We start from the raw sequence: 54492 nt of genomic DNA, 5'->3' as shown, positions 1-54492 counted from the left end.
GATGGAGGGCGCGGTCGAGTTCGCACTGCGTGCGGGCGTGCAGCGCCAGCATCTCCCGCCACTGGTCCACGAGCGCCTGCTCGGCCTTCTTCGCCGCCATGACAGCGCACCGTAGCAGAGAACCGGATTTGTTGCATCGTAATTAAATGTGCTTGCATTCGATGCATACGCATGTAGTCTCTGCGGCATGACCTCTCCGCTCTCCCCTCCACTGTCCGAGGGACGTTGGACCCCCCGGCTGTGGGGCACCCTGCTGGTGCTCTGCGCCGCGATGTTCCTGGACGCGCTCGACGTGTCGATGGTCGGTGTCGCCCTGCCCTCCATCGGCTCCGAACTCGACCTCTCCACCTCGACGCTCCAATGGATCGTCAGCGGCTACATCCTGGGATACGGCGGGCTGCTCCTCCTCGGCGGCCGGACCGCCGACCTGCTCGGCCGACGCCAGGTCTTCCTGGTCGCCCTGGGCGTCTTCGCCGTGGCCTCGCTGCTCGGCGGGCTCGTCGACTCGGGCCCGCTGCTCATCGCGAGCCGCTTCATCAAGGGCCTCAGCGCGGCCTTCACCGCACCGGCCGGTCTGTCGATCATCACGACGACCTTCGCCGAGGGCCCGCTGCGCAACCGCGCCCTCTCCATCTACACCACCTGCGCGGCCACCGGTTTCTCGATGGGCCTGGTCCTCTCCGGCCTGCTCACGGAGGCCAGTTGGCGCCTCACCATGCTGCTCCCCGCACCCATCGCGCTGCTCGCCCTGCTCGCCGGCCTGAAGCTGCTGCCGCGCAGCGAACGCGAGAAGGACCACAACGGCTACGACGTCCCGGGCGCGGTGCTCGGCACGGGAGCGATGCTGCTGCTGGTGTTCACCGTCGTGCAGGCGCCGGACGTCGGCTGGGCATCGGCCCGGACTCTCCTCTCCTTCCTGGCGGTTGCCGTCCTGCTGAGCGTCTTCGTGGTCGTCGAGCGGCGCTCCGCGGGGCCGCTGATCCGGCTCGGGGTGCTGCGGTCCGGCAACCAGATCCGGGCCCAGCTCGGGGCGATGGCCCTCTTCGGGTCGTACGTCGGCTTCCAGTTCCTGGTCACGCTGTACATGCAGCAACTGCTCGGCTGGTCGGCGCTGCACACGGCGCTCGCCTTCCTGCCGGCCGGGGCGCTGGTGGCGGCGTCCTCCACGAAGATGGGCGCGATCGTCGACCGGTTCGGCACCCAGCGGCTGATCGTGGTGGGCTTCGCGCTGATGGTCGTGGGGTACGCCCTGTTCCTGCGGGTCAGCGTCGATCCGGTGTACGCATCGGTGATCCTGCCGTCGATGCTGCTGATCGGCGGCGCCTTCGCGCTGGTCTTCCCCTCCCTCAACATCCAGGCCACCAACGGGGTCGACGACCACGAACAGGGCATGGTCTCCGGGCTGTTGAACACCTCGGTGCAGGTGGGCGGCGCGATCTTCCTCGCGGTCGTCACGGCCGTGGTCACCGCCCACGCCCCGACGCACGCCACCCCGCAGGCGGTACTGGACAGCTACCGGCCCGGGCTTGTCGTGGTGACGATCATCGCGCTGGCGGGGCTGCTGGTCTCCCTGCCGGGGCTGCGCACGCGCCGTGCCCAACAGTCCATTGTCGTGGCCAAGTCCACTGTGACGGAGGCGGAAGCGGAGCGCGTGGCGGTCCGTGACTAGGGGGACGCCTCCCTGAGTGTGCGCCCGGCGGGGTTGTTCCTCCCGCCGGGCGCACACGTGTGACACTGTCGGGATGACGATGTACGGGGGACGGCGCACTCAGGCCGAGCGGGACGCGGTGACGGTCGAGATCGGGTATGCGCTGGTCAGTGCGGTGTTCGTGGCGGCGGTGCTGTTCGGGGCCGTCGCCGGGCCGGCGCTGCTCTTCGAACTGCCGCACTCCGCCGAGACGTTGCTGATGCGCGGGGGGTTGGTGCTGGCGCCGGTCGTGTTCCTCGTGCGGGTGGCGACCGTGCTGTACCGGTACCGGCCGGGGGCGGGTCAGCCCAGCCAGCCGGGGCGCACCAACCCCGACTCGTAGGCCAGCACGACCAGTTGGGCTCTGTCCCGGGCGCCGAGTTTCACCATCGTGCGGCTGACGTGGGTCTTCGCGGTGAGCGGGCTGACGACCAGGCGGCGGGCGATCTCCTCGTTGGAGAGGCCGATGCCGACGAGGGCCATCACCTCCCGTTCCCGCTCGGTGAGCCGGGTGAGGACGTCGGCGGTCGCGGGCTCCTTGGAGCGGGCCGCGAACTCCGCGATCAGCCGGCGGGTCACCCCGGGTGACAGCAGCGCGTCGCCGTCGACCACCGCCCTTACGGCGCGCAGGAGTTCGTCCGGCTCGGTGTCCTTCACCAGGAAGCCGGACGCGCCGGAGCGGATCGCCTCGAAGACGTACTCGTCGAGCTCGAAGGTCGTCAGCATCACCACCTTCACGTCCTTCAGATCAGCGTCCCCGGTGATCCGGCGCGTCGCGGCCAGCCCGTCGAGCACCGGCATGCGGATGTCCATCAGGACGACATCGGGGCGCAGTTCACCCACTGTGCGCACGGCCTCCGCGCCGTCGGCGGCCTCGCCTGCCACCTCGATGTCGGGCTGGGCGTCGAGCAGCGCCTTGAACCCGGCCCGGACCAGGGACTGGTCGTCGGCGAGCAGTACGCGGATCACCGGTCGTCCTCCTTCGGCGTGACCTTCAGCGGCAGTACGACGAGCACCCGGTAGCCGCCGTCCGGGCGAGGACCCGCCTGGATCGTGCCACCGAGCGCGGCGGCCCGTTCCCGCATCCCGGCAAGGCCGTTGCCGCTGCCCCCGGCGTCCGCGCCGGTCGCGGGCCCGTCGTCGTCGATGCGCAGCCGTAGTTCCCGGGGATCGTGCTCGACGTGCACGCGCGCGTGCCGTGAGCCCGAGTGCCGTACGACATTGGTGAGGGCCTCCTGGACGACGCGGAAGGCGGCGAGGTCGGTGCCGGGCGGGAGGCGGGGCGGTGTGCCGTCCAGCTCGACGCTGAGGCCGGCGCTCGCCGCCTGCTGGACCAGTTCCGGGAGGCGGTCGAGGCCCGGGGCCGGGGCGCGCGGGACGTCGCCGGGGGTGCGCAGGCTGTCGAGGACCTGGCGGACCTCGCCGAGCGCCTCCTTGCTGGCGGCCTTGATGGTGGTCAGCGCCGTACGGGCCTGTTCCGGGTCGGAGTCGAGGAGCGCGAGGCCGACGCCCGCCTGGACGTTGATGACGGAGATGCTGTGCGCGAGGACGTCGTGCAGTTCGCGGGCCATCCTCAGCCGTTCCTCGTCGGCGCGGCGCCGGGCCGCCTGGGCGCGCTCGGCACGGTCGCGGGCCCACTGATCGCGCCGGGTACGGGCCAGTTCGGAGATCGCGGCGACGGCCACCACCCAGGTGGCGACTCCCAGTTCACCGCCCCAGGGCATCGGGTGGTCGTGCTGCGGCGGCAGCCACCGGTACAGCCAGTGCGAGATCAGGAGATGCGCCGCCCACAGCGCCCCGAGCGCGGTCCAGGCGGCCCACCGCCGCCCGGCGACGATCGCGCTGAAACACCCGAGGACCACGATCACGAAGACCGGGCCGTATGCGTATCCGGCGCCGATGTAGACCACGGTGGCCAGCACGGTGCCGAACGCCACCCACACGGGGTACCGGTGCCGCCACAGCAACAGCGCCGACGCGGCGACGAGCAGCAGGCGCCCGAGGAGATCGAGATGAACGCGATCGGGCTGACCGTGCGAGGCGAAGTTGCTGCCCCCCAACACCAGCACGGTCACCAGCAGCGTCGACCGCCACGGCCACCGTGCCGAGTCCCCCCACGGCGGCCGGTGCCGCCACCACGGCGACCCCCCACCGCCAGCCCGCTCCTCATCCATGCACGTCACGCTAGACGCCAATCCTCACCGACGACGTCAGCCGGACGGCGTGATCACACATACTCCCCGGGGAGTACGGCGCCCCGAAAGGGGCGGGTCTGTATCCGTGTGCGGCTCCGCCGCGTGAGCGCGACCAGCCCCCACCGGCTCGCGACAGGAGAACCGCAGGTCGAGCGGCACCCTCACGCGTCGGCGAGCCCCACCCCGAGCGCGAGCCGTCGTACCGCATGCCGAAAAAACGACTCCCGCTCCTCCACCACACGCCGAAACTGACCGAAGACCTCGAAGCTGACCAGCCCGTAGAGCTCGGCCCACGCACTCACCAGCGCCACCGCCACCGCGGGCGGCAGATCAGCGGCGAAGTCCGCGACCATCCGCTCCCCCTCGGCACGGAGGTCGGCAGCAAGCGGAGGTTCGGTCAGGCTGCCGTCCCGGTACGCGTCCCGCGCGGCCTCGATCAGCAGCAGGGCAACCCGCGCGGCGGACGGCACGGTCGTCTCGGGAGCGACATACCCGGGAACCGGCGAACCGTAGATCAACGCGTACTCCTGCGGATGCCCGAGCGCCCACCCGCGCACCGCCTCACACACAGCGACCCACCGCCGCAACGGGCCCGCGTCCGCGACCCCGGCATGTGCGGCCTCCGCGGCCTCGCCGAGGGAGTCGTACGCATCGATGATGAGAGCGGTCAGCAGATCGTCACGGCTGGGGAAGTACCGGTACAGCGCGGAGGAGACCATGCCCAGCTCACGCGCCACGGCGCGCAACGACAGCTTCGACGCCCCCTCCGCGGCGAGCTGTCTGCGTGCCTCGTCCTTGATGGCCGCGGTGACCTCGATCCTGGCTCGGGCGCGGGCGCCTTGTGTGGTGCTCATACGGCCCAGTGTGGCACGGAATCAGAGCACCGCACACAAACAAGAGCACCGGACAAAAAAGAGAGCACTGCTCTTGCGTTGGATCACTGTGCCGATGCAGACTGTTCACGAGAGCGAGAGCAGTGCTCACAAAAGTGAGCCGCGCTCTCCAAACCCTGGGAGTAATCATGACCACGCACGTCCAGAAGCCCGGCTGGTTCACCGTGAACGTCCTCAACCGCACCGTCGCCTGGTCCACCCGCCGTGGTCTCAGCGTGTGGGGCTCACGGGTGCTGGCGGTCCGCGGCCGTAAGAGCGGCGAGTGGCGGACCACCCCGGTGAACCTGCTGACGGTGGACGGACAGCAGTACCTCGTCGCCCCGCGCGGACACGTCCAGTGGACGCACAACATGCGCGCGGCGGGCGGCGGCGAGCTGCGACTCGGCAAGAAGGTGGACGTGTTCACCGCGACCGAGGTGACCGGCGACGACAAGGTGCCGCTGCTGCGCGCCTACCTCAAGCGGTGGAAGGCCGAGGTCGGGGTGTTCTTCGGAGGAGTCGGCCCGGACTCCTCCGACGAGGAGCTGCGCCGGATCGCCCCCGACCACCCCGTCTTCCACGTCACGGTCAGGAGCTGACCTCGCCCTCCACGGGCTCCTCGGCCGGCTCCACCGGCTCCGCGTTCCTGCGGTCGATCGCGGTCAGCGCGCGCTGGGCCATCGGGTGGCTGCGCACGAGTTCGCCGAGCGTCGTCGAGCCCCGGGTGATGTCCATGAACGCCTTCCAGGCCGGCCGGAAGCCGGTGAGCGCGGCGTGGAACAGGCCGGGGCGCCGCTCGAAGATCGCGAGCATGCTCTTGCCGACACTCATCTCGACGCCGAGGCCCGCCTTGATCGCGAAGGCGTAGTTCAGCGCCTGGCGGCGGGTGTCCACCGCGTCATGCGCCTCGGCGATCCGGACCGCCCACTCCCCCGCGAGCCGCCCCGACCGCAGCGCGAACGAGATGCCCTCCCGGGTCCATGGCTCCAGCAGTCCCGCCGCGTCACCGCAGACCAGCACCCGGCCGCGTGAGAGCGGCGAGTCGTCGGCCCGGCAGCGGGTCAAGTGCCCCGAGGAGATGCTCGGTTCGAAGCCGGCGAGGCCGAGCCGGGCGATGAAGTCCTCCAAGTACCGCTTCGTGGCGGCGCCTTCACCGCGCGCGGAGATCACACCGACCGTGAGCGTGTCGCCCTTGGGGAAGACCCAGCCGTAACTCCCGGGCATGGGACCCCAGTCGATGAGCACCCGGCCCTTCCAGTCCTCGGCGACCGTCTCCGGCACCGGGATCTCCGCCTCCAGACCCAGGTCCACCTGGTCGGTCTTGACGCCGACGTGCGCCCCTATGCGGCTGGCGCTGCCGTCGGCGCCGATGACGGCCCGGGCGAGCACCGTCTCGCCGCCCTGGAGGACGACCGCGACCGTACGCCGGTCCGGGACCGCCGAGCCGTGCTGCTCGACCCGTGTCACGGTGACGCCGGTGCGCAGCTCGGCGCCCGCCTTCTGCGCGTGCTCGACGAGCTGCTGGTCGAACTCGGGCCGGTTGATCAGCCCGAACAGCATCTGCCGGGAGCGGCGGGTGCGCGTGAAACGTCCGTTGTTCGAGAACGTTATGGCGTGCACCCGGTCCTTGAGAGGCAGTTCGAAGCCGGGCGGGAGGGAGTCGCGCGAGGGTCCGATGATGCCGCCGCCGCATGTCTTGTAGCGGGGCAGCTCGGCTTTCTCCAGCAACAGCACGCGCCGTCCCGCGACCGCCGCCGCATAGGCGGCCGAAGCCCCCGCGGGTCCCGCGCCCACCACGACGACGTCCCACACCCGCTGTTCGTCGTCCGCCGAAGAGTTCTCGCTGCTCACGATGGTCTACTGCTCCCGATCAAGCCGCTGCCGCACCTGTCCCCCGCATCCTACGGCGGACATCGCCGCAGACCGCTGTGGGAGGATCGTCGGCATCATTCGTACAACGTCGCACCCACAAGGAGCGTGCCCATGTCGTCGAATCCGGTCGCCGAGACCGTCGCCTCGCTCATGCCCACGGCGCGGAGGGAGCTCACCGAGCTGGTGGCCTTCCAATCGGTTGCGGACTTCGACCAGTTCCCGAAGAGCGAGAGCGAGGGCGCCGCGAACTGGGTCGCCGACGCGCTGCGCGCCGAGGGTTTCCAGGACGTGGCCCTGCTCGACACCCCGGACGGCACCCAGTCGGTCTACGGCTTCCTGCCCGGCCCGGAGGGCGCCAAGACCGTGCTGCTGTACGCCCACTACGACGTGCAGCCGCCGCTGGACGTGGCCGGCTGGACCTCCCCGCCGTTCGAACTGACCGAGCGCGACGGCCGCTGGTACGGCCGCGGTGCCGCCGACTGCAAGGGCGGCGTGATCATGCACCTGCTCGCGCTGCGCGCCCTCAAGGCCAACGGCGGCATCCCGGTGCACCTCAAGGTGATCGCCGAGGGCTCGGAGGAGCAGGGCACCGGCGGTCTGGAGCGGTACGCCGAGGAACACCCCGAGCTGCTGAAGGCCGACACGATCGTCATCGGCGACGCGGGCAACTTCCGGGTCGGTCTGCCGACGGTCACCTCGACCCTGCGCGGCATGACCATGCTGCGGGTCCAGGTCGACACCCTCGAAGGCAATCTGCACTCCGGCCAGTTCGGCGGTGCCGCGCCCGACGCGCTGGCCGCGCTGATCCGCGTCCTGGACTCGCTGCGCGCCGAGGACGGCTCCACGACGGTCGAGGGCCTCGCCGCCGAGTCCTCCTGGGACGGGCTGACGTACGCGGAGGAGCAGTTCCGCAAGGACGCCAAGGTGCTGGACGGCGTCGAGCTGATCGGTTCCGGCGCGGTCGCCGACCGCATCTGGGCGCGCCCGGCCGTCACGGTCCTCGGCATCGACTGCCCGCCGGTCGTCGGCGCCACCCCGTCCGTGCAGGCCGGCGCCCGCGCGCTGGTGAGCCTGCGGGTGCCGCCGGGCACGGACGCCGCCGAGGCGACCAAGCTGCTCCAGGCCCACCTGGAGTCCCACACCCCGTGGGGTGCCCGCGTCCACACCGAACAGATCGGCCAGGGCCAGCCGTTCAGCGCCGACACGACCAGCCCGGCGTACACGGCGATGGCCGACGCGATGGCGGTCGCCTACCCCGGCGAGGAGATGCAGTACGCCGGTCAGGGCGGCTCCATCCCGCTGTGCAACACCCTCGCGGCCCTCTACCCGCAGGCGGAGATCCTCCTCATCGGCCTCAGCGAGCCGGAGGCCCAGATCCACGCGCTGAACGAGAGCGTGTCGCCGGAGGAGCTGGAGCGGCTGTCGGTGGCGGAGGCGCTGTTCCTCCAGAACTACGCGGCCAACTGAGCCTGCACCGACGGTCCTTCAGGAAGGCGCCGCATCGATGAGGTTCGTCTTCACCGGCCGGGTGATCGAGTGGCGCGGCCCGTCGCCGTACCACTTCGTCCCCGTGCCGGACGAGGAGTCGGCCGACATCCGAGAGGTCGCCGCCCTGGCCTCGTACGGCTGGGGCGTGATCCCGGTCGAGGCCAGGATCGGTGACGTGGTCTTCACCACATCGCTCTTCCCCAAGGACGGCGGCTATCTGCTGCCGCTCAAGAACGCCGTGCGCGCACCGCAGGGTCTCGCGGCGGACGACGAGGTCACCGTGGAGCTGACCGTCCGGCTCGGCACCGCCTGACCGAGGATGGTGCCATGTCCCGCACCGAGCGCGTCGCCGCCCACACCGACATCGCCACGTCCCTCGCCCTCCTCTCCGACCACGAACTCGCGGAACTGGTCGACGCGGGTACGCCGTTGGGGGCCGGTATCGGGGGGCGCTCGGTGCTGATCGAGGTGGACGGCAGAAAGGTGTTCGTGAAGCGGATGCCGCTCACGGATGTGGAGCGGCGGGCGGAGAACGTGCGGTCGACGGCCAACGTGTTCGGGATGCCATCCTATTGCCACTACGGCCTCGGAAGTCCGGGCTTCGGTGTCTGGCGCGAGCTGGCCGTGCACACGATGACCACGAACTGGGTGCTGGCGGACCGGTTCCCGGGCTTCCCGCTGATGCACCACTGGCGGGTACTGCCCGACACGCCCCAGCCCCTGCACAAGGAACTGGCCGATGTGGAAAAGGTCGTGGCCTACTGGGGCGGCAGCCGACAGGTGCGTGAGCACATCGAGGCGCGGCGCACGGCGAGCGCGAGCCTGACCCTGTTCGTCGAGCACTTCCCGCACACGCTCCACGACTGGTTCGACGAGCAGCTGCGCACCGGCGATCCGGACACCGCCTGCACCCTCGTGGAGCAGCGGCTCAAGGCCACCACCGACTTCCTCCACGAGCAGCGACTGCTGCATTTCGACGCGCACTTCGAGAACATCCTCACCGACGGCCGTCAGCTCTATCTCGCCGACTACGGCCTGGCCGTCTCCTCCCGCTTCCGACTCGCCCCCGAGGAGCGCGAGTTCTTCGACCGGCACCGGCACTACGACCGCTTCTACGCCACCGCCCGGCTGGTGAACTGGCTCGTCGTCGCCCTGTACGGGTACGGGCTCCCGGAGCGCGAAGCCTTCGTGCGTGCCTGCGCCGACGGCGAGCGGCCCGGCGGAGTGCCCGACGCCGCCGCTTCGATCATCACCCGGCACGCGCCGCTCACCGCCGTGCTGGCGGACTTCAACCGCCGTGTGCAGAACGAGAGTCGGCTCACTCCGTACCCGGGCGACGAACTGGGCCGCGCCTACAACAGCTCCACACTCTCCGCGTAGTGACAGGCGACCGGGTTGCCGCCGCCCCGGTCGACCAGCGCCGGTGTCTCCTCGACGCACGACGTCCGTTCGCTGTCGGTGAGTTGGCCGGCGAACTTGGGGCAGCGGGTGCGGAAGCGGCAGCCGCTGGGCGGGCGGACCGGGCTCGGGACGTCGCCCTGGATGGTGATGCGGGTGCGGGCGCGTTCCTTGCGGGGGTCGGGCAGCGGGATGGCCGAGACCAGGGCCTGGGTGTACGGGTGCGCCGGGCGCGCGAACAGCTGCCGCGCCGGGGCGATCTCGACCAGTCGCCCGAGGTACATGACGGCGACCCGGCCTGCCACGTGCCGCATCACCGACAGGTCGTGGGCGACGAAGAGGAAGGACAGGTTCAGTTCGCTCTGGAGGTCCATCAGCAGGTTGAGGACGCCTGCCTGGATCGACACGTCGAGCGCTGACACCGGCTCGTCGAGGATGATCACCTTGGGGTGCAGGGCCAACGCCCGTGCGATGCCGATGCGTTGGCGCTGCCCGCCGGAGAACTCGTGGGCGAAACGGTTCCCGTGCTCGGGGTTGAGCCCGACCAGACGCAGGAGTTCGCTCACCTCGCGGCCCGCCCCGGCTCCGTACCAGCCGTGGATGCGCAGCGGTTCGGCGACGATCTCGTGGACGGTCATCCGCGGGTCGAGGGAGGCGTACGGGTCCTGGAAGACGATCTGCAACTCCCGCCGCAGTGGCCGCATCTGACGTCTGCTCAGTTCGGTGAGCTCGTGCTCGCCATAGCGCACCTGACCCGAGGTGGCCTGCTCCAGGCCGAGGACGGTACGGGAGATCGTGGTCTTGCCTGACCCCGACTCCCCCACCAGGCCCAGGGTCTCGTTCTCGTGGAGGTCGAAGGAGACGCCGCACACGGCGTGCACGTCGCCGACGCGGCGGCGGATGACACCCTTGGACATCACCGGGAAGTGCTTGACCAAGTCCCTTACCTGGAGGACCGGTTCGCCGGTGCCGCCGTGGCCGGGCAGCGGCGGCAGCGGGGCGGCAGTCCGCACGGGCGCGGTCATACGGCGTCCTCCTCGGGGTGCGTGGCGGGGGCCGCGTCGGCGAAGCGGGCCAGGGCCTCGGTGTCCGCGCCGACGGTGTCGAAGACCTGTCCCGCGCCGGTGTCGACGAGTTCGTCGGCGAAGTGGCAGGCGCTGAGGTGGAGGTCTCCCCCGGCCCTGCGCAGGGCGGGTTCGTCGGTGTCGCAGACGTCGCGGCGCATGGGGCAGCGGGGTGAGAAGGGGCAGCCCGGTGGCAGGTTGAGCAGGCTGGGCGGTGAGCCGGTGATGGGGGTGAGGCGTGCCTCCTCGCGGTCCATGCGGGGCAGGGAGCCGAGCAGGCCCAGGGTGTACGGCATGCGCGGGGTGTAGAAGATGTCTTCGACGGAGCCGGTCTCCACTATCCGTCCGGCATACATGACCGCGACCCGGTCGGTGTGGCCGGCCACCACACCGAGGTCGTGGGTGATGAGGACGAGCGCCGCACCGGTCTCGGCGCGGGCGGTCTCCAGGGCTTCGAGGATCTGCGCCTGCACGGTGACGTCGAGGGCGGTGGTCGGCTCGTCGGCGATGATGACGTCCGGGTCGTTGGCCATCGCGATGGCGATGACGACGCGCTGGCGCATCCCGCCCGACATCTCGTGCGGGTAGGTGTCGACGCGCCGTTCGGGGCTGGGGATGCCGACCGTGCCGAGCAGTTCGATCGCCCGTGCGCGGGCGTCCTTGTGCTTCATCCCGGGGTTGTGGCGGAGCAGGGTCTCGGCGATCTGATAGCCCACGTTGTAGACGGGGTTGAGGGAGGTCATCGGGTCCTGGAAGATCATCGCGATGCCGCTGCCGCGCAGGTCGGACAGGCGCGCGTCGGACAGCCCGAGCAGCTCGGTGCCTTCGAAGCGGACCGACCCGCGCACCTTGGCGCCGGTCGGCAGCAGCCCCATCACGGCGAGCGCGGTCACCGACTTCCCGGACCCCGACTCCCCTACGATGCCCAGCGATTCGCCCCGGTCGAGCCGGTAGCCGACGCCGCGCACGGCCCGTACCGGACCGTCCTCGGTGGCGAACTCCACGCTGAGGTCCTCGACTTCGAGCACGGCGGACGTCACGGGGACCTCCCGCACTCCATGACTCGTGGTCGTCACTGTCGCACCCTTTGCTGCCGGGGGTCGAAGGCGTCGCGCAGTCCGTCGCCGATGAAGTTGATGGTCAGCGCGATGGCGATGATGAACGCGCCGGGGATGTAGAACAGCCAGGGCCGGGTGTCGACCGCCGTCTGCGCCTGGGAGACCAGCAACCCCAGGGAGGTGTCCGGGGGTTGGACGCCGAAGCCGAGGAAGGACAGCGCGGTCTCGGTGAGGATGCCCGTCGCCACCAGGATCGTCGCGTTCACGATGATCGGGCCCAGCGCGTTCGGCAGCAGATGCCGGAAAATGATCCGGGTGTCCGAGGCGCCGAGCGCCCGGGCCGCCTCGATGAACTCCTTCTCGCGCAGCGACAGGACGGCCGAGCGCACCACCCGGGCCACATACGCCCAGGTGAGTCCGGCGATCACGATGGCGATCCAGTACCAGGAGCCGCCCGTGCGCGAGGAGATGACCAGCGCGATGGCGAACAGCGGCAGCGTCAGCACCAGGTCGGCGATGCGCATCATGACCGCGTCGACGAGGCCCCGGTAGAAGCCCGCCACGGCGCCCCAGACCGCGCCGAGCAGCGTGGAGCCGAGCGCGATCATGATGGCGATCTTCAGCGAGGTCTGGGTGCCGCGCATGACCTGTGCGTAGCCGTCGTAGCCCGAGGAGTCGGTGCCGAACGGGTGCTTGAGGGAAGGGGGTTTGGAGTTGTCCTCGGTGTACTTCTGGTACGAGTAGTGCCACAGGTGCGGGCCGATGAACGCCCACAGGATGATCAGCACGAACACGACCAGGCTGACCATCGCGGCCCGGTGGCGCACGAACCGGCGCAGCACCAGCTGGGTCTGGGTGCGCTGCCGTACGGTGAACTCGTTGTCCCCGCGCGGTAGTTGCGTGCCCGCGGACCCCGGTGCCTCGATGTCAGTCATAGCGGATCCTCGGGTCGAGTACGGCGTAGAGCAGATCGGCGATGAGGTTGAACCCGATGACGACGACGGCGGAGAGCAGCAGCCAGGCCATGGTGCGGTAGACGTCGAGCGTGGTCGCCGCCTGGACCAGCATCTCGCCCATGCCGTGCCACTGGAAGATCGTCTCCGTGATCACCGCACCGCCCAGGATGATCGCGATGTCGAGCGCGGTCACGGTGGCGAGCGGGATGAGGGCGGTGCGCAGCGCGTGCCGGGTCATCACCCTGCCGCGCCGCAGCCCCTTGGCGCGGGCGAGCCGTACGTAGTCGCTGTTGAGGACCTCCAGCATGGAGGCGCGGGTGTAGCGGGTCCAGGAGGCGAAGGAGACCAGCGCGAGGGTGATGGTGGGCAGGATCAGATGGCCCACGTGATCGGTGAACTGGTTCCAGGTGGTGTCGACTTCGAGGTACGGCGACTTCTCGCCGATGGTGCCGAGGAACTGGCTGCCGGTCTTCTCGTTGAACCAGATTCCGGCCTGCTTGAGCAGCACCGCGAACCAGAACACCGGCATGGCGAGGAACAGGAAGCCGAAGAAGGTGATGGTGTAGTCGGCGGCCGAGTACTGGCGGATCGCGCTGAACACCCCGAACACCACGGCCAGGATCAGCGCGAGGATCATCGCGGCGGCGACCAGGGTGATGGTCACCCTGAAGCGGGTGAACAGGTCGTGCCCGATGTTCAGGTTGGCCTGCACGGACGGGCCGAAGTCGCCGTGCAGGACGCCGGTGATCCAGTTCCAGTAGCGTTCCATCACCGGCTGGTCGGCGTGGATGTGCCGGGCGAAGGCGGCCACCGCCGCCTTGCTGGGCGCGGGTTGGCGTGACGTGGCGAAGTTGGCCACCGGGTCACCGGAGTTGATGACCACGAGGAACACGACGAACGTCGAGACGATCAGGACGGGTATGGAGACGAGGATGCGACGCACGGTGTAGGCGAGCATGCGGTCTTCTCTCGGGGGCCGGCGGGTCGTGGATGCCGTCGGGGCCGGACCCGGCCCCGCTGTCCGTGGGGCCGGGCTCGACGGGCGTGCCGGTGGAGCTGTCGGGCGTAGGACTTACTTCTTCAGGCCCCACGTGCCGGTGTTGTAGGCGGGTCCGACGTTCGTGGAGTTGTTCCGCATGTTGACGAACCGCGTCTGCGTCGCGAAGAACGTCGGCTTCTGGTAGAGCGGCAGGACGTAGGCGTCGTTCACCATGAGCTGGTCGGCCTGGTTGAGGAGCGCGGCGGACTTCGTGGCGTCCGTCTCGCCTACGGCCTGGGAGATCAGGGTGTCGGCCTTCTTGTTGCTGTAGCCGCCGTAGTTGCCGCCACCGCCGGTGAACCAGTTCTGCTGGGCGCCGCTGCTCGGGAACGGTGCCGCGACCCAGGCGAAGACGATGATGTCGTACTGGTGCCCGGCGAGTACCGTGCCGAGGTCGGCGGCGCCGATCGGCTTGATGGTGACCTTGATGCCGAGGCTCGCCAGGTTGCTCTGCAGGATCTGGCACTCGCTCTGCCGGATCTGGTTCCCGGTGGTGTAGCGGCAGTTGAAGGGTCCGACGGCCTTGCCGTCCGGGGTCTTCAACGCGGTGCCCACCCCGGTGAACTTGGCGGCCGTGAGGTACGCCTTGGCCTTGGTCAGGTCACCCGATCCCTGACCCGTGCCGCTGACCACGTCCTTGTAACCGGCCTGCCCGGGAACGAAGTTGTGGTTGCCGAGCGGCTTCACGGCCGGGTCGAACTGGCCGACCGTCTTGGCGATGATGTCCTTGGTGTTGATCGCCGTGAACATCGCCTGCCGCAGCGCCAGGTACTTGCCGATCACCGGGTTGTGCAGGTTGAGGTCGAAGTGCTCCCAGGTCAGCCCGTTGCCGATGGTGTACGTGATGCCGGGGATGTCCTTGACCTGGTTGACCAGGTCCACCTCGGGCTGCGGGTAGATCGCCTGGACCTCGTTGTTCTTCAGGGCGGTCGGCTCCTGCGTGGCGTCCGAGATCACCTTGAAGATCAGCCGTTGCAGGGTGGCCTTCTTCGCGCCGGTCCACTTGGGGTCGGGCACGTAGGTGGCGTGGTCGTTGTCGGCCCACTGCTGCATCTTGTAGGCGCCCGCCGTGGGGTATTTGGTGGGCGGCGTCTTCAGGAAGTACTGCCAGGCCGTGGCCATCTGCGCGGCCGTCATGGCGGTGGCGTCACCGGCCTTGGCGCCGGAGATCTTCTCCGCGGTGTGCGCCGGGTAGAGCGGATAGCCCGCGCCGAACAGGGACTTCCAGTCCGAGTACGGCTTCGACATCACCATGGTGAAGGTCTTGCCGTTGTCGGAGGGCGTGAGGGACTTGATGCGGTCGTAGCCCGCGGTGCTCTGCGGGAGACAGCCATGGGTCTGGCTGGAGTCGCTGGCGGGCGGCGGCGGGCAGTCCTTGCCGTTGTTGGTGCGCCAGTAGTACGTGAAGTCGTCGGCGGTGATGGGCGTGCCGTCGTTCCACGCCGCCTTGGGGTTGATCTTGTAGACGATGGTCTGCGGGCTGGTGCTGGTCTGGGTGGCCGAGGTCACCAGGTCGGTGTTGAGGACGACCGTGAAGTCCGGCTGGGGAATGAACACCTGCGGCAGGACGACCTCCAGGGCCTCCCCGTTCTCGAAGGTGTTGCCGTTGACGTCCTGGACGTTCCACTGCTGGATGTTCTTCTCCAGCACATAGGTGAACGTTCCGCCGGACTTGGTGGCGGCCGCGTTGCAGGTGTTGGCCTTGCCCACGGTGTTGCAGGACGTGAGTCCGGCCGAGCTGCTCTTGCCGGAGTCGCCGCCCCCGCCGCCGCTGCTACAGGCGGTGAGCACCAGGGCGAGCCCGGCGGCGAGGGTGAGGGCCCGGGTGAGGGCCGAGGATGGCGCGCGCATGTTCCTCTCCTTCGACCGGCTGAAGGTCCGGTCCCGTCAAGGCGGCCGGCGGCCGCGAGAGAACTGAGCTGCGCAAAGACGTTAGAGCTCGGATGTACCTTCTTCACGTTCTTGTTCATACCGGGAAGGCGACAATTCACCCTCGCTTTGTTATCGGAATGACCCACGCCCCGCAAAATCGCCAGGTTGTGTCCCCGAAAGAGCAAAGTCCCGTCCAACATCGTTGATCAGACCGCACTTTGACGGGTCGTCAGTCAACGGGAACGCCCGCCTCCAGATACAGCGCGGCCCCGCGCTCCCGGGCCCTGAGCGCCCACCGCAGCCGCGCGTAGCGGACCGGCGGCAACAGGTCCGCGGCCTCCTCCTCCGAGGCGAAGCACCAGCCGCGCAACTCCGGTCCGGGCAGCAGCAGTTGACCGGCCACATCGGCGTCGAGCCGGCCGCCGTCGAAGAGGAGGCGCAGCCCGCCGTAGCCGGGCGGCACAGGCGGTTCCCAGTCGACGACGAGCAGCCGGGGTACGTCGTCGAGGACGAGGCCCGTCTCCTCCGTGACCTCGCGCATGCCGGCCCGGGCGGGCGCCTCGCCGGACTCGACGACGCCGCCGGGGAACTCCCAGCCGGCCTTGTAGGTGGGGTCGACGAGCAGCACGCGGTCCTGTTCGTCGAAGAGGAGCACACCGGCCGCGAGGGTCTCGGAGGTGGGCTCCGGGGTCTGCACGATGTCGCACACGGGCACGGTGCCGCTGCCGACCGCCCCGGCGATGCGGACGGCCGTCTCGTACGGGGTAAGCGCGCTGGTGTCGACGAGATGGGCGTCGGCGGTGAGCCAGGAGCCGAGTGCGGCGCGGTAGGTCTCGATGTGGTCGTAGGCCCACTGCCTGGTCCTGATCTCACCGTCGGGGAGGTCCTGTGGGATCTCCCGGCCGGATATTCGCTCGCGCAGGATCGTTTCCGCCGGAGCGAGGAGGACATGCCGGACCGCGACCCGGCGAGCCGCGAGACCGCCGAAGATCTCGTCCCGGTACTCCTGGCGCAGCAGGGTCATCGGAACGACGAGGGTCCCGCCCAGCTCGGCGAGCATCGCCGCCGCCGTGTCGATCACGAGCCGCCGCCACATCGGCAGGTCCTGGAAGTCGCCGACCTCCGCGAGGTGTTTGGGCGGGAGCAGCTGAGGCAGTGCTCCGCCGATGATCTCGGGGTCGAAGAGTGTGCTGTTCGGGATCAGGTCCACCAGTTCCCGTGCGGTGGTCGTCTTCCCCGCACCGAACGCGCCGTTGATCCAGACGACGGTCACAGTTCCCCCTCTTCTGTTGGCCCCCTGAGGCTTGCCCGTTCCACCCTGCCACGGAAACCAGCCGCAGTTGAGGGCGTGCATACGACGGCGCCGGTGCCCCCTCCGACGAGGCACCGGCGCCGAGCTCTTGCGGGTGGTATCAGGTGTTCTGTCCCAGGACACCTTCGTCGGCGGCGAAGCTGCCGTCGCTGACGAGGTGGTCCATGGCACCCACGGTGTCCTTGACGTTCAGGTCGCCGAGCACGTCGTGGTCGTGGGAGTGCGACGGGGTGATCGCGGCGACGACGAACCCGGTGGCGAGGGAGGCGATGGCCAGCATGCTGCGCTTCTTCATGCCCCGTTCAACTGACGAAGCGCGCGGGGGTCACGCCCGAACCGGCCGCCGGGTGGAACCCGTCCCGTGTTGGGCCCGCCGTACGAGGTCCACGGCGGCCTCGGGCCAGTGCGGATGGTCGAAGGTGAACCCTTCCGCGAGCAGCCGTCCCGGGACGACCCGGCGGCTCTTCAGCAGGAGTTCGGTGTCGGAGCGCAGGGCGAAGGCGCCCAGTTCCGCCATCCACTTCGTGGCGGGCAGGCCGACGGGGATGCCCCGGGCGGCGCGCAGGACACGCATGAAGGCACGCTGCGGGAGCGGGCCGGGGGCGGCGAGGTTCACCGGTCCGGCGATGTCGTCCCGGTCGATGAGGAACTCGACGGCGCGCACGAAGTCCCGGTCGTGAATCCAGGAGACGTACTGGGCGCCGCCCGCGACCGGCCCGCCGAGGCCGAGCCGGGCCAGCCCCAGCAGGACGTCGAAGACACCCCCGCGGTCGGGGCTCATCACCATGGCGGCCCGCAGGGCGACCTTGCGGGTGTGCGGGGTGTCGGCGCTTTCCTGCGCGCGCTCCCACGCCTTGGCGATCTCGACGCTGTAGGACCAGTAGCCGGGCACGCCGGGTTCGTCGCCGCCGATCACGCCGGTGGCCTCGTCGTTGGGGGCGTCGTGGCGGTGGGCGTAGACGGTGGCGGTGCTCATCTGGAGCCACACGCGGGGCGGGTGTGCGGCGGCGGCGACGGCCTCGCCGACGACCCGGGTGGAGTGCACGCGCGAGTCCATCATGGCCCTGAGGTTGGCGGGGGTGTAGCGGCAACTGACGCTGCGGCCCGCCAGGTTGATCACGACGTCGCTGCCGTCGATCTCCCGGGCCCAGGAGCCCAGGGTCTCGCCGTCCCACCACACCTGGCGGTCGCGCGACGGCCGCCGGGTCAGGACGACGACCTCGTGGCCGGCGTCGGTCAGGGCGCGGTCCAGGACCGCGCCCACCTGTCCCGTGCCACCGGGAATGACGATCTTCACCGGGCTCCCCCTTCTGTCAGGAGGAGCCTAGCGCAGAAACTTGAACACGTTCAAAACTATGGCGTCACCCCTTGGTGGAGCCCAGCGTCAGCCCCGCGATGAAGTGCCGCTGGAGCAGCAGGAAGACGAGGATCGTCGGGAGGGCGACCAGGACCGAGCCGGCCGCGAGGAGGTTGTAGTCCGTGAAGAACTGCCCGCGCAGATTGTTCAACGACGAGGTGATCGGCAGTTTGTCCGGGTTGGAGATGAAGATGAGGGCCCACAGGAAGTCGTTGTAGACCCAGGTGAACTCCAGCGTCGCCAGCGCGGCCAGGGCCGGGCGGCACAGCGGCAGCGTGATGCGCCAGAACTGGGTCCACACACCGGCGCCGTCCACGATCGCCGCCTCCAGGATCTCCTGGGGCAGCGTGCGCATGAAATTGGACAGCACGAAGACGCAGAACCCCATCTGGAACCCGATGTTGACGATGATCACGGCCCACAGGGAGTCGTACATCGTCAGCGAGTCGGACATCCACCACGGCAGCGGGATCTTGTTGAACAGCACGTACAGCGGGGTGACGATGACCTGTTGGGGCAGCAGGTTGCCCGCCGTGAAGAACATCAGCAGGACGATGCCGCCGCGCAGCTTCAGCCGGGACACCGCGAAGGCCACGAAGGCGGAGAGGAACAGCGTGACGATGACGGCCGGGATCGCGATCGTCAGGGTGTTGGTGAAGTACTTCCCCATGTCGGACTGGGTGTAGGCCTGACGGTAGTACGTGAGGGAGATGTGCTTCGGCCAGGAGAAGTAGCCGTGCTGCGCCGTCTCGTCGTAGGGACGCAGCGAGGCGTAGACGGCGAGCAGGAGCGGCGCGACGAACGCGAGCGAGACCGCCGACAGGAAGATGTGCACGCCCCAACGGCCGCGCCGGGGGCTGGGCTTGGGGGCGGTGGCCGGCGCCGCGGCCGGGCGGACGGGTGCGGTGCGGATGTCTGCGGCCATCAGTCGCGCGCACCTCGCAGCTCTTGGACGAGGAACGTCACGATGGACCCCAGGGAGACGACGAGCAGGACGACCGCGATGGCGGAGCCGAAGCCGATGCGGCTGGCCTCGCCGATGATGTTGTCGGTGATCAGCACGGACAGCAGTTCCAGGCCGTTGCGGCCCTTGTTGACGGCGTAGACGATGTCGAAGGCCCGGAGCGCCTCGATGACCGTGATCACGCCGACGATGACGTTGACCGGGCGCATGGTCGGGAACACCACGCGGAAGAACGTCTGCCGTTCGTTCGCGCCGTCGATCGACGCCGCCTCCTTGAGCTGCGGGTCGACGGACTTGAGGCCGGCCAGGTAGAGGATCATCACGTAGCCGACGTGCCGCCAGCTCGCCGCGATCATCATCATCCAGATGTTGATGTGGGCGTTGCCGAGCCAGTCGACCGGATCCTGGTGGTTGTTGAGGATCGTGTTGACGACCCCCTGGTCGGTGCCCAGGATCAGCTGCGAGATGAAGCCGACGATGGCCAGCGACAGCACCACCGGCATGTACAGGACCGACTGGTAGAAGCGGCTGAAGCGGACGCCCCGGTCGATGACGACGGCCAGCAGCAGGCCGAACGGGGTCGCGATCAGGCCGAGGAAGAGCAGCCACATGACGTTGTGGCGGACCGCGGGCCAGAACGGCGGGTAGTTGGTCGCGAGGTTCTTGTAGTTGTCCAGCCCGACCCAGTGGATGTCGCCGATGCCGTCCCAGGCCGTGAAGGACAGCCCGATGGAGGCCAGTGTCGGGCCCCAGATGATGGCGACGTCGAGCAGGACGGGTATGCCGAGCAGCACGCCGAGGACGACGACGTCACGGCGGGTGAACCGCCTCAGTCGCCGTCGTCCGGCGCGCCGTGGAGAGGTGAGCGCCACGGAACGTATCTCCCAGTGAACGGATCGTGTCTCGCGGTGATCAGCCGGCGGGCTGCGAGAAGATGCTCTTCTTCTGCCGTTCGATGCTGTTGCAGAGCCCGTCGACGTCCTTCGGGTTGCCGATGAAGTCCTGGATGGACTGGATCATCACCGTCGAGGCGAAGTCGGGGCGGGTGTCGCGGTCCATGAACTGCGAGATCTGCTTGGCACCCGAGACCAGCGCGGCGGACTTCTTCTGGAGGGCGCTGTACTTGGCGGTGTCCGCGCCCGAGTTGACGGCCACGTTGTTCGGGTCGAGGGCGAGGTAGTCGTTCTCCGCCTCGGGGGTGCCGAGCCACTTGAGCAGGGCCTTGGCGCCGGTGACGTTCTTCGACTTCTTGGCGATCAGGAAGCCGTCGATGGGCGCCTCCACGGCGTCCCGGCCGTACTGCGGGTCGATCTCGGGGAAGGCGAAGAAGTCGATGTCGTCGCGCTGGTCCGCCGGGAACTGGCTGCCCGGGTGCGGCATCCCGAAGACCGCCATCGCGGTCTCGCGCTTCTGGAGACCCTGCCCGGCCTCCTCCCAGGTCCGGCCGAGGGCGCCTTTCTGGTAGTACGGCATGAGTTCGCGCCAGGTGTCGAACACGTTCTTGACCTTGGTGTCGGTCCAGGACTTCTCGCCGGCCATCAGTGCCTTGTGGAAGTCGTAACCGTTCAGGCGCATGTTGATGTAGTCGAACGTGCCCATGGCGGGCCAGCCGTCCTTGTCGCAGAAGGCGACCGGTGTGCCGTCCTTGCTCATCCGCTTGGCCAGCGCGATGAACTGGTCCCAGGTCGTGGGCTGTTCATAGCCCTTCTGCCGGAAGAGGCTCTTCCGGTGGAAAACGGCCCACGGATAGTAGTAGTACGGCACGAAGTACTGCTTGCCGGCGTGCGTGGACTGCGCCTTGAGCGCGTCCGAGAACCCGTTGAAGGAATTCCAGACGTCACTGATCTCGCTGAGCAGCCCCTTCTCCGCGAAGTACTGCATGCGGTATCCCGCGAACCACATGAAGACGTCGTCCGGAGAACCCTGGAGATAGCGGTTGATGTTCTCCTGGAAGTCGTTGTGGTCCTTGGTGTTGACCTTCACCTTCTTGCCGGACTTCTTCTCGTACGCGGCGAAAGCCGCAGCAAAGGCTTTCTTCGGTACGGGGTCCGACGCGTTCGAGCCGACGGAGACCTCGTTCTTGTCCCCACCGGGCCCGGAGCCGCACGCCGTCAGCAGGGCGGGCAGCGTGACCGCGCCGACCCCCAGAGCCGCACCGCGCAGGAGTTGCCGTCTGGACATCCGATGTCCTGGCACGCTTGCTGGCAGGACGAGCCCATCGAACGATGACTGTGCCATGTCCCCCTCCTCGGGGTGCCACCCAACACAACCGAACGCGAGGGTTGGATCTCACCCCCATGTGGCGGTGCAGTCAAGAGGTCTGACGAGATATCGAACAACCGTTACTGAAGTCTTCCAACAGAGTCCGACACGTCCTACCGTAAACGCGCACCATGACACGTACATGTAGTCATCCTATCTTTCGCGAGTCCGGAGGAACGTCACAATGCGTCACCTTCACACCCGCACGACCCGCAGAAGACTGGTCGGAGCCCTCGCCACCGGGCTGCTGTGCACGGCCGGCCTCACGGTGCCGGCCGTCGCGCAGGAACCCGTGGCCCCCGCGCTGGCGGACGGCCAAGCGCTCACCCCTCCCATGGGCTTCAACAACTGGAACTCCACCAACTGCCGTCCCGAGTTCAACGAATCCATGGTCGAGGGAATCGCCGACATCTTCGTGAACAAAGGCCTGAAGGCGGCCGGTTACCAGTACGTCAACCTCGACGACTGCTGGGCCCTGCCGAACCGCGACGCCGACGGCAAACTCGTCCCCGACCCGGTCCGATTCCCGCACGGAATCAAGGCGGTCGCCGATTACGTGCACTCCAAAGGGCTCAAACTCGGCATTTACACCAGCGCCGGCACCAAGACATGCAACTCTGCGGGATTCCCGGGCGGCCTCGGCCATGAGTACAGCGACGCCCAGCAGTTCGCCGACTGGGGCGTGGACTATCTCAAGTACGACAACTGCAACAACCAGGGCGTGGACGCCAGGACGCGCTACACCACCATGCGTGACGCCCTGAAGGCGACGGGCCGCCCGATCGTCTTCAGCATCTGCGAATGGGGCGAGAACAAACCCTGGGAATGGGCCTCGGACATCGGACATCTGTGGCGCACGACCGGCGACATCAGCGACAACTGGGGCTCGATGCTGTCGATCCTCAAGCAGAACCTGCCCCTCGCGCGGTACGCCGGTCCCGGCCACTGGAACGACCCCGACATGCTGGAGGTCGGCAACGGCGGCATGACGGACACCGAGTACCGCTCGCACTTCTCGCTGTGGTCGATCATGGCCGCCCCCCTCCTCATCGGCTCGGACCTGCGCACGGCGACCCCCGCGACCTTCGACATCCTCGACAACAAGGAGGTCATCGCGGTCGACCAGGACCCGCTGGGCAGGCAAGGAAACGTTGTCACCTCCGAGGGCGGTCGCTGGGTCGTCGCCAAGGAGATGAAGGACGGCAGCCGTACGGTCGCGCTGTTCAACGAGTCCGGCAGCGCCCAGCGCATCACCACGACCGCGGCGGCCGTCGGCCTCCCCGGAGCCCGCGCCTACACCCTGCGCGACCTGTGGCAGCACCTGAGCTACAACACCGCGGGCGCGATCTCCGCGACCGTCCCGGCACACGGCACCGTCCTCGTCCGGGTCGCCGCCGACCGGCACGCGCTCAAGAACCCGCCCGCCGTCGAACTCGCCCTGACGGACGCCCCGTTGGTACAGGCGGCCACTCCGACGCCGCTCACCACGACGGTCACCGACCTCGGCCGGACGACCGCCGAACACGTCTCCGTAGGCCTGACCGGACCCACCGGCTGGAAGATCCGGGCCACGTCCCCGACGACCGCGAGGGCCGTACGCACAGGCCGGGCCCTGCGCACCAAGTGGACGCTCACCGCGCCCGCCGGGACGCCGACGGGGTCGTACGACCTGACGCTCAGGGCGAGTTACCGCTCGCCGACCGGCGCCCGGGTCACCAGCACGCTGCCGTTCACCGCGTCCGTGGTGGTGGCGCCGCCGGCCGGGACCTCGTACCTCGGTGACCTTCCGTGGATGTCGACCGCCAACGGATACGGGCCAGTTGAGCGCAACACGAGCAACGGGGAGAGCGCCGCGGGCGACGGACATCCGATCACCCTGGGCGGTGTGGTGTACGCCAAGGGGCTCGGGGTCCACGCCGAGAGCGAGGTGCGGTACTACACCGGGAAGGCGTGCGAGAAGGTCACCGCGGACGTCGGTGCGGACGACGAGAAGGGCGCCAAGGGCACCGTCGCCTTCGAGATCTGGGCGGACGGCACCAAGGTCGCCTCGACCGGCGTCCTCACCAACGCGATGCCCGCCCAGCCGGTCACGGCGGACGTGACCGGCGCCCAGGTGGTCCGACTCGTCGTCACCGACGGCGGCGACGGGATCGACTCGGACCACGCGGACTGGGCGGACGCTCAACTCACCTGCTGAGCCGGGCGAATCGCCGTTCACGGGGCATGGGCCGCCGAACCAACGTCTCGGCCCCGCGACGGTTCACACCACGGCCGAGGTCGTGCTCGTCTGTCCGGCGAGCGCGGCCGCGGCCGCTCCCACCAGCCCCGCGTCCGTGCCCATCTGAGCCGGTGTCACCGTGAGGCGCTGCACGAAGGACAGCGTCGCGTAGTCGCTCAGTGCCTTGCGCAGCGGGGTGAAGAGCACGTCGCCCGCCTTGCCCACGCCCCCGCCGATCACGGCGATGTCGATCTCGACGAGGGTCGCGGTGGCCGCGATCCCGGCGGCGAGCGCCTGCGCGGCCCGCTCGAAGGAGGCCACGGCGACCGGGTCACCGGCACGGGCGGCGGCGGCCACCGCGGCGGCCGAGGCATCGCCGTCGGGACCCGGCCGCCAGCCGCCCTCGACCGCCCGCCGGGCGATGTTGGGACCGCTGGCGATCCGCTCGACACAGCCGCGCGAACCGCACGGGCAGGCGTCGCCGTCCAGGTCGACGCTGATGTGGCCGATGTGGCCCGCGTTGCCGGTCGGCCCGGGATGCAGCTGGCCGTTGAGGACAAGGCCCCCGCCGACCCCCGTCGAGACCACCATGCACAGCGCGTTGGCGTGCCCGCGCGCGGCGCCCTGCCAGTGCTCGGCCGCCGTGATCGCCACGCCGTCGCCGATCAGCGCGACGGGCAGGTCACCGGTCGCCGCGCGCACCCGCTCCACCAGCGGAAAGTCACGCCAGCCCGGCACGTTGACGGGGCTCACGGTGCCCGCGGAGGCGTCCACGGGACCCGCGCTGCCGATGCCGAGGGCACCCGCGCGGGACCACGAAGGCGATACGGTGAGTTCCCCGAGCACCTCCTCCACGGCTCGCATCACGGTGTCGCCGTCGTCCTGCGAGGGCGTCGGGCGCTGTGCTCGCACCAGGATCTTGCCGTGGCCGTCCACCAGCGCCCCGGCGATCTTGGTGCCGCCGATGTCGAGCGCGGCCACGAGGTCGGTGTGCATCAGTGTCAGATCTCCCCGTCAAACATGAGAACCACCAGAAGGTGAGATGGGCCGGTCTCGCGGTGGGGGCGCAGGCCGGAGATATCGGTGGACAGTCTCTCTCGCACATGACAACGTTGTCCAGGCTCTATGCTCGACGCCACATCCTCATACAAACCCATGGACTTATGCATCCCCCGTGGACGACAGGACAGGACAGCGCATCGTGCCAGAGACCGCCCGCCGCCCCGAGAACCGCTACGGCAACCGTCCGACCATGAAGGACGTGGCCGCGCGCGCCGGTGTCGGCCTGAAAACGGTGTCGCGCGTGGTCAACGGCGAACCGGGCGTCACCCCGGACACCGAGCGCCGGGTCCAGGAGGCCATCGACGCGCTCGGCTTCCGCCGCAACGACAGCGCCCGCGTCCTGCGCAAGGGCCGCACGGCCAGCATCGGTCTCGTCCTGGAGGACCTCGCCGACCCGTTCTACGGCCCACTCAGCCGCGCCGTCGAAGAGGTCGCCCGCGCCCATGGCGCCCTGCTGATCAACGGCTCCAGCGCCGAGGACCCGGACCGCGAGCAGGAGTTGGTGCTCGCGCTGTGCGCCCGGCGGGTGGACGGTCTCGTGGTGATCCCGGCCGGGGACGACCACCGCTATCTGGAGCCGGAGATCAAGGCGGGCGTCGCGACGGTGTTCGTGGACCGTCCGGCCGGGCAGATCGACGCGGACGTCGTCCTCTCGGACAGCTACGGCGGCGCACGCGACGGCGTCACACATCTCATCTCCCACGGCCACCGGCGCATCGGCTTCATCGGCGACATGCCCCGCATCCACACGGCCGCCGAGCGACTGCGCGGATACCGGGCCGCGATGGAGGACGCGGGGATAGAGGTCGAGGACGCCTGGATGTCCCTCGGCGTGACCGACCCGGTCCGGGTGCGGCGGGCCGCCGAGGAGATGCTGACCGGCCCCTCCCCCGTCACCGCGATCTTCGCCGGCAACAACCGTGTGACGGTCACCGTCGTCCGCGTCCTGGCCGAACAGTCGCGCCGGATCGCCCTGGTGGGCTTCGACGACTTCGAACTCGCCGATCTGCTCCAGCCGGGCGTGACGGTCGTCGCTCAGGACGCGGCGGCGCTCGGGCGTACGGCGGCCGACCGGCTCTTCCGGCAGCTCGACGGCACGCTCATCGCGCCGGAGCGCATCGAGTTGCCGACCCGGCTGATCACCCGGGGATCGGGTGAACTCCCGCCGTCGGAGTGAGGGGCGCGTGCACGACCGTATGAGCGAAGGCGCGGACCGTACGCTGGAGGCGCTGGGGCTGGCTCGGGCCCCGCGTGAGGAGCCGCTCCTCTATCCCGGGGCGTGGCCCGCCGAGTCCGGACTCCTCGTCGGGGACCGGCTGTTGCCGCTCGAGGAGCACGCGACCTACGAGGACCGCACACCGGTCCTGGCGATCGGCTCCAACGCCTGTCCCGGTCAACTGCGGCACAAGATGGCCGTGTTCGGGATCACGTCTCCCGTCCCGATGGTGAAGGTACGGGTCACGGGGATCGACATCGGCGTCTCCGCGCATGTGAGCCGCCTGGGGTACGTGTCGGCGTCGCCGGTCGACGCGCCCGGTGTGGTGCGGGAGTTGTTCGTGACGTGGTTCGACGCGCGGCAGCTTGCGGTGGTGGACGCGAGTGAAACGGCGTACGACCGGGCGTGGTTGCCGGGGTCCGTCGTCCATGTCGCCCCGGGTTCGGGGCAGTTGCTGCGGGGCGTGTACGTCTACGTCAACCGGCACGGTGTCCTGCGTGACGGTACGGGTGTGCCGCGCCGGCATCCGGGCGAGCGGGCGCTCCTCGCCGAACTCCTGCGCGGTTCGGCGGAGTTGAGGCGACTGTTCGGGCGGACACCGGAGGAGTTCTGCGCGCGGGCGCGGGCCGACAGGTCCTTGTGCGAGCGGGGTGGGCGGCTGTTCCTGGAGGAGGGGCTGGTGACGGCGTCGGGGCTCGAGCGCTTCGTACGGCCTCAGCAGACCGGGAGCCCCGGGACCGGTTCGTCGTTGTCGCCGCCCTTGAGGTAGACGGCGCTGACGTAGACGTTCGTGTTGCCGCTGTCGTCGTCCGTCTTCGCCCACCAGGTGTTGGTCCACTGGCCGTAGGTCTCACGGCGGCCCAGGTTCTGCTGGCAGAAGAAGTAGTTGGTACCCGCGCCGAGGACGCCGACCTCGGCGCCGGACGCGGTGTAGGACTTCGCGCTGCGCCACACCTGGCAGTCGTACTTGCCGCCGCCGATGGCCTGACAGGAGGCGGCCGGGCCGGGCGAGCTGGAACTGCCCGTCGAACTCCCGCTCCCCGAACCGCCGTTGCCGCCACCCGCCGTGCTGCCGACCGTGGGCTTGGCGGGGGCCGAGGCGGAGCCCCGCTCCGAGGGCGTGGGCTCACTGTGCCCGCCCCGCGTCCGGGCCGGGGCCGGAGTCTTCTCCTCACCCTGCCCCGTGGGCTTGGTAGCACCCGAGTGACCCGCGTCGGTGCGCCCGGCGGGCGAGGAAACGGCACTGGCCGGAGCCGACGCCACCGAAGGCCGTGTGCCGGCCTCGTTGTCGTGCGCGTTGTGCAGGGCGTAGGCGACCCCGGCGCCGACGAGCACGACGGCACCGGCCACGGCGGCGATCAGGACGCGTGCCCTTCGGCGGGGCGGGGTGGCGGAGCCGACAGGGCCCACGGGACCGGTAGGGGCGGACGTGTGCGGTGCCGGCACGAGGGGCGGCGGGCCGAAGCCCTGGGACACGGCTGGGGAAGGGGCGGTGGCACCTGCCCCCTGCGGATGCGCCGCGGACCACGGCGCGGAGTACGCCTCCGGCGCGGCCGGACCGGACTGCCCCGGAGCCTGTGGGCTCCCCTCCGCCGCGCCGAACTCTCCCGAGGCACCAGGGCGTCGCGCCACCGCTTCGGACTCCGCCGCTGTCTCGGCCCGGTACGCCGATGCCCAGGGATTCTGGGGTGACCCGGGTGCCGGTGTGCCCGCCGCCGCCCCGGTCCCCGAGTCCTCCTCGGACCCCGTCGGCTCGTCCGCGTCCGTGCCAGGTTCCCCGTCCCTGCCACGCTCCGGTCCCTCACGTCCCGGTCCCCCAGGCCCCGTTGACTCCTCCGGCTCCCCCGCCCCGGCTCCGGTTCCGGCCGCGACGGCTCCGCCGAGCGGCACCTCGAAAGCCCCGCCCGCCACCACTCCGTACGAACCCCGCAGCACAGCCGTGGGCAGATCCGTCTCCGGCCCCTGTGCCACCGTCTCCAGCATCCCCCGCGCCCGCTCGGCGTCAGGGCGCAGCTCCGCCCGCTTCTCCATGAGTTGGCGCAGGACGGGCCCAAGTCGCCCCGCCCGTCGGGGTTCCGGCAAGGGCTCGGAGACGATTGCCGTGAGGGTGGAGTACGTGGACGTGCGGCGGAACGGGGACGTGCCCTCCACGGCCGCGTACAGCGTGGCGCCCAGGGCCCAGACGTCGGAGGCCGGGCCGGGGTCGGCGCCATGTGCCCGCTCGGGGGCCAAGTAGTCCAGGGAGCCGATGAGTTCGCCGCTGCGGGTGAGATGGGTGGCGGAGCCGTCGCCCGGGTCGTCCATCGTGGCGATGCCGAAGTCGGTGAGGACGACCCGGCCCGAGCGGTCCAGCAGGATGTTCCCGGGCTTCACATCGCGGTGCAGGACACCCACGGCGTGCGCGGCGGCCAGCGCCTCCGTCACCTTGGCGCCGATCCCGGCCGCCTCGCGCGGGTCGATCGGGCCGCGCTCGCCCAACACGTCGTCCAGGGACGGGCCGTCGATCAGTTCCATGACGATCAGGGGGCGTCCGTCGACCTCGGCGATGTCGTGCACGGCGACCACCCCGGGGTGCCGGACCCGCGCCGCCGCCCGTGCCTCGCGCTGCATCCGCAGCCGTAGATCGGCGAGTTCGGGGCCGTGCGCGTCGGTGAAAGTGCGCAGTTCCTTGACGGCGACCTCGCGGCCGAGGACCTCGTCGACGGCCCGCCAGACGACACCCATCCCGCCGCGCCCGAGTCGCGCCACGACGCGATACCGCCCGGCCAGCAACCGGTCGACCCCGTCCACGCGTCCGCTCTCCCCCGAAGGCACCGCCGCTCCGTCCCGTGGCACATCCATGAACGCCGTACAGCCTACGGGGCGGCGGTGACAACAGAAGCGGGCACCAACACCTGTGACAGGTCCGCTACTTGGCCGACGCCGTGAGGTCGCCTCGGCGGGGCGACGCGAAGCCCTCCAGGTCCATCCGGGTCAGGCCGGTGGCCCTGGCCACCTCGGCGATGTCGAGCGCGCCGCAGTCCAGACCGCGCAGCAGATAACCGCTGAGGGCCTTGGCGGTGGCGGGCTCGTCCATGACGTCGCCGCCGGCGTGGTTGGCGTAGCGGGCGAGGCGCGCGGCGGCCTGCTCGAAGCCCTCGCGGTAGAAGGCGAAGACGGCCGCGTAGCGGGTGGGGATGTGGCCCGGGTGCATGTCCCAGCCCTGGTAGTAGGCGCGGGACAGGGCCCGGCGGGTGAGGCCGTAGTGCAGGCGCCAGGCGTCGTGCACCTTGGCGGTCGGGCCCACCGGCAGCACGTTCGTCGAGCCGTCCGAGACGCGTACGCCCGTCCCCGCGGCGGCGACCTGCATGATCGCCTTGGCGTGGTCGGCGGCGGGGTGGTCGCTGGCCTGGTAGGCGGCGGAGACGCCGAGGCAGGCGCTGTAGTCGAAGGTGCCGTAGTGGAGGCCGGTGGCGCGGCCCTCGGCGGCCTGGATCATGCGGGCGACGGTGGCGGTGCCGTCGGTGGCGAGGATGGACTGGCTGGTCTCGATCTGGATCTCGAAGCCGATCCGGCCCTGTTCGAGACCGCGCGCCTTCTCGAAGGCCTCCAGGAGGCGCACCATCGCGGTGACCTGCTCGGCGTACGTGACCTTGGGGAGCGTCAGGACCAGGCCGTCGGGCAGCCCGCCGGCCTCCATGAGCCCGGTGAGGAAGATGTCGAGGGTGCGGATGCCCCGGTCGCGCACCGGCGCTTCCATGCACTTCATCCGGATGCCCATGTACGGCGCCGCGGTGCCCTGCCGGTACGCCTCGGCGATGAGGCGGGCCGCGCGGGCGGCGGCCACGTCCTCCTCGGCGTCGGGGCGGGGGCCGTAGCCGTCCTCGAAGTCGACGCGCAGGTCCTCGATGGGCTCGCGCTCCAGTTTGGCCCGCACGCGCGCGTGGACGGGCTCCGCGAGGTCGTCGGAGAGGCCGAGGACGGCGGCGAAGGAGGCCGCGTCGGGGGCGTGTTCGTCGAGGGCGGCGAGCGCCCGGTCGCCCCAGGTGCGGATCGTGTCGGCGGCGAAGGCGTCACCGGGTACGTAGACCGTGTGGACGGGCTGGCGGGTGCCGGGGTCGCCGGGGTAGCGGCGCTCCAGTTCGGCGTCGACCGGTGCCAGGGAGGCGCTGATCTCCTCGCCGACCGCGCCCGCGAGGCTCGTCGCCACCTTCTCCTGCTCGCCCTGACCCATGCCCACACCCTCCAGTTTTCCGCTCTACGGAATCAACAATCCGTAGAACGAAGTTATCCGTGGAGCTTCCCGCCGGTCAACACCCTGTCCACGCCGTGAACCCGTCGTGTTCACCGCCGCCCCGAGGCCCTCTTCCGCCCGGCGCCGCACACCCTCATCCTGACTCGCAAGGGGAGGGATGCACATGTCGACTGCCAGGACGGTGACCCGTCGCGCGGGGCTGACCACGCTGGTGGCGGCCGCCATCGCCCTGCCACTGATCGGAACCGTACGCGCCACGTCCGTCCGCCAGGAGACCCGCCTGCTGGACGTCATGACGTTCAACCTGCGCTACGCCGACACCACCGAGCCCAACAGCTGGAAGGTCCGCCGCCCGGTCATGCGCGACCTGCTGCTCCGCGCGGCCCCCGACATCATCGGCACCCAGGAGGGCCTCTACGCGCAGCTCCAGGACATCAAGCGGGACCTGGCGCCGCACTACGACTGGATCGGCGGCGGCCGCAAGGGCGGCAGCTTCGACGAGGAGACTGCGATCTTCTACGACACCCGTCGGCTCGCCCCCGTCGAGTACGACCAGTTCTGGCTCTCCGACACGCCCGCCGTGATCGGCTCGAACACCTGGGGCGGCGCCCACCCGCGCATCGCCACCTGGATCCGCTTCCGCGACCTCGGGGACGACGAGCGGGAGTTCTACGTCCTCAACACCCACCTGGACAACGCGAGTCAGTACGCGCGCGAGCGGGCCGCCACCCTCATCGCCGAACGCCTCGCCCGCCTGGACAGCTCCCTGCCGCTCGTGGTGACCGGCGACTTCAACACCGCCGCGTACACCACCTCGGTCTACTCCACGATGCTGGACGCGGGCCCGGGCCTCAGGGACACCTGGGACGCGGCGGCCGCGCGCGGGCCGCTCTACGGCAGCTTCCACGGCTACCGCGCGCTCGTGCCGGAAGGTCCCCGCATCGACTGGATCCTGGTCTCCCCGGGGGTCAGGGTGCGCCGGACCGCTCTCGACACCTTCTCCGAGAACAGCCAGTTCCCGAGCGACCATCTGCCCGTGCGGTCCACGATCACCCTGGGATGAGCGGCCCAGGACACGCGAGAGGCCCCCACGACCACACGGGTCGCGGGGGCCTCGTAGCGCCTGGAGAGATCAGCCCTTGCGGGACTTGACCTCTTCGGTGAGCTGCGGGACGACGTCGAAGAGGTCGCCGACCACGCCGTAGTCGACGAGGTCGAAGATCGGAGCCTCGGCGTCCTTGTTGACGGCGACAATCGTCTTCGAGGTCTGCATGCCCGCGCGGTGCTGGATCGCGCCGGAGATGCCGTTGGCGATGTAGAGCTGCGGGGAGACGCTCTTGCCGGTCTGGCCGACCTGGTTGGAGTGCGGGTACCAGCCGGCGTCCACGGCGGCGCGGGAGGCGCCCACGGCCGCGCCGAGGGAGTCGGCGAGGGCCTCGATGATCGCGAAGTTGTCCGCGCCGTTCACACCGCGGCCGCCGGAGACGACGATCGCGGCCTCGGTCAGCTCCGGGCGGCCGGTCGACTCGCGCGGGGTGCGCGCGGTGACCTTGGTGCCGGTGGCCTTGTCCGAGAAGGTGACCGCGAGGGCCTCGACCGTACCGGCGGCCGGGGCGGCCTCCACGGCGGCCGAGTTGGGCTTCACGGTGATGACCGGGGTGCCCTTGGAGACGCGGGTCTTGGTGGTGAAGGAGGCGGCGAACACCGACTGCGTGGCCACCGGGCCCTCGTCACCGGCCTCCAGGTCGACGGCGTCGGTGATGATGCCGGAGCCGATGCGTACCGCCAGACGGGCGGCGATCTCCTTGCCCTCGGCGGAGGACGGCACCAGGACGGCGGCCGGGGAGACGGCCTCGTAGGCGGCCTGGAGGGCGTCGACCTTGGGGACGACGAGGTAGTCGGCGTACTCGGCGGCGTCGTGCGTGAGCACCTTCACCGCGCCGTGCTCGGCGAGCGCGGCGGCGGTGTTCTCCGCACCGGCGCCGAGGGCGACCGCGACGGGCTCGCCGATGCGGCGGGCCAGGGTCAGCAGTTCCAGGGTGGGCTTGCGGACGGCGCCGTCCACGTGGTCGACGTAGACGAGAACTTCAGCCATGGGAATGGTCTCCTGCGTGCGTGCGAAGTCTGAGGGGCGGTGAGCGAGTCGGGCGAGCGGCGCCGGGGGCGTGTCTGCACTCCCCCGGTTCCGCTCAGATGAACTTCTGGCCCGCGAGGAACTCGGCGAGCTGCTTGCCGCCCTCGCCCTCGTCCTTGACGATCGTGCCGGCGGTGCGCGCCGGGCGCTGGGCCGCGGAGTCGACGGCGGTCCAGGCGCCCGCGAGGCCGACCTCGTCGGTGTCGATCTCCAGGTCGGACAGGTCCCAGGCCTCGACCGGCTTCTTCTTGGCGGCCATGATGCCCTTGAAGGACGGGTAACGCGCCTCGCCCGACTGGTCGGTGACCGACACGACGGCCGGCAGGGAGGCCTCCAGCTGCTCGGAGGCGGTGTCGCCGTCACGGCGCCCCTTGACGACGCCGTCCTCGACGGAGACCTCGGAGAGCAGCGTGACCTGCGGGACGCCCAGGCGCTCGGCCAGCAGGGCGGGGATCACACCGGCGGTGCCGTCGGTGGAGGCCATGCCGGAGACGACCAGGTCGAAACCGGCCTTCTCGATCGCCTTGGCCAGCACCAGGGAGGTGCCGATGGCGTCGGTGCCGTGCAGGTCGTCGTCCTCTACGTGGATCGCCTTGTCGGCGCCCATGGACAGCGCCTTGCGCAGGGCGTCCTTGGCGTCCTCCGGGCCCACGGTCAGGACGGTGATCTCCACGTCGTCGTCCGAGTTCTCGGAGATCTGCAGCGCCTGCTCGACCGCGTACTCGTCGAGCTCGGAGAGCAGACCGTCCACGTCGTCCCGGTCGACGGTCAGGTCATCGGCGAAGTGCCGGTCGCCAGTGGCGTCGGGCACGTACTTCACAGTGACAACGATCCTCAAGCTCACGCCGGCTCTCCTACTGCATCGTCATTTTCGGCTGCCTACTTCCAGGCAGCATAGGCGCCCTGAACGGCCGTTCCCGGTGGGGGCGACCGGTGCTCCCGGCGAAATATTACTCGCCAGTACGCACCCCTACGCTCCCCCAACGGGTGCCCGCTAAGCAAGCGCTTTGAACTGTGACCTGTGCAACGCAGCGTAATCGGAACTCGACACTTCCGCAGGGTGGCCCGTCACCCACCCGGAGTGGCCTCAGTCACGCAGTCCGTTGAAGCGGCCCTGGTGATACAGGAGCGGGCGGCCGGAGCCCGCGTGGTCACCGAGGACGACCTCGGCCAGGACGATGCGGTGGTCCCCCGCGGGCACCCGCGCGGCGACCCGGCACACCAGCCAGGCGAGCACGCCGTCCAGGATCGGCACACCTTCGGGACCCTCGCGCCAGACGGTGGGCGCCCCGAACCGGTCGGCGCCGCTGCGGGCGAAGGTGGCCGCCAGCTCCTCCTGGTGCTCCCCCAGGACGTGGACGCCGACATGGTCGGCCTCCGATATCGCGGGCCAGCTGGAGGCGCCGGTGCCGATCCCGAAGGACAGCATCGGGGGCGCGGCGGAGACGGAGCTGAGCGAGGTGGCGGTGAAGCCGACCGGGCCGTGGTCACCACACGCGGTGATCACCGCCACACCGGCCGCGTGCTGCCGGAAGACGGACCGCAGCAGCTCGGGAGAGGCGTGCTGGGGAGTACGGGTGCCGAGGTCGGGCGTGGCCGTCATGGACGTGTCCTTCTGCCGAGGGGACGAGCTGGGGCCGTGGCTGCTCAACAGCCCGGACAGCGCGCGCTCGCGGTGCGGGCCAGGTCGACGTGCACCCGCCCGTAAAGAAGGAGCTCCGAAGGCATACGGTCAGGCTGACGATAGGTGGTGCGCACAGTCAAGTACGTTCCGGCATATGGGAGATGGCTCACCGTCATCGTCACAACCGTCAAACCGCCTCACCCAGTGCGGCGATGACATCCGCCTTGCGGGGGAGGCCGGTGGCTCGCCGGACGACCCGTCCGGCGGCGTCGAGGACCAGCACGGTGGGGGTCTTCAGGATGTCGAGTTCCCGTACGAGGTCCAGGTGGTCCTCGGCGTCGATCTCGATGTGGCTCACTCCGGGGACCATGCCGGCCACCTCGCCCAGCACCCGGCGCGTGGCCCGGCAGGGGGCGCAGAAGGCGCTGGAGAACTGCACCAGGGTGGCCTTCTCTCCGAGGTCGCCGCCCAACTCGGCGGCGCCGAGCCGTTTTCCGCCGTCGCGCGCGCGCACGCGCACTCTCCCGCTCCGCCGCCGATGCAGCACTCCGTAGGCGCTCGCCGCCGCGAGCACCAGCACGCACATCACAAGTCCGGTCATCGGTCCTTCCAGCGTTCACGAGACTGCAAAGATTCCCGGTACCCCGAATCCTTCCCCTTGCGGAATCCTTGATCCATGGACATCGACGCAAGAGGACCGCGCTTCGGGGCGGCCCTGACGACCGCAGTACTGGCGGTCGTGCTCATCACCGGCAGCTTCTGGCTGTTGGCCTGGCAGACCCTGGCGTTCGCCCTGGGCGCGGCGGGCGGCGTGGGCCGCTCTCCGTACGGCTGGCTGTTCCGGAAGGCCGTACGGCCCCGGATCGGGCCGCCGACCGAGTTCGAGGCGCCGGAGCCGCCGCGGTTCGCGCAGGCGGTCGGGCTGGTCTTCGCCGTGGTGGGGCTGGTCGGTTTCGGCCTGGGTCCCGAGTGGCTGGGGCTCGCGGCGACGGGGGCCGCGCTCGCCGCCGCCTTCCTCAATGCCGCGTTCGGGTACTGCCTGGGGTGCGAGATGTACCTGCTCGTGCGTCGAGTGACAGTTCGCGCACAGTAAAGGGAACTTAAAAGGGCGAGGTGGATCAAGCGATGGACGTGACGAGGATCTCGCCTTTCTGGGGCACGAGGACTGGCCACTCGTCCGTTCTTCGGGCACGATCTGCGCAATGCCGTAAACCTACGGCTGCGTAACTTTCCCGCCCGGAGAACCCCTTCAGGCAGAGAGAAGGGTCCACCCCGTCCATGGCCGAGCTTGTCTACCGCCCCGTCATCGGTCTCGCCCAAACGCTGTTCAAGGCCTGGGACCTCAAGATTGACTGCAAGGGGTCGGAGAACATTCCGCGCACGGGCGGCGCCGTGCTGGTCAGCAATCACATCAGCTACCTGGACTTCATCTTCGACGGCCTGGCCGCCCTGCCGCAGAAGCGCCTGGTGCGCTTCATGGCGAAGGAGTCGGTCTTCCGGCACAGGATCTCGGGTCCGCTGATGCGCGGAATGAAGCACATCCCGGTGGACCGCGAGCAGGGTGAGACGGCGTACCAGCACGCGCTGGAGTCGCTGCGGTCCGGCGAGATCGTCGGCGTCTTCCCCGAGGCGACGATCTCGCAGTCCTTCACCCTGAAGAGCTTCAAGTCGGGTGCCGCGCGCATGGCCCAGGAGGCCGGCGTCCCGCTGATCCCGATGGCCCTGTGGGGCACGCAGCGCCTGTGGACCAAGGGCCACCCGAAGAACTTCAAGCGCAGCCACACCCCGATCACCATCCGGGTCGGCGAGCCGGTGGAGGCCCCGCAGGACCAGTACGCGGGCGCGATCACCCGCCGTCTGCGCGATCGCGTCCAGGAGCTGCTCGAAGCGGCCCAGCGCGCTTATCCGGTACGGCCCAAGGGCCCGGACGACACCTGGTGGATGCCGGCCCACCTCGGCGGCACGGCCCCCACCGCCGAAGAGGTCAAGGCCGCCGAGGCACGCTGAGTCGTCACGCCGGGGCGTGGACGGTGATCCGCGCCCCGGGGCTGAACTTCCCGAGCAGCTCGGCGAGTTCGGCGCCCGCGGCCTCGACCTCGGCGACCGGCATCGGCGCGAGACTCTCCAACAGGAAGACGGCGGACGTCGATTGCTCCGTGAGCCGGGTGCGCGGCCCCTGCCGCCAGTTCCAGCGGCGGCAGGTGACACCCACCTCGTCACGCCACACCACCTCGCCCGCGTCCGGGTGCTCGACGACCTCCTCACCACCGGCGACGGTCACGAACTCCTCGTCCCCGACGGCCCGTTGAAGGACCATCCCGCCCTGGATGCGGTCGATGTCCTCACCGCCCACGGGGATCAGGTACGCGACACTGATGGCGTTGTAGAGGTCGACCAGCACATTGATCCGGGGCAGCCCGGCGTCCGTCAGCGCCCTCTTGGCCAGCGCCTCCGCCGAGTTGCGCGTCCGCGACGGCTTCGACCCGAACGCCGTGTACACCTCGCGCCAGGCCGCCATGTGCGGGTCCTCGTGCGGCGCCCGCCCGTCCAGCCGTACGGCGAGCCGACGGGCCGCGTCGTCGAGGAGCGCCGAACTCTCTTCGGTGCTGGGCCCGTTGACGAGTCCGTGCGCCTCGATCGCGACATGGGTGAACCCGGGCGCGAGGGCGCGGACTTCGTCGGACACGGTGAGCGTGAGCGTCATGTTCTGCCTCAGAGTGCGGTCGGGAGCGTCTTCCAGAGGTGCGGCCGGTCGGGGGCGGCCTTGAGGGCGCTCAGGACGGCCGGATGCGGTTCAGCGTACAGCACTGGATAGTCCATCTCATTGGACTCCGGGTCGGGCATGAAGGCCAGCCGCTCCCCGTCGAGCGAGAACCGCGCGTCCACGCCCGGCTTGTTGCCGCGCGGGTCCTGCCGGTGCCAGGCCCCATTGAAGCGGACGGCGACCAGTCCGTGGACCACATCGAACTTCTGGTAGCAGAGCGCCGTGGGAATGTCCTCGGCCCGCAGCAGCGCGGCCAGCGCGTGCGCCTTGGCGTAGCAGATGCCGGTGCCCTGCTCCAGGACGTCGGAGGCCCGCCAGGTGACGCGCGGGTCGCCGGAGTCCTGCGAATGGGGAATCCCGTCCCGCACGAACTCGAACGCCAGGCGTGCATAGGCATACGAGTCCTCGGCACTCCTGGCGAGCCGCGCGGCCGTCTCCCGTACGCGGGGGTGGTCATGGTCGATGACCTCATCGGCAGCCAAGTAGGCGGACAGGTCAGGGGTGTTCTGGATCAGCTCCATGGCCTCAGAGCATAGGAAAGCGATCACCCGACAGTCAATGAATTTTCAGGTGACCGCATACCTATGCACTTGAGTAGTTCCTGCCGACTGGAGGAGTTCCTGCCGCCGGGCCTAGGTCGTGTCCGCAAAGTCCCGTCGTCCGCCCGGAGGGCGGGCCTCGCGGCGTCCGGTGCGTGCGCTCGGTGTGCCGCCCGGAAGCCCCCGTACTGGACGTACTTGGGCTTCCGGGCGGTGCGGCGAGCGTGCGTGCCGGGCGTCGCGAGGCAGGCGGGACTTTGCGGACACGGCCTAGCGGGCCATCTCTTCCTTGAGCGCCGCCACGAACGCGTCCACGTCGTCCTCGGTGGTGTCGAAGCCGCACATCCAGCGGACGTCTCCGGCGGCCTCGTCCCAGAAGTAGAACCGGAAGCGCTTTTGCAGGCGCTCGCTCACGTCGTGCGGGAGGCGCGCGAAGACGCCGTTGGCCTGCACGGGGTGGAGGATCTCCACGCCGTGCACCGCGCGCACGCCCTCGGCGAGGCGCTGGGCCATCTCGTTGGCGTGGCGGGCGTTGCGCAGCCACAGGTCCTTCGCGAACAGCGCCTCCAACTGCACGGAGACGAAGCGCATCTTGGAGGCGAGCTGCATGGACAGCTTGCGCAGGTGCTTCATGTGGCTGACGGCGTCCTGGTTGATGACGACGACCGCCTCGCCGAAGATCGCGCCGTTCTTCGTCCCGCCCAGGGAGAGGATGTCGACGCCGACCGCGTTGGTGAACGTCCGCATCGGGACGTTCAGGGAGGCCGCCGCGTTGGCTATCCGGGAGCCGTCGAGGTGGACCTTCATGCCGTGCGCGTGGGCGTGGTCGCAGATCGCGCGGATCTCGTCCGGCGTGTAGAGCGTGCCGAGTTCGGTGCTCTGGGTGATCGAGACGACCTGCGGCATGGCGCGGTGCTCGTCGTCCCAGCCGAAGGCCTGCCGGTCGATCAGGTCGGGCGTGAGCTTGCCGTCCGGGGTCGGCACCGTGAGGAGTTTCAGGCCGCCCATGCGCTCGGGGGCGCCGCCCTCGTCGACGTTGATGTGCGCGCTCTCGGCGCAGATCACCGCGCCCCAGCGGTCGGTGACCGCCTGGAGGGCGACGACGTTCGCGCCGGTGCCGTTGAAGACCGGGAACGCCTCCGCCGTGGCCCCGAAGTGGCTGCGGATGATGCCCTGGAGGTTCTCCGTGTACGCGTCCTCGCCGTAGGCGACCTGGTGGCCGCCGTTGGCGAGGGCGAGGGCGGCGAGCACCTCGGGGTGGGCGCCGGCGTAGTTGTCGCTGGCGAAGCCGCGGATCTCCGGGTCGTGGTGGCGACGGGCGTCGGTCTTCGGAGGGTTCACGGCTTCTCGGTCAGCCACAGACGGTTTCCGTTCACTTCGGTGGCGGGCTTGTCCCAGACGCCGGCGATGGCCTCGGCGAGGTCCTTGACGTCGGTGAAGCCCGCGAACTTCGCGTTGGGGCGTTCGGCACGCATCGCGTCGTGCACCAGCGCCTTGACCACCATGACGGCGGCGGCGGAGCTGGGCCCGTCCTCGCCGCCGGCCTTGCGGTAGCCGTCGGCCATGGCGAGGGTCCAGGCCTCGGCGGCGGCCTTGGCCGCGGAGTACGCCGCGTTGCCCGCCGTGGGCTTGCTCGCGCCCGCCGCGCTGATCAGGAGGTAGCGCCCGCGGTCGCTGCGCTCCAGGCCGTCGTAGAAGGCCAGGGAGGTGTGCTGGACGGTGCGGATGAGGAGCTTCTCCAGCAGGTCCCAGTCGGCGAGGTCGGTGTCGGTGAAGGACGCGCTGCCGCGCCAGCCGCCGACGAGGTGGACCAGGCCGTCGACGCGGCCGAAGTCCTTCTCGATGTGCTCGGCCCAGTCACGCGTCGCCTGCGGGTCGAGCAGGTCGACGGTGTCGCCCACGACGGTCGCGCCGCCGTGCGCGTAGCGGGCCGCGTCCACGGCCTCCGCCAGGCGTTCGGGATGCGCGTCGGCCCCGATGACGGTCGCACCCGCCTCGGCCAGCCGCAGCAGCACGGCCCGGCCCGCCGGCCCGCCCGCTCCCGCCACCGCGATCACCGCGCCGTCCAGCGCCCCGTTCCCCATGGTCCTCGCCTCCTGAGCCACTTCGGTCCTACGGCCGCTCACGCGGCGATCCGCTCTGCGCTCTCCGCAGTGATACCCCGCGTGGACGCGATCACGTTCTTCAGCTTCTTGGAGAGTGCCTCATAGAACATGCTCAGCGGAAACTCGTCCGGAAGCACGTCATCCACGAGTTTCCGCGGCGGCAGACTCAGGTCCAGCGCGTCCGGGCCCTTGGCCCAGCGGGAGCCGGGGTGCGGGGCGAGGTAGGTCGCGACCAGCTCGTAGGCCTTGAACCAGTGGACGAGCTTGGGGCGGTCGATGCCCGCGCGGTAGAGGTCCTCGATCTCGGCGCACAGCTGGTTGGTGACCTCGGGGGCGCGCTGCCAGTCGATGTGCAGGGTGTTGTCGGTCCAGCGGACGACGTCGTGCTGGTGCAGGTAGGCGAAGAGGAGCTGGCCGCCGAGACCGTCGTAGTTGCGGACGCGTTCGCCGGTGACCGGGAAGCGGAACATGCGGTCGAAGAGGACCGCGTACTGCACGTCACGGGCCTGCGGGACGCCGTCGGCCTCCAGCTTCACGGCCTCCTTGAAGGCGGTGAGGTCGCAGCGCAGCTCTTCGAGGCCGTACATCCAGAACGGCTGGCGCTGCCTGATCATGAACGGGTCGAAGGGCAGGTCGCCGTGGCTGTGGGTGCGGTCGTGGACCATGTCCCACAGGACGAAGGCCTCTTCGCAGCGCTTCTGGTCGTCGACCATCGTGGCGACGTCCTCGGGCAGGCGCATGCCCAGGATGCCGACGGCGGCCTCGGTGACCCGGCGGAAGCGGGCGGCCTCGCGGTCGCAGAAGATACCGCCCCAGGAGAATCGTTCCGGCGCCTGTCGTACGGCGATGGTCTCCGGGAAGAGGACGGCCGAGTTGGTGTCGTAGCCGGAGGTGAAGTCCTCGAAGGTGATGCCGCAGAACAGCGGGTTGTCGTAGCGGGTCGCCTCCAGCTCGGCCAGCCAGTCGGGCCAGACCATGCGCAGGACGACCGCTTCGAGGTTGCGGTCCGGGTTGCCGTTCTGCGTGTACATCGGGAAGACGACCAGGTGCTGGAGTCCGTCCCGGCGGTTCGCGGCGGGCTGGAAGGCCAGCAGCGAGTCGAGGAAGTCGGGCACCTGGAAGCCGTCCTCGGCCCACCGGCCCAGGTCCCTGACGAGCGCCGCGTGGTAGGCGGCGTCGTGCGGGAGCAGCGGGGAGAGCTCCTCCACCGCGCCGGTCACCCGGCGCACCGCGGACTCGGCCTCCGTGCGGGCCGGGGCACCCTCGGCCGCGAAGTCGATCGAGCCGTCCTTCGACTGCCATGGCCGGATCCGCTCCACGGCATCCTTGAGCACGGGCCACGCCGGATGCTCCACCACCCTGGTCACGGGAGGAAGCCCCTGCTCCGAACCCACCTGCACAAGAATTTCCGTCATGTCCCATCCTCCACGGGAGAACCTCGCGTATGGACACCGTATGCGTTCATGGTTTCCCCTAGCAAGGCAGGGCTCCGCAAATTATCCTGCACCTCTTGTGCGTCACCGACTTTTTTCCTGCCGGACACACAAAGGGCGATTACTTCCGCCGTGGCGGGGTAAGAAGATCGGCGCCTGTGATCAAGGGCCGCCGGGGGCCGCTTTCGGCCAGGGCCCACCGGACTCGCCTACGGCCGGACGACGGCGGCGGGCGGTGCGTTCCGGGAACACCCCCGCCGTCACCCCCGATCCCCCGTGTACGCGCGGGTACATCGCCGGGCCCGGCCATTAGGCTGCGGCTCTGCCGCGTGGACGCCGATGTCCGGCCGCGCTCACGCGCGCAGGCCGAGCCGCCGTCGACGGAAGCGAGTTGAACCTTGAACTTCCTTACCATCGGTCACCGCGGAGTCATGGGTCTCGAACCCGAGAACACGCTCCGTTCCTTCGTCGCCGCCGAGCAGGCCGGCCTCGATGTCATCGAACTCGATCTGCATCTGAGCCAGGACGGCGCCCTCGTCGTCATGCACGACGCCGACGTGGACCGCACGACCGACGGGACCGGCCCGATCGCCGAGCGGACCCTCGGCGAGCTGCGCACCCTGGACGCGGGCCGCGGCGAGCGCGTCCCCGTCTTCGAAGAGGTCCTGGACGCGGTCGGGTCGCCGATCCAGGCCGAGATCAAGGACCTGGCGGCGGCACGGGCGCTGGCCGAGGTCATGCACCGGCGCGGCCTCGTCGAGCGGGTCGAGGTGTCCTCGTTCCACGACGAGGCGATCGCCGAGATCTCCCGTCTGGTGCCCGGCGTACGGACCGCGCTGATCGCCAGTCGGTTCGGCCCCGAGGTGGTGGAGCGCGCCACCGAGGCCGGTGCCGGGACGGTCTGTCTCAACATCCGGCGCCTCACCCTGGAGGTCGTCGAGGCGGCCCGCAAGGCGGACCTGAGGATCATCGGCTGGGTGGTGAACACCCAGGACCAGCTGCGCCTGGTCCGCGCCCTGGGCCTGGACGGCGCGACCACCGACTACCCGGAGATCAAACGCACCGGCCGCTTCACGGCGTAACGGCCGTGACGCCTAAGCGAGTTCCTTGACCAGCAGCTCGAACTGGAGGTCGTCGCGCTGCGGAACACCGAACCGCTCGTCGCCGTACGGGAACGGGGTCATCCGGCCCGTACGGCGATAGCCGCGCCGCTCGTACCAGGCGATGAGGTCGTTCCGTACGGAGATCACGGTCATGTGCATCTCCCGCACCCCCCAGGTCTCCCGCGCCGTGCGCTCCGCCTCCGCGATGATGACCTTGCCAAGGCCCGCGCCCTGGAGCCGCGGGCTGACGGCGAACATCCCGAAGTAGGCGTGCTCACCCCGGTGTTCGAGCTGACAACAGGCCACCACGTCACCGTCGCGCTCGACGGTCAGCAGCCGGCTGTCGTCCGACTTGATGACCGCCAGCACACCCTCGGGGTCGGTCCGCTGCCCTTCGAGGATGTCCGCCTCGGTGGTCCAGCCGGCCCGGCTGGCGTCTCCCCGGTACGCCGACTCGATCAGCATGACCAGGGCGTCCACATCGGCGTCGGTGGCGTCGCGGAAGGTCAGTCCGGTGGCGGCGGTGTCCATGGGTGCACTACTCCGATCAGGGCGCGGCTCAGGCAGAGACGAGGGTAACCCGGCCCCGGTTATTAGGCTCCAGCCGCATGGTGCACGTACTGAGCAGCCGCGTCCTGCTGCGCCCCACCGATCCCGACCGCTCCCGGGCCTTCTACGGCGAGCAGTTGGCCCTGCCCGTCTCCCGCGAGTTCGGCACGGGCCCGGACCGCGGAACCGTCTACTTCCTCGGCGGCGGCTTCCTGGAGGTCTCGGGCCGCTCCGACACCCCGCCCTCCCCCGCCGTACGGCTGTGGCTCCAGGTCGAGGACGCGGGCGCCGCGCACGAGGAACTGCGGGCGAAGGGCGTCGAGATCGTCCGGCCACCGCTGAAGGAGCCCTGGGGCCTGATCGAGATGTGGATCACGGACCCGGACGGAACCCGGATCGTCGTGGTGGAGGTACCGGCGGACCATCCGCTGCGCTACCGCCCCGGCATCTAGGTCCACAACGGCCGGGGCGCCCTTTCCGCGCCGGATGGCCGGGGTCGCGGGCCGGGCTTAGCGTGCTGGGAGGGGAGCTTTCTGCGGAAGGAACGCCATGAAGCTCGACAGGCCGGTGCCCGGCGGACCCTGCTGGACCGAGCTCGGGACCAGTGATCCGGAGGCGGCCAAGGGGTTCTACTCGGCCGTGTTCGGCTGGCGTACGGAGACCGATCCCCGGCCGGAGGCGGGCGGTTACACGGTCGCGCACGTCGGGGACGCGGCGGTCGCGGCGCTGACCCCGCTGTTCCAGGAGTCGCAGCCGGTGGCGTGGAACGTGTCCTTCGCGGTGACGGACGCCGACGCGACGGCGGAGGCGGTGCGAGCGGCGGGCGGGACGCTGCTGATGGAACCGGTCGACGTGTTCGACATCGGGCGCTTCGCGGTCGCGCTCGACCCGGGCGGCGCGGCGTTCCAGATGTGGCAGGCGCGGACCTTCCCGGGCGCCGGGCTGTTCAACGCGCCCGGCGCGCTGGGCTGGGTGGAGCTGCTGACCCGGGCGCCCGAGCGCTCGGAGGTCTTCTACACGACGGTGTTCGGCTGGACCGTACGTCCCTCGGACCAGTACCCGCAGTGGGGCATCGACGGCGCCGACTTCGGCGGCATGATGACGATGGACGCGAAGTTCCCGCCGGAGGTGACTCCGCACTGGCTGCCGTACTTCGCGGTGGCCGACGCCGACGCCACCGCCGCCGTGGCGTCCGGCGCGGGCGGCACGGTCCTGATGGAGCCGACGTCCATCGCCGACGTGCGGCGGATCGCGGTGCTGCGGGACCCGCAGGGCGCGGTGTTCGGGGTGTACGAGGAACGCTGAGCCACCCGCCCGCGTCCCGTCCTCAGGCCAGCCGCGTCACCGTCACGGTGTCGATCACCGGTGCGTGCGCGGAGCGTTGGCCGTACTGGTTCCTGGAGTGGCCGTCGTGGTCCGGCAGTTCGTCGGCGGTGAAGGTGAGGGTGTTGGCGCCCTCGTCGAGCGTGAGCGGGACCGAGAGGTCGTGGAAGTTGTTGAAGTGGAAGGTGGTCGGGAAGAGCACGCGCCGGGGAGTGCCCCCGTTGACCGCGATGTCCGCGTGACGGCAGACCGGGTCCGGGTTGTAGTGGGTGGCGGGCGCCTGTTCGCCGTTGGAGTAGCGGATCGTGAGCGCGTGTCGGCCGGCCCGCTCCGCCGTCACGGTGAGCGTGAGCGCGTTCGCGGGGCCGCCGCCGATGCCGTCGACCGCCTTGCCGCCCGTGGCGAACGTGTGGGCGCCGGTGACTCGCGCGCCGCCGGTCGTGGTGCCGCTCTCGGCCGGATGCGTCGAGGTGGGGAGGAGCCCGCGTGAGGGTCCTGTGCGGAGGCGGTCCAGGACGAGGGAGTCCGAAGTGGCGGTGACGGTGATCTTGTTGATGCCCGCCGCGAGGAACAGGGGAACGCCGGATCGTTCGACACTCCCCACGTCCTCGCCATCCGCGATTCCCACGCCCTCTCCATCCGCGGTTCCCACGTCCTCTCCGCCAACCCTCCCCACGCTCTCGCCGTTGACCGTCAACTCACCCTCCCCCGGGCCGATCCGGTCGACGGTCACGGTCGCCTCCCCGTCGTCCGCCGCGTGCACCCAGAAGGTGGCGGTGCCGCCCCGGGGCAGTACGGCGACCCCGGGACCCGAGGCACCGCGCTGCCCGTAGTCGACGCGTGCGCCGCCGCCCAGGGCCGCGAACTCCGCGTCGTACAGCGCGGGTGCGGTCACCTGGTCGTCGCGCAGGGCGAGGTCGAGCCGGTCGACGACCGCGTCGCCGTGTGTGACGCCGAGGTCGGGGTCCTCGGCGGCGAGGGTGATCGAGTGCGCCCCGGCGGTCAGCTCGACCTGGGTGTCGGTGTGGCCCCACACCGCCCACTTGTAGGCGAGCGGCAGCCGGAGTTCCCGCGGATCGTCGCCGTCGACGCGGAGGAAGACGTTGGTGGGACCCTGCTCGCGCACCGCGTCGGCCAGGTTGTAGGAGTTGGCGAAGACCCGCACGTCGTACGTCCCGTCCCGCGGGACCTCCACGGAGAAGACGAGCACGCTGCCGGAACCGGTCCGGAGTCCGCCCACGTGGTAGCCGGTCGAGCCCGCGAACCTGTCGACGTCGGACGGGGAGCCCTCGGGACCGTTCAGGGAATGGCCGTCACCGATGTAGGCGGCGTCCTCGGCCTGGTACGAGCGCCGCCAGCCGACCGAAGGGGGCAGCGCCGCGGCCCCGTTGCCGCCCGGTGACAGGATCACCTGGTACGCCGACATCTCCTCCAGGTCGGACAGACGGAGCGTCACTGTGCCGTCCACGACAGGGAGTTCGTGATCGGCGAGCCTCAACGGCTGCGCGGAGGAGCCGACTTGGCCGGTCCAGGGGATCTCCAGGAGCCGCGCGTGGACGGTCGTACCGAAGATCCCGGGGTCGACGTGCGCGAAGACGACGTCCGCCGATCCGCCCGCGCCGCCGAGCAGGACCCGTGCCTGGCGCTTGGCGCGGTCGAGGGCGGCGACGCCCTGAAGCGTGTACTGGACGTTGGGGTAAGGGGCGTTGACCTTGACCGTGTTGCCGGTGAACTGACCGTAGGCGTTGAACAGCCACCACTGGCCGTTGCCCTTGTTGGCCTCCACCACCGAGTCGTTGAGGTTGCCGTCGATGTTCCAGTACGCCATGTCGGCGTCGACCTTGGACTCCTCAATGGCGGCGATCCACTGGATCATCTGGCCGGGGACGGACAAGTGGTAGTTGTGGGCGTACTCGTTGATGTTGACGGGCAGTGGGCCGATGCCCAACTCCCGTTCCAGCGCGCGGTACTTGGCGACGCTCGTGCGGATCTCGTCGGGCGTGGTCAGCTCGTGCCAGGTGATGACGTCGGGCAGGACGTCCTCGGCCTCGGCGAACTCCAGGAAGCCCCTCACCTCGTCGTACAGGAGGCAGGTGTTGGGGCCGGCGATGCGGGCGCCCGGGTCGAGTTCCTTGATCAGGCGGTAGATGTCGCGCCAGGCGGTGAAGTACTGGTGCGGGTCGGTGCGCCAGGAGGTCCGGTCGTAGCTCCACTCCTCCGTCCCGAACATGTTGCCCTCGGGTTCGTTGAACGGGACGTACACGACATGGGACTTGTACGCGCCGAGCGTCAGCACCTGCTCCACCTGGCGGCGGATGCGCGCGGTGAAGTCGGCGAGGCGTTCGGCACCGGTGGCGCCGGGCCATTCATAGGGGAAGCCGCGGTAGATGTCGGTCATGTAGACGTAGACGTCCTGGCCGCCCGCCTCGACGAAGGGGCGCAGGATCTCCAGGGCGTCGGCGCCCGGGTGCTGGATGCCGTCCTGGGCCTTGGTGGCGACCGTGCGGACGTACATGCCCTCGACGGCGGTGCGGGTGGGGACGCCGTCGCCGTACAGGCCGTACAGCGTGCCGCTCGCGCCGCCGTGGAAGGGGCCCGTGTCCGTGCCGAGGTCGATGGTGAGCTTCCCGGATACAGGCGCGGCGGAGGCTTCGGCTGCCACGGCATCAGTCCCTTGTTCGACATCCCGTACATCAGTCGGTTTCCCGAACCGATCTGGTCGAACGTAGAGAGTCACCCGGTTCGCGTCAACGGCCCCCGGCGCCCGCGCGGGCCGCTCAGACGCGCAGCATGCCCATCCGGCCTTCCAGCTGGACCAGCAACTCGCCGAGCCGGGAGGCGAGTTCGTCCTGTCCGGGGGTGTCGAGACCGGATAGCACGGTGGTCTCGTAGGCGAGCTGCTCGGGCAGGATCGCGTCGACGAGGTCGCGGCCCGCGTCCGTGAGGCGGACGTGGGCGACGCGCCGGTCGCGGGTGTCATTGCGCCGCTCGACCAGTCCGCGTTCGGTCAGCAGCTTGAGGCGTTTGGTGACGGCGGCGCCCGAGGAGAAGGTCTCCCGGGTCAGCTCGCTCGGCGTCAGCTCGTGCCCGGTGCGGCGGAGCGCGCCCAGCAGGTCGAACTCGGGGCGGCTGAGCCCGGCCCGGCGCAGCGGCGCGTCCTCGGCCTGCTGGAGCAGGGCGGCGCACCGGTTGATCCGGCCGATGATCTCCATCGGGCCGGTGTCGAGGTCGGGGTGCACGGTCTGCCACTGCCCGACGACGGCGGCGACGGTGTCCCGCCGGGTCGCGCTCGGAGGGGTCGGGCGGGCCGCGCCGTCCCCGTCGACCGGCCGTCCGTTCATCGCCGTCATCCCCGTACGCCCTCCGTCTTTCCGCCCGTGCGCCGATCCGCGGCCGGCCAGGAGTGCGACTCCCGGCATCGTACCGTCGCGGCGAGCGTACGGTGTCCGGACCGCTCGGCGAACACGACCCGCTCCTGCGGCAGGGCGCGCTGCCACCACTCGCCGGACGCGGCGTCGACCGTGGCGCGCAGCTCGACCAGCGCGGCGGCGAGCGCTCGGTGCGCGGATTCCAGGGTTCCGGGCGCGGGAGCGGGCTCGGCCAGGAGACGCGCGGCCCGCTCACGGGCCTGTTCCACGGCGGTCAGTGCCTCCTCGATACGGTCCGTCGCACGGCGGTTGGTGACGACGGCCGCGGCGGCGAGTCCGACCAGAGCGCCGACGAGGGTGTCGACGATCCGCTCGGTGATCAGCTCACCGGGCTGCTGCGCGCGGGCGAACTCCGTGATGAGCAGCGCCATCGGGGTCACACAGACACTGCCGAGCCAGTAGTTGCGGCCGATCAGCGCCTCGGCGCCGAAGTTGAAGGCGAGGCAGCACAGCACGAGGGCCGCGGGATGGGCGTGCGCGAACGGCACGACCGCGGCGAACACGAGCACGCCCGCGAGGTTGCCGACGACCCGCTGCACGCCACGGCCCCAGGTGAGGGTGATGTTGGCCTGGTAGAGGGAGGCCGCGGTGACCAGCGCCCAGTAGGGGCGGCCGACGCCGAGCGCGAGCGAGACGTATCCGGCGAGCGCGCAGCCGATCGCCGTGCGCAGCACGAGCGGGGTCAACGGACCGAGCCTGGACCACAACGGCCGTGCGGGGGCGGCGAGTTCGGCGTCCACACCGAGCAGTTCGGCCACGGCCGGGTCGTCCGTCCGCGGGACCGGTCCCCTGCCGCGCAGGTCGCGGGCCCAGGCGCGCAGTCGCTCCGGGTCGGCGTCCGCGGGCGCGGCGAGCGCGACCTCGGCGCGGACGACGAGACGTTCGAGGGCGATCCGGGGCGCGGTGCGGGCGCCGGTCGCGAGGAGGGACTGCCAGGCGGCGTGAATGGCGGCCGCCGCGGCGGCACGCGCGCGTGCGTGGGCGGTGTCCTCGGTGCCGGGCGCGGCGGCGTACGTCGCGGCCGCGTTCAGCGCGTGGGCGGTGGCCCGGCGCTCGGGGCCGTGCGGCCGGACGAGGGCGGGTGCCATGCCGACGAGCCAGGCCCAGACGCCCGCGACGACGGCCAGGGCGAGGTGACCGGGGACCTGGCCGAGTGTCTGCGGTGCGAAGAGCGAGGCGGAGCTGATGAAGGTGAGGACGACGTTGCCGGGCGGCCCGATCCGGGTCGCGTCGCACAGTCCCTTCTGTACGGCGGCCAGGGCGGCGCCGACCGTGACGAGTACGACGGCGTTGGTGGTGAGGGAGGCGGTGACCAGCGCGACGGCGAGTCCGCCGATCATGCCGAGCACCACCCACACCAGGGCGCGGGCCCGGGCGGCGTACGGCTTGTTGTGGGCGTAGAGCGCGCACAGGGAGCCCGCCATCGTGTACATCGCGAGGTCGAGGCGGCCGAGGGCCAGCAGGGTCAGGTTGGGCGGCGCGACCGAGGCGACCGCGCTGAGCGCGGGCTTGAACCAGATGTCGGAGGGCCGGCCGAGGCGCAGCACGTCGGCGAGCGGGAGGCGTCGGACGCGTCGGGTGGGGGCGGGGGTCGCACTGCTCATGGAACATAAGCTTAGCAGGTGTTTTACTCGTGAAACATTCCGACGGGCCGCCACCGACGCCTCGCCGACCTGCGCGCTCCGTCCAGTGCTCCCCGTGTACTCCGTTGCGCTCGGTTGCGCCCCGCGCGGCCCGGGCATCCTGTGACCGAACGTCGACGGAGAGCGATGTCCGAGGCGGAACGGGGGATGCGCGTGCATGGTGGACCGGCTTCGCCCGGCTGGCTGCTGGTCGCGCTGTGCGCGGCGACCGGGGCCTACTGCCTGCTGCGGATGCGCAGCCCCGTCGAGGAGCAGCGCCGGGCCGCGGGCGGCGAGGCGCTGATGGGCTTCGGCATGGCCGCGATGGCCGTGCCGGCCGCGGTGTTCACCCCGCCGTCGTGGGCATGGCCCGTCTACGCGGGAGTGTTCGGCGCGGCGGCGCTGCGCGCCCTGTGGGGCGCCCGCAGAACCCCTCATCACCTGCACCACCTGCTGGGCACCGCGGCCATGGTCTACATGGCGCTCGCGATGGCCGCGTCGCCCGCGCACCACCACCACGAGCACGGCGACTCCGGAGTCCCGCTCGTCACCGGCGTGCTGCTCCTCTACTTCGTGGGATACGTGCTGCTGTCGGGCATCCGGCTGATACCCGTGACCGGCGCGGTCGGCGGTGGGGTCGGCGGCGCGATCGGCGGTCGCGGGAGCGTCGGGTGGGGCGACCGGCCGGAGTTGGCGCGGGCGTGCCGGCTGTCGATGGGGATCGGCATGGTCGCGATGCTGTTGACGCTCTGAGCAGGGAGCGAGGCCGCGGCGTCCGCCGGGGCGGGGCGGCGCGGATACCGTGGTACGAGATCGTGGTCTGCGTCACTTTGCCGTGACAAGCCGTACCCCTGATCGCCGCGGCGCTCATAGGGTGCTCCCATGATGGTCCCCGCGGCACTGTTGCTGCTCGGCGCCTTGGCCGCCGTCGTCGCCCCACGGCTGCTCGCCCGGGCCGACTGGCCGGACCACGAACCGGTGCTCGCGCTGTGGGTGTGGCAGTGCGTGGTCGCGGCCGTCCTCCTGTGCTGCGCCCTGTCGATGACGCTGAGCGCTGCCGCCGCGTGGCAGGCGGTACGCGGCCATGTGTTCGCCAACGCCCCGCACGGGGTCGTGGACGCCTATCCCCTGGTGACGACGGGCCCTTGGGCCGCCGCCACCGCGGTCGCCCTCGCGTGCGGCGGCGCCTGGACCGCCGCGATGCTGGTCCGTGAAGTCCTACGGGCCCGGACGCGACGGCGCCGACGACGGGCCGAACTCCTCGTACGCGCACCGGTGTTGCCCGGCGAGGAGCCCGGTGCCGAGCCGCTGGTCATCCTGGAGGGGGAGCGCCCCGACGCCTGGTGGATGGCCGGTGCCGCGCCTCAACTGGTCATCACCACGGCCGCGTTGAGACGGCTCAAGGGGCGCCAGCTGGACTCGCTGCTCGCGCACGAACAGGGGCACGCGCAGGCCCGGCACGACTGGCTGCTGCACTGCTCGGGCGCTCTCGCGAACGGGTTCCCGCAGGTACCGGTGTTCGCCGCGTTCCGGGACGAGATGCACCGGCTGGTCGAACTCGCCGCCGACGACATGGCCTCCCGCCGCTTCGGCCGTCTGACGACCGCCCTCGCACTGGTCGAACTCAACGAGGACCGCGGGGTGTTCGGCCCCTGCCCCACCCCGCACGCCCATGTGCCGCAGCGGGTGAACCGGCTGCTCACTCCCCCGGACCGGCTCACGGCCCTGCGCCGCGTGGGACTGACCGCGACGGCGGCGCTGGTGCCGGTGGTGCCGGTACTGGTGGCGTTCGTGCCGGGGTTGCGGGCGCTCGGCTGAGGAACACCGGGGCGGCCGGAGGAGAGCCGGCCAATGGAGAGGCGCACGGAGGCGAACCGGCCGATGGAGAAGCGCACGGCAGGAAGACCATCGCCCTACGCACGCCACGACACGGCCCGCTCCGCACAGCGTTCGGCTCCGCGTGCCGGGCTTCGGCGAGGATCGTTCCATGCGCTCCCCCACCCGCCCGACCGTCCCGCAGACCGGCGCGACCCTGGGCCTGTGCTCCGCGCTGCTCCTCACCCTGGTCGCGGTCGAGTGGCGTCCGCTGATCGACGCCGATGAGCGGATCGCCCGGACCACGCACCGCTGGGCCGTGGAGGAGCGCGGGCTGACGCATGCGTTCCGCATTCTGACGGACTGGGTCTGGGACCCGCTGACGATGCGCCTGGTGTGTGTGGCTGCCATGGTGTGGCTGGTGTGGCGGCGCTCAGCATGGTGGACAGCTCTATGGCTGGCGGCCACATGTGCGCTGGGCACACTGCTCCAGCAGACCCTGAAGGCCCTGGTCGACCGCCCACGCCCGGTCTGGCCCGACCCCGTCGACTCGGCCCACTACGCCGCCTTCCCCTCGGGCCACGCCATGACCGCCACGGTGGTCTGCGGCCTGCTGCTGTGGCTGCTCCACCACTACGGCGCCGGACGCGCGGTGTGGCGTACGGCCATGGTCGTGGCCGTGATCTCCGTCGTCGGTGTGGGCCTGACCCGTGTGTGGCTCGGCGTGCACTGGGCGTCGGACGTGCTGGGCGGCTGGCTTCTGGGCGCGTTCGTGGTGACGGCGGCCGTAGCGGCGTACGAACGGCGGCGGGTGTGAGCGCGGCCGGGTGGCGGCACGGTTACGTCGGCCCGGCCGAGCCGCTGCGGACGGTACGGCCGGGTGCGCAGGGCCGGGTCGTACGGTCACCCGGGGACCTGGCCGCCTGGCTCGCCACACGGGCACGGACAGAACTGGTCGAGCCCTTCACTTACCTTTCCCGGCGAGTGGAACGTGGCTGCGTAGGATCACCGCATGAACGCCGTTCTCTTCGACTTCTCCGGGACCCTCTTCCGCATCGAGTCCACCGAGTCCTGGCTGCGCGCGGTGGTGCGCGAGGCCGACATCGCGCTGCCCGAGCCGGAGTTGGTGGAGGCCGCGCGGGCGTTGGAGTCGGCGGGGGCGATGCCGGGTGGAGCCCAACCCGAGCGGCTGCCCGAGGAGTTCGCGGAGATGTGGGCGATCAGGGACCAGAGCTCCGCGCTGCACCGGGCCGCGTACACCGGCGTCTCCCGCCAAGTCCCGCTCCCCGACCCGGCGTTGCACGACGCGCTGTACGACCGGCACATGACGCCGGCCGCGTGGACTCCGTACCCGGACGCGGCCGACGTGCTGCGGACCCTGCACGAGCGGGGCATCGGCGTGGGCGTGGTCAGCAACATCGGCTGGGATCTGCGGCCGGTGTTCCGCGAGCACGGGCTCGATCCGTACGTGGACGCATACGTCCTGTCGTACGAACACGGCATCCAGAAGCCGGACCCGCGCCTGTTCACGGTCGCCTGCGAGGCGCTCGGCGTCGATCCGAAGGACGTGCTGATGGTCGGCGACGACCGGCGGGCGGACGGCGGGGCGGCGGCTCTGGGATGCGGGGTGCACTTCGTGGACCACCGACCGGTGTCGGAGCGGCCGGACAGCCTGCGGCCGGTGCTGGAGCTGGCCGGGCGGGGCCGTTCCGGGCGCTCGCCGGTGTGATGCCGGAACTCCGCGGGCCCGAGGTTGGCGCCTTCCCGGACCCGAAGTTGGCGCCTTCGCGGACCCGGAGCCGGGGCCTTCGCGGACCCGATGTCAGGGCCTCCGCAGACCTGGAACCGGGACCTCCGCAGACCCGAAGTCGAGGCCCCCGGGGACTCGAAAGTAATCGTCAATTAGAAGTTGACGCTCAGGGATCGTCAACCTAAAGTTGACGCATGAGCCCACTCGACATCAGCCTCGCCGATCTGATCGCCCGGCTCGACGAGGAACTGCCCCATTCCGACGAACTGGCCCGCATCAGCGAGGCACGACTGCGCGCCCAGACCCTGTCCGACCTCGGTGACCAGCTCATCGACCACTACGTCAGCCAGGCCAAGCAGGCCGGCGCGTCATGGACCGAGATCGGCGACGCCATCGGGGTATCCAAGCAGGCCGCCCAACAACGCCACACACCCGCCGCGTTCGAGCGGTTCACCAACCTGAACCGGCACGGCATCGTGCTGGCCCAGGAAGCCGCCCGCACCCACAAGCACGACTCCATCGGCACCGAACACCTCCTGCTCGGTCTCCTCGGCGAACCGCGGGGCCTGGCCTACGAGGTACTGGTCGCGAAGACCGGGTCGGAACAGCGCGTCCGCGACGCGATCGAGGAGGCCATGCCGCCCGCCGGGCGAAAGGCACCGCGCGGTCACATCGCGTTCCACGCGGACTCCAAGGAGGCCATCGGGCAGGCCCGCCGCGCCGCGGCCGACCTCGGCCACGACTGGGTCGGCACCGAGCACATGCTGCTGGGCCTGATGCGCGTCGAGGAGAGCCCGGCCGCACTGATCCTGCGCGAACTCGGCTTCACGCAGGACGAGTTGCGGGAGACGGTGAAGACCGCGATCGCCGAGCGGCTCATCACACGCGACGAGCGATAAGAGCCGCAGGAGCCGCAGAAACTCGCTGGTACCACGGGCACCGTCAGAACAGGCGCCAGCGAGCGGCAAGGACGAACGGCGACGAACCGACCGGTGGCCGCGGAGAGCCGGCCTGCGCGGCCACCCCACCCGTCAGCTCACCCATCGCGCCACCCGTAAGCTCCCCCGTCGCCCACTCGCCGACTCCCCCGTCACCTCACCCCTGATACCCCTCCACCTCGGACTCCGGCCGCACCCGCGCCTCGTCCGGGTTCTCACCGAACTCCGCCTTCGCGCGGCGCTGCCTCAACAGGTCCCAGCACTGGTCGAGTTCGCGTTCCAGTTGCCCGAGTCGCTCGTGCTCCGTCGCGCTGTCGATGGCGCCGGAGGCGACGGCCTCCCGGAGCTTGCGCTCGTCGGCCACCATCTCGTTGATCCGCGCGAAGATCTGCTGGTCTTGCCCCATGCCCGTGCTCCTCCTCGGCTTGACACCCGTGCCCACTCTAGGGACGGATCACGTGCCGTGCGACAGCTGTGCGAGAAGGGGGGCGCCGAACGCCGATTCAAAAGTCGCCCAAGGAAACCATTGGGGAGAAAGAGAGCCGCCCGCCTGAGACGATCCCCCGCGTCGCCCCAGACGGACGGCAGCATGCGCCAGGCCCCCTCGACGGGAGACCCGGACGTCCTGAGTATAGTTGGCTGATAGCCAGTCAACGCAGGAGTTACAGCATGTCCCCGCGAAGCGCATCGGTCAATGAAGAGTTGCGACGGCGTTCCCGGGAGCGACTCCTCCAGGCGGCCGTGGAACTGGTCGGTGAGCGCGGCTACGAGGCCACGACCTTGGGAGACATCGCCGACCGGGCCGGTTCGGCGCGCGGTCTGGTGTCGTACTACTTCCCCGGGAAACGCCAGCTCGTCCAGTCCGCCGTACACCGTCTGATGCACCGCACGCTGGAAGAGGCCCTGGAGCGCGAGCCCCGGACCGACGACGGGCAGGAGCGGATGGCCCGGGCGATCGACGCGATCCTGGGTCTCGCGCACGATCGGCCGGTGCTGATGCGCCAGCACATGGCGGGCCTCCTCCAGGGCGAGGGCTTCGTGCAGTGTCCGGAGCAACGACGCCTGTCCGAGCTGCTCGGGGAGACGATCGCGCGCTACGGCTCAGGGAACGTCCGCTCCGACTACCCGATGCTGCGCGCCCTGCTCATGGGCGCGGTCTACTCGGCGCTCGTGCCGGGGGTCCCCATGCCGATCCCGGTGCTGCGCACCGAGTTGTTCGACCGGTACGGACTGGACTGG

General features: G+C 70.4%; 55 protein-coding genes (2 of these 55 only partly in view). 21 read left to right on the top strand and 34 right to left on the bottom strand.

The window, feature by feature from the left end:
- Positions 1 to 100, bottom strand: the 5' portion of a protein-coding gene (locus tag ACIRB1_RS27015; protein ID WP_352179238.1) for a MarR family transcriptional regulator. 278 nt of this gene lie to the left of the window's left edge; only the first 100 of its 378 coding nucleotides appear in the window; its start codon is at positions 98 to 100; its stop codon lies beyond the left edge, outside the window.
- 87 nt (positions 101 to 187) lie between these two features.
- Between ACIRB1_RS27015 and ACIRB1_RS27010 the strand changes: the two genes are divergently transcribed.
- Positions 188 to 1669 (top strand): MFS transporter, encoded by a 1482-nt coding sequence (locus ACIRB1_RS27010; protein WP_352179239.1) that lies wholly within the window; start codon positions 188 to 190, stop codon positions 1667 to 1669.
- 73 nt (positions 1670 to 1742) lie between these two features.
- Positions 1743 to 2030 (top strand): DUF6332 family protein, encoded by a 288-nt coding sequence (locus ACIRB1_RS27005; RefSeq protein WP_352179240.1) that lies wholly within the window; start codon positions 1743 to 1745, stop codon positions 2028 to 2030.
- Here the strand turns inward: ACIRB1_RS27005 and ACIRB1_RS27000 are convergent.
- From ACIRB1_RS27000 to ACIRB1_RS26990, 3 genes are all read right to left on the bottom strand, one after another.
- Positions 1991 to 2656: a response regulator transcription factor gene (locus ACIRB1_RS27000; protein ID WP_352179241.1), complete on the bottom strand. Its 666-nt coding sequence runs from the start codon at positions 2654 to 2656 to the stop codon at positions 1991 to 1993. The two genes, ACIRB1_RS27005 and ACIRB1_RS27000, sit on opposite strands and share 40 nt — an antisense overlap.
- On the bottom strand, positions 2653 to 3861 hold the full coding sequence (locus ACIRB1_RS26995) for a sensor histidine kinase (protein WP_403467287.1): 1209 nt from the start codon (positions 3859 to 3861) through the stop codon (positions 2653 to 2655). Before ACIRB1_RS26995 ends, ACIRB1_RS27000 begins: the two co-directional genes overlap by 4 nt.
- Positions 3862 to 4043: 182 nt before the next feature.
- Positions 4044 to 4736, bottom strand: a complete 693-nt coding sequence (locus ACIRB1_RS26990) for a TetR/AcrR family transcriptional regulator (protein WP_352179243.1) — start codon at positions 4734 to 4736, stop codon at positions 4044 to 4046.
- Between the two features lie 167 nt (positions 4737 to 4903).
- On the opposite strand from ACIRB1_RS26990, the gene ACIRB1_RS26985 reads away from it, so the two are divergent.
- Complete coding sequence (locus ACIRB1_RS26985; protein WP_352179244.1) at positions 4904 to 5353, top strand: nitroreductase family deazaflavin-dependent oxidoreductase; 450 nt, start codon at positions 4904 to 4906, stop codon at positions 5351 to 5353.
- On the opposite strand, the gene ACIRB1_RS26980 is transcribed toward ACIRB1_RS26985, so the two are convergent.
- The gene (locus ACIRB1_RS26980) at positions 5343 to 6605 is read right to left on the bottom strand and encodes a geranylgeranyl reductase family protein (RefSeq protein WP_403467286.1); all 1263 of its coding nucleotides are present in this window, start codon (positions 6603 to 6605) and stop codon (positions 5343 to 5345) included. The two genes, ACIRB1_RS26985 and ACIRB1_RS26980, sit on opposite strands and share 11 nt — an antisense overlap.
- Positions 6606 to 6737: 132 nt before the next feature.
- Here ACIRB1_RS26980 and ACIRB1_RS26975 point away from each other — a divergent pair, with 132 nt between their 5' ends.
- From ACIRB1_RS26975 to ACIRB1_RS26965, 3 genes are read left to right on the top strand one after another with little or no spacing between them, the layout of a single operon-like run.
- A complete protein-coding gene (locus tag ACIRB1_RS26975) occupies positions 6738 to 8093 on the top strand; it encodes a dipeptidase (protein ID WP_352179246.1) in 1356 nt (451 codons plus the stop codon).
- 37 nt (positions 8094 to 8130) lie between these two features.
- Complete coding sequence (locus ACIRB1_RS26970; RefSeq protein ID WP_352179247.1) at positions 8131 to 8427, top strand: DUF1905 domain-containing protein; 297 nt, start codon at positions 8131 to 8133, stop codon at positions 8425 to 8427.
- A gap of 14 nt (positions 8428 to 8441) precedes the next feature.
- Positions 8442 to 9494: a protein kinase family protein gene (locus ACIRB1_RS26965; protein WP_403467285.1), complete on the top strand. Its 1053-nt coding sequence runs from the start codon at positions 8442 to 8444 to the stop codon at positions 9492 to 9494.
- On the opposite strand, the gene ACIRB1_RS26960 is transcribed toward ACIRB1_RS26965, so the two are convergent.
- The 11 genes from ACIRB1_RS26960 to ACIRB1_RS26910 all read right to left on the bottom strand — a co-directional run bounded on the left by ACIRB1_RS26960 (position 9467) and on the right by ACIRB1_RS26910 (position 21315).
- On the bottom strand, positions 9467 to 10537 hold the full coding sequence (locus tag ACIRB1_RS26960; protein WP_403467284.1) for an ABC transporter ATP-binding protein: 1071 nt from the start codon (positions 10535 to 10537) through the stop codon (positions 9467 to 9469). The two genes, ACIRB1_RS26965 and ACIRB1_RS26960, sit on opposite strands and share 28 nt — an antisense overlap.
- Complete coding sequence (locus ACIRB1_RS26955; protein ID WP_403467394.1) at positions 10534 to 11631, bottom strand: ABC transporter ATP-binding protein; 1098 nt, start codon at positions 11629 to 11631, stop codon at positions 10534 to 10536. Before ACIRB1_RS26955 ends, ACIRB1_RS26960 begins: the two co-directional genes overlap by 4 nt.
- 17 nt (positions 11632 to 11648) lie before the next feature.
- Positions 11649 to 12569, bottom strand: a complete 921-nt coding sequence (locus ACIRB1_RS26950) for an ABC transporter permease (RefSeq protein ID WP_403467283.1) — start codon at positions 12567 to 12569, stop codon at positions 11649 to 11651.
- Complete coding sequence (locus ACIRB1_RS26945) at positions 12562 to 13548, bottom strand: ABC transporter permease (RefSeq protein WP_403467282.1); 987 nt, start codon at positions 13546 to 13548, stop codon at positions 12562 to 12564. The genes ACIRB1_RS26950 and ACIRB1_RS26945 overlap by 8 nt, the downstream gene beginning before the upstream one ends.
- A 114-nt stretch (positions 13549 to 13662) precedes the next feature.
- Positions 13663 to 15480, bottom strand: a complete 1818-nt coding sequence (locus tag ACIRB1_RS26940; protein ID WP_403467281.1) for an ABC transporter family substrate-binding protein — start codon at positions 15478 to 15480, stop codon at positions 13663 to 13665.
- 250 nt (positions 15481 to 15730) lie between these two features.
- On the bottom strand, positions 15731 to 16774 hold the full coding sequence (locus tag ACIRB1_RS26935) for an NUDIX domain-containing protein (RefSeq protein ID WP_403467280.1): 1044 nt from the start codon (positions 16772 to 16774) through the stop codon (positions 15731 to 15733).
- Positions 16775 to 16913: 139 nt separating this feature from the next.
- Complete coding sequence (locus tag ACIRB1_RS26930; RefSeq protein WP_266774491.1) at positions 16914 to 17108, bottom strand: hypothetical protein; 195 nt, start codon at positions 17106 to 17108, stop codon at positions 16914 to 16916.
- Between the two features lie 30 nt (positions 17109 to 17138).
- Positions 17139 to 18110 (bottom strand): TIGR01777 family oxidoreductase, encoded by a 972-nt coding sequence (locus ACIRB1_RS26925; protein WP_403467279.1) that lies wholly within the window; start codon positions 18108 to 18110, stop codon positions 17139 to 17141.
- Between the two features lie 64 nt (positions 18111 to 18174).
- A complete protein-coding gene (locus ACIRB1_RS26920; protein WP_352179256.1) occupies positions 18175 to 19095 on the bottom strand; it encodes a carbohydrate ABC transporter permease in 921 nt (306 codons plus the stop codon).
- A complete protein-coding gene (locus ACIRB1_RS26915) occupies positions 19095 to 20006 on the bottom strand; it encodes a sugar ABC transporter permease (protein ID WP_352179257.1) in 912 nt (303 codons plus the stop codon). Before ACIRB1_RS26915 ends, ACIRB1_RS26920 begins: the two co-directional genes overlap by 1 nt.
- Positions 20007 to 20046: 40 nt before the next feature.
- Positions 20047 to 21315, bottom strand: coding sequence for an ABC transporter substrate-binding protein (locus ACIRB1_RS26910; protein WP_403467278.1), 1269 nt, complete (start codon positions 21313 to 21315; stop codon positions 20047 to 20049).
- 265 nt (positions 21316 to 21580) lie between these two features.
- Here ACIRB1_RS26910 and ACIRB1_RS26905 point away from each other — a divergent pair, with 265 nt between their 5' ends.
- Positions 21581 to 23593 carry an NPCBM/NEW2 domain-containing protein gene (locus ACIRB1_RS26905; RefSeq protein WP_403467277.1) on the top strand — a complete coding sequence of 671 codons (2013 nt, stop codon included), beginning with the start codon at positions 21581 to 21583 and terminating at the stop codon, positions 23591 to 23593.
- A 63-nt stretch (positions 23594 to 23656) separates the two neighbouring features.
- Here the strand turns inward: ACIRB1_RS26905 and ACIRB1_RS26900 are convergent, their stop codons facing one another.
- Positions 23657 to 24610: an ROK family protein gene (locus tag ACIRB1_RS26900; RefSeq protein WP_352179260.1), complete on the bottom strand. Its 954-nt coding sequence runs from the start codon at positions 24608 to 24610 to the stop codon at positions 23657 to 23659.
- Positions 24611 to 24788: 178 nt separating this feature from the next.
- Here ACIRB1_RS26900 and ACIRB1_RS26895 point away from each other — a divergent pair, with 178 nt between their 5' ends.
- Together ACIRB1_RS26895 and ACIRB1_RS26890 are read left to right on the top strand one after the other, a co-directional pair.
- Positions 24789 to 25853, top strand: coding sequence for a LacI family DNA-binding transcriptional regulator (locus ACIRB1_RS26895; protein ID WP_266774483.1), 1065 nt, complete (start codon positions 24789 to 24791; stop codon positions 25851 to 25853).
- A gap of 19 nt (positions 25854 to 25872) precedes the next feature.
- Entirely contained in the window at positions 25873 to 26661 is a 789-nt protein-coding gene (locus ACIRB1_RS26890; RefSeq protein WP_403467393.1) for a hypothetical protein, read from the top strand.
- Here the strand turns inward: ACIRB1_RS26890 and ACIRB1_RS26885 are convergent.
- Together ACIRB1_RS26885 and ACIRB1_RS26880 are read right to left on the bottom strand one after the other, a co-directional pair.
- Positions 26607 to 28733 (bottom strand): protein kinase domain-containing protein, encoded by a 2127-nt coding sequence (locus ACIRB1_RS26885; RefSeq protein ID WP_352179262.1) that lies wholly within the window; start codon positions 28731 to 28733, stop codon positions 26607 to 26609. The two genes, ACIRB1_RS26890 and ACIRB1_RS26885, sit on opposite strands and share 55 nt — an antisense overlap.
- 67 nt (positions 28734 to 28800) lie before the next feature.
- Positions 28801 to 30105, bottom strand: coding sequence for a DUF6986 family protein (locus ACIRB1_RS26880; protein WP_403467276.1), 1305 nt, complete (start codon positions 30103 to 30105; stop codon positions 28801 to 28803).
- A gap of 184 nt (positions 30106 to 30289) precedes the next feature.
- Here ACIRB1_RS26880 and ACIRB1_RS26875 point away from each other — a divergent pair, with 184 nt between their 5' ends.
- A complete protein-coding gene (locus tag ACIRB1_RS26875) occupies positions 30290 to 31189 on the top strand; it encodes an endonuclease/exonuclease/phosphatase family protein (protein WP_352179263.1) in 900 nt (299 codons plus the stop codon).
- 69 nt (positions 31190 to 31258) lie between these two features.
- Here the strand turns inward: ACIRB1_RS26875 and ACIRB1_RS26870 are convergent, their stop codons facing one another.
- The 5 genes from ACIRB1_RS26870 to ACIRB1_RS26850 form a co-directional block, all read right to left on the bottom strand.
- Positions 31259 to 32221 carry an electron transfer flavoprotein subunit alpha/FixB family protein gene (locus tag ACIRB1_RS26870; RefSeq protein WP_403467275.1) on the bottom strand — a complete coding sequence of 321 codons (963 nt, stop codon included), beginning with the start codon at positions 32219 to 32221 and terminating at the stop codon, positions 31259 to 31261.
- Between the two features lie 94 nt (positions 32222 to 32315).
- On the bottom strand, positions 32316 to 33104 hold the full coding sequence (locus tag ACIRB1_RS26865) for an electron transfer flavoprotein subunit beta/FixA family protein (RefSeq protein WP_352179265.1): 789 nt from the start codon (positions 33102 to 33104) through the stop codon (positions 32316 to 32318).
- A gap of 243 nt (positions 33105 to 33347) precedes the next feature.
- Positions 33348 to 33863: a flavin reductase family protein gene (locus ACIRB1_RS26860; RefSeq protein WP_403467274.1), complete on the bottom strand. Its 516-nt coding sequence runs from the start codon at positions 33861 to 33863 to the stop codon at positions 33348 to 33350.
- A 44-nt stretch (positions 33864 to 33907) separates the two neighbouring features.
- Complete coding sequence (locus tag ACIRB1_RS26855; RefSeq protein ID WP_317774577.1) at positions 33908 to 33988, bottom strand: putative leader peptide; 81 nt, start codon at positions 33986 to 33988, stop codon at positions 33908 to 33910.
- Between the two features lie 83 nt (positions 33989 to 34071).
- Positions 34072 to 34485 carry a TlpA family protein disulfide reductase gene (locus ACIRB1_RS26850; RefSeq protein ID WP_403467273.1) on the bottom strand — a complete coding sequence of 138 codons (414 nt, stop codon included), beginning with the start codon at positions 34483 to 34485 and terminating at the stop codon, positions 34072 to 34074.
- A 75-nt stretch (positions 34486 to 34560) separates the two neighbouring features.
- Here ACIRB1_RS26850 and ACIRB1_RS26845 point away from each other — a divergent pair, with 75 nt between their 5' ends.
- A complete protein-coding gene (locus ACIRB1_RS26845; RefSeq protein ID WP_403467272.1) occupies positions 34561 to 34977 on the top strand; it encodes a DUF4395 domain-containing protein in 417 nt (138 codons plus the stop codon).
- A gap of 185 nt (positions 34978 to 35162) precedes the next feature.
- Positions 35163 to 35891: a lysophospholipid acyltransferase family protein gene (locus tag ACIRB1_RS26840; protein ID WP_403467271.1), complete on the top strand. Its 729-nt coding sequence runs from the start codon at positions 35163 to 35165 to the stop codon at positions 35889 to 35891.
- A gap of 4 nt (positions 35892 to 35895) precedes the next feature.
- Here ACIRB1_RS26840 and ACIRB1_RS26835 read toward each other — a convergent pair whose 3' ends face one another.
- The 5 genes from ACIRB1_RS26835 to ACIRB1_RS26815 form a co-directional block, all read right to left on the bottom strand.
- The gene (locus ACIRB1_RS26835; RefSeq protein ID WP_403467270.1) at positions 35896 to 36588 is read right to left on the bottom strand and encodes a B3/4 domain-containing protein; all 693 of its coding nucleotides are present in this window, start codon (positions 36586 to 36588) and stop codon (positions 35896 to 35898) included.
- An 8-nt stretch (positions 36589 to 36596) separates the two neighbouring features.
- Entirely contained in the window at positions 36597 to 37169 is a 573-nt protein-coding gene (locus ACIRB1_RS26830; protein WP_403467269.1) for a transglutaminase domain-containing protein, read from the bottom strand.
- A gap of 288 nt (positions 37170 to 37457) precedes the next feature.
- Positions 37458 to 38528, bottom strand: coding sequence for a threonine aldolase family protein (locus ACIRB1_RS26825; protein ID WP_403467268.1), 1071 nt, complete (start codon positions 38526 to 38528; stop codon positions 37458 to 37460).
- A complete protein-coding gene (locus tag ACIRB1_RS26820) occupies positions 38525 to 39271 on the bottom strand; it encodes an SDR family NAD(P)-dependent oxidoreductase (protein WP_403467267.1) in 747 nt (248 codons plus the stop codon). The genes ACIRB1_RS26825 and ACIRB1_RS26820 overlap by 4 nt, the downstream gene beginning before the upstream one ends.
- Before the next feature lie 38 nt (positions 39272 to 39309).
- Complete coding sequence (locus tag ACIRB1_RS26815; RefSeq protein ID WP_403467266.1) at positions 39310 to 40707, bottom strand: DUF6421 family protein; 1398 nt, start codon at positions 40705 to 40707, stop codon at positions 39310 to 39312.
- 416 nt (positions 40708 to 41123) lie between these two features.
- Between ACIRB1_RS26815 and ACIRB1_RS26810 the strand changes: the two genes are divergently transcribed.
- Positions 41124 to 41807 carry a glycerophosphodiester phosphodiesterase gene (locus ACIRB1_RS26810; protein ID WP_403467265.1) on the top strand — a complete coding sequence of 228 codons (684 nt, stop codon included), beginning with the start codon at positions 41124 to 41126 and terminating at the stop codon, positions 41805 to 41807.
- Positions 41808 to 41819: 12 nt separating this feature from the next.
- On the opposite strand, the gene ACIRB1_RS26805 is transcribed toward ACIRB1_RS26810, so the two are convergent.
- Entirely contained in the window at positions 41820 to 42359 is a 540-nt protein-coding gene (locus tag ACIRB1_RS26805; protein WP_403467264.1) for a GNAT family N-acetyltransferase, read from the bottom strand.
- A 77-nt stretch (positions 42360 to 42436) separates the two neighbouring features.
- Here ACIRB1_RS26805 and ACIRB1_RS26800 point away from each other — a divergent pair, with 77 nt between their 5' ends.
- Both ACIRB1_RS26800 and ACIRB1_RS26795 read left to right on the top strand, forming a co-directional pair.
- On the top strand, positions 42437 to 42829 hold the full coding sequence (locus ACIRB1_RS26800) for a VOC family protein (RefSeq protein ID WP_403467263.1): 393 nt from the start codon (positions 42437 to 42439) through the stop codon (positions 42827 to 42829).
- A gap of 97 nt (positions 42830 to 42926) precedes the next feature.
- Positions 42927 to 43682, top strand: a complete 756-nt coding sequence (locus ACIRB1_RS26795; protein WP_403467262.1) for a VOC family protein — start codon at positions 42927 to 42929, stop codon at positions 43680 to 43682.
- Between the two features lie 22 nt (positions 43683 to 43704).
- On the opposite strand, the gene ACIRB1_RS26790 is transcribed toward ACIRB1_RS26795, so the two are convergent.
- From ACIRB1_RS26790 to ACIRB1_RS26780, 3 genes are all read right to left on the bottom strand, one after another.
- Positions 43705 to 46362, bottom strand: coding sequence for a cellulosome protein (locus ACIRB1_RS26790; RefSeq protein WP_403467261.1), 2658 nt, complete (start codon positions 46360 to 46362; stop codon positions 43705 to 43707).
- Positions 46363 to 46477: 115 nt separating this feature from the next.
- Entirely contained in the window at positions 46478 to 47050 is a 573-nt protein-coding gene (locus tag ACIRB1_RS26785) for a MarR family winged helix-turn-helix transcriptional regulator (protein WP_403467260.1), read from the bottom strand.
- A complete protein-coding gene (locus ACIRB1_RS26780) occupies positions 47047 to 48732 on the bottom strand; it encodes an FUSC family protein (protein ID WP_403467259.1) in 1686 nt (561 codons plus the stop codon). The genes ACIRB1_RS26785 and ACIRB1_RS26780 overlap by 4 nt, the downstream gene beginning before the upstream one ends.
- 165 nt (positions 48733 to 48897) lie before the next feature.
- Between ACIRB1_RS26780 and ACIRB1_RS26775 the strand changes: the two genes are divergently transcribed.
- The 5 genes from ACIRB1_RS26775 to ACIRB1_RS26755 all read left to right on the top strand — a co-directional run bounded on the left by ACIRB1_RS26775 (position 48898) and on the right by ACIRB1_RS26755 (position 53214).
- A complete protein-coding gene (locus tag ACIRB1_RS26775) occupies positions 48898 to 49503 on the top strand; it encodes a DUF5134 domain-containing protein (protein ID WP_403467258.1) in 606 nt (201 codons plus the stop codon).
- Positions 49504 to 49632: 129 nt separating this feature from the next.
- The gene (locus ACIRB1_RS26770; protein WP_403467257.1) at positions 49633 to 50568 is read left to right on the top strand and encodes a M56 family metallopeptidase; all 936 of its coding nucleotides are present in this window, start codon (positions 49633 to 49635) and stop codon (positions 50566 to 50568) included.
- A gap of 169 nt (positions 50569 to 50737) precedes the next feature.
- Positions 50738 to 51382: a phosphatase PAP2 family protein gene (locus ACIRB1_RS26765; RefSeq protein WP_403467256.1), complete on the top strand. Its 645-nt coding sequence runs from the start codon at positions 50738 to 50740 to the stop codon at positions 51380 to 51382.
- A gap of 195 nt (positions 51383 to 51577) precedes the next feature.
- Positions 51578 to 52294, top strand: a complete 717-nt coding sequence (locus ACIRB1_RS26760; protein ID WP_403467255.1) for an HAD family hydrolase — start codon at positions 51578 to 51580, stop codon at positions 52292 to 52294.
- Positions 52295 to 52509: 215 nt separating this feature from the next.
- The gene (locus tag ACIRB1_RS26755; RefSeq protein WP_403467254.1) at positions 52510 to 53214 is read left to right on the top strand and encodes a Clp protease N-terminal domain-containing protein; all 705 of its coding nucleotides are present in this window, start codon (positions 52510 to 52512) and stop codon (positions 53212 to 53214) included.
- A gap of 196 nt (positions 53215 to 53410) precedes the next feature.
- On the opposite strand, the gene ACIRB1_RS26750 is transcribed toward ACIRB1_RS26755, so the two are convergent.
- Entirely contained in the window at positions 53411 to 53659 is a 249-nt protein-coding gene (locus ACIRB1_RS26750; RefSeq protein ID WP_352179287.1) for a DUF2630 family protein, read from the bottom strand.
- A gap of 263 nt (positions 53660 to 53922) precedes the next feature.
- Here ACIRB1_RS26750 and ACIRB1_RS26745 point away from each other — a divergent pair, with 263 nt between their 5' ends.
- Positions 53923 to 54492: the 5' portion of a TetR/AcrR family transcriptional regulator gene (locus ACIRB1_RS26745; RefSeq protein WP_403467253.1), read on the top strand. Its footprint extends 177 nt past the window's final position; only the first 570 of its 747 coding nucleotides appear in the window; the start codon lies at positions 53923 to 53925; its stop codon lies beyond the right edge, outside the window.

Origin of the sequence: Streptomyces sp. NPDC096013, assembly GCF_044763565.1 — a bacterium.
In the GTDB taxonomy this organism is placed as follows: domain Bacteria; phylum Actinomycetota; class Actinomycetes; order Streptomycetales; family Streptomycetaceae; genus Streptomyces.
Note: the sequence above shows the minus strand (reverse complement) of the source record. Positions and strands in the feature narration are given on the sequence as shown.

What these genes read in the sequence shown, in the direction of transcription:
- ACIRB1_RS27010 (WP_352179239.1), top strand. Translation starts at nt 188, where the DNA reads ATGACCTCTCCGCTCTCCCCTCCACTGTCCGAGGGACGTTGGACCCCC.
- ACIRB1_RS27005 (WP_352179240.1), top strand. Translation starts at nt 1,743, where the DNA reads ATGACGATGTACGGGGGACGGCGCACTCAGGCCGAGCGGGACGCGGTG.
- ACIRB1_RS26995 (WP_403467287.1), bottom strand. Translation starts at nt 3,861, where the DNA reads ATGGATGAGGAGCGGGCTGGCGGTGGGGGGTCGCCGTGGTGGCGGCAC.
- ACIRB1_RS26990 (WP_352179243.1), bottom strand. Translation starts at nt 4,736, where the DNA reads ATGAGCACCACACAAGGCGCCCGCGCCCGAGCCAGGATCGAGGTCACC.
- ACIRB1_RS26985 (WP_352179244.1), top strand. Translation starts at nt 4,904, where the DNA reads ATGACCACGCACGTCCAGAAGCCCGGCTGGTTCACCGTGAACGTCCTC.
- ACIRB1_RS26975 (WP_352179246.1), top strand. Translation starts at nt 6,738, where the DNA reads ATGTCGTCGAATCCGGTCGCCGAGACCGTCGCCTCGCTCATGCCCACG.
- ACIRB1_RS26970 (WP_352179247.1), top strand. Translation starts at nt 8,131, where the DNA reads ATGAGGTTCGTCTTCACCGGCCGGGTGATCGAGTGGCGCGGCCCGTCG.
- ACIRB1_RS26965 (WP_403467285.1), top strand. Translation starts at nt 8,442, where the DNA reads ATGTCCCGCACCGAGCGCGTCGCCGCCCACACCGACATCGCCACGTCC.
- ACIRB1_RS26960 (WP_403467284.1), bottom strand. Translation starts at nt 10,537, where the DNA reads ATGACCGCGCCCGTGCGGACTGCCGCCCCGCTGCCGCCGCTGCCCGGC.
- ACIRB1_RS26950 (WP_403467283.1), bottom strand. Translation starts at nt 12,569, where the DNA reads ATGACTGACATCGAGGCACCGGGGTCCGCGGGCACGCAACTACCGCGC.
- ACIRB1_RS26945 (WP_403467282.1), bottom strand. Translation starts at nt 13,548, where the DNA reads ATGCTCGCCTACACCGTGCGTCGCATCCTCGTCTCCATACCCGTCCTG.
- ACIRB1_RS26940 (WP_403467281.1), bottom strand. Translation starts at nt 15,480, where the DNA reads ATGCGCGCGCCATCCTCGGCCCTCACCCGGGCCCTCACCCTCGCCGCC.
- ACIRB1_RS26930 (WP_266774491.1), bottom strand. Translation starts at nt 17,108, where the DNA reads ATGAAGAAGCGCAGCATGCTGGCCATCGCCTCCCTCGCCACCGGGTTC.
- ACIRB1_RS26920 (WP_352179256.1), bottom strand. Translation starts at nt 19,095, where the DNA reads ATGGCCGCAGACATCCGCACCGCACCCGTCCGCCCGGCCGCGGCGCCG.
- ACIRB1_RS26910 (WP_403467278.1), bottom strand. Translation starts at nt 21,315, where the DNA reads ATGTCCAGACGGCAACTCCTGCGCGGTGCGGCTCTGGGGGTCGGCGCG.
- ACIRB1_RS26905 (WP_403467277.1), top strand. Translation starts at nt 21,581, where the DNA reads ATGCGTCACCTTCACACCCGCACGACCCGCAGAAGACTGGTCGGAGCC.
- ACIRB1_RS26900 (WP_352179260.1), bottom strand. Translation starts at nt 24,610, where the DNA reads ATGCACACCGACCTCGTGGCCGCGCTCGACATCGGCGGCACCAAGATC.
- ACIRB1_RS26890 (WP_403467393.1), top strand. Translation starts at nt 25,873, where the DNA reads ATGAGCGAAGGCGCGGACCGTACGCTGGAGGCGCTGGGGCTGGCTCGG.
- ACIRB1_RS26885 (WP_352179262.1), bottom strand. Translation starts at nt 28,733, where the DNA reads ATGGATGTGCCACGGGACGGAGCGGCGGTGCCTTCGGGGGAGAGCGGA.
- ACIRB1_RS26880 (WP_403467276.1), bottom strand. Translation starts at nt 30,105, where the DNA reads ATGGGTCAGGGCGAGCAGGAGAAGGTGGCGACGAGCCTCGCGGGCGCG.
- ACIRB1_RS26875 (WP_352179263.1), top strand. Translation starts at nt 30,290, where the DNA reads ATGTCGACTGCCAGGACGGTGACCCGTCGCGCGGGGCTGACCACGCTG.
- ACIRB1_RS26870 (WP_403467275.1), bottom strand. Translation starts at nt 32,221, where the DNA reads ATGGCTGAAGTTCTCGTCTACGTCGACCACGTGGACGGCGCCGTCCGC.
- ACIRB1_RS26860 (WP_403467274.1), bottom strand. Translation starts at nt 33,863, where the DNA reads ATGACGGCCACGCCCGACCTCGGCACCCGTACTCCCCAGCACGCCTCT.
- ACIRB1_RS26855 (WP_317774577.1), bottom strand. Translation starts at nt 33,988, where the DNA reads ATGCCTTCGGAGCTCCTTCTTTACGGGCGGGTGCACGTCGACCTGGCC.
- ACIRB1_RS26850 (WP_403467273.1), bottom strand. Translation starts at nt 34,485, where the DNA reads ATGACCGGACTTGTGATGTGCGTGCTGGTGCTCGCGGCGGCGAGCGCC.
- ACIRB1_RS26845 (WP_403467272.1), top strand. Translation starts at nt 34,561, where the DNA reads ATGGACATCGACGCAAGAGGACCGCGCTTCGGGGCGGCCCTGACGACC.
- ACIRB1_RS26840 (WP_403467271.1), top strand. Translation starts at nt 35,163, where the DNA reads ATGGCCGAGCTTGTCTACCGCCCCGTCATCGGTCTCGCCCAAACGCTG.
- ACIRB1_RS26835 (WP_403467270.1), bottom strand. Translation starts at nt 36,588, where the DNA reads ATGACGCTCACGCTCACCGTGTCCGACGAAGTCCGCGCCCTCGCGCCC.
- ACIRB1_RS26830 (WP_403467269.1), bottom strand. Translation starts at nt 37,169, where the DNA reads ATGGAGCTGATCCAGAACACCCCTGACCTGTCCGCCTACTTGGCTGCC.
- ACIRB1_RS26820 (WP_403467267.1), bottom strand. Translation starts at nt 39,271, where the DNA reads ATGGGGAACGGGGCGCTGGACGGCGCGGTGATCGCGGTGGCGGGAGCG.
- ACIRB1_RS26815 (WP_403467266.1), bottom strand. Translation starts at nt 40,707, where the DNA reads ATGACGGAAATTCTTGTGCAGGTGGGTTCGGAGCAGGGGCTTCCTCCC.
- ACIRB1_RS26805 (WP_403467264.1), bottom strand. Translation starts at nt 42,359, where the DNA reads ATGGACACCGCCGCCACCGGACTGACCTTCCGCGACGCCACCGACGCC.
- ACIRB1_RS26800 (WP_403467263.1), top strand. Translation starts at nt 42,437, where the DNA reads ATGGTGCACGTACTGAGCAGCCGCGTCCTGCTGCGCCCCACCGATCCC.
- ACIRB1_RS26795 (WP_403467262.1), top strand. Translation starts at nt 42,927, where the DNA reads ATGAAGCTCGACAGGCCGGTGCCCGGCGGACCCTGCTGGACCGAGCTC.
- ACIRB1_RS26785 (WP_403467260.1), bottom strand. Translation starts at nt 47,050, where the DNA reads ATGACGGCGATGAACGGACGGCCGGTCGACGGGGACGGCGCGGCCCGC.
- ACIRB1_RS26780 (WP_403467259.1), bottom strand. Translation starts at nt 48,732, where the DNA reads ATGAGCAGTGCGACCCCCGCCCCCACCCGACGCGTCCGACGCCTCCCG.
- ACIRB1_RS26775 (WP_403467258.1), top strand. Translation starts at nt 48,898, where the DNA reads ATGTCCGAGGCGGAACGGGGGATGCGCGTGCATGGTGGACCGGCTTCG.
- ACIRB1_RS26770 (WP_403467257.1), top strand. Translation starts at nt 49,633, where the DNA reads ATGATGGTCCCCGCGGCACTGTTGCTGCTCGGCGCCTTGGCCGCCGTC.
- ACIRB1_RS26765 (WP_403467256.1), top strand. Translation starts at nt 50,738, where the DNA reads ATGCGCTCCCCCACCCGCCCGACCGTCCCGCAGACCGGCGCGACCCTG.
- ACIRB1_RS26760 (WP_403467255.1), top strand. Translation starts at nt 51,578, where the DNA reads ATGAACGCCGTTCTCTTCGACTTCTCCGGGACCCTCTTCCGCATCGAG.
- ACIRB1_RS26755 (WP_403467254.1), top strand. Translation starts at nt 52,510, where the DNA reads ATGAGCCCACTCGACATCAGCCTCGCCGATCTGATCGCCCGGCTCGAC.
- ACIRB1_RS26750 (WP_352179287.1), bottom strand. Translation starts at nt 53,659, where the DNA reads ATGGGGCAAGACCAGCAGATCTTCGCGCGGATCAACGAGATGGTGGCC.